58 protein-coding genes (2 of these 58 running past the window's edge) are annotated in these 56421 nt (G+C 67.5%); 26 read left to right on the top strand and 32 right to left on the bottom strand.

Features of this window, described 5'->3' with window-relative positions; genetic code table 11:
• Positions 1–1548 carry the 5' end (the start) of an ATP-dependent helicase gene (locus QN239_RS25415; RefSeq protein WP_499014602.1) on the bottom strand. 2973 nt of this gene lie to the left of the window's left edge, so the window shows 1548 of its 4521 coding nt (coding positions 1–1548); its start codon is at positions 1546–1548; the stop codon falls past the left edge of the window.
• A gap of 89 nt (positions 1549–1637) precedes the next feature.
• Positions 1638–2288: a TetR/AcrR family transcriptional regulator gene (locus QN239_RS25410; protein WP_499014600.1), complete on the bottom strand. Its 651-nt coding sequence runs from the start codon at positions 2286–2288 to the stop codon at positions 1638–1640.
• Between the two features lie 113 nt (positions 2289–2401).
• On the opposite strand from QN239_RS25410, the gene QN239_RS25405 reads away from it, so the two are divergent.
• Positions 2402–2767 carry a nuclear transport factor 2 family protein gene (locus QN239_RS25405; protein WP_499014598.1) on the top strand — a complete coding sequence of 122 codons (366 nt, stop codon included), beginning with the start codon at positions 2402–2404 and terminating at the stop codon, positions 2765–2767.
• A gap of 60 nt (positions 2768–2827) precedes the next feature.
• Here the strand turns inward: QN239_RS25405 and QN239_RS25400 are convergent, their stop codons facing one another.
• From QN239_RS25400 to QN239_RS25375, 6 genes are read right to left on the bottom strand one after another with little or no spacing between them, the layout of a single operon-like run.
• On the bottom strand, positions 2828–3622 hold the full coding sequence (locus QN239_RS25400) for an SDR family oxidoreductase (RefSeq protein WP_499014596.1): 795 nt from the start codon (positions 3620–3622) through the stop codon (positions 2828–2830).
• 19 nt (positions 3623–3641) lie between these two features.
• The gene (locus QN239_RS25395; protein ID WP_499016966.1) at positions 3642–5102 is read right to left on the bottom strand and encodes an AMP-binding protein; all 1461 of its coding nucleotides are present in this window, start codon (positions 5100–5102) and stop codon (positions 3642–3644) included.
• Positions 5099–5866 carry an SDR family NAD(P)-dependent oxidoreductase gene (locus QN239_RS25390; protein WP_499014594.1) on the bottom strand — a complete coding sequence of 256 codons (768 nt, stop codon included), beginning with the start codon at positions 5864–5866 and terminating at the stop codon, positions 5099–5101. Before QN239_RS25390 ends, QN239_RS25395 begins: the two co-directional genes overlap by 4 nt.
• Before the next feature lies 1 nt (position 5867).
• On the bottom strand, positions 5868–7400 hold the full coding sequence (locus QN239_RS25385; RefSeq protein WP_499016964.1) for an AMP-binding protein: 1533 nt from the start codon (positions 7398–7400) through the stop codon (positions 5868–5870).
• Between the two features lie 5 nt (positions 7401–7405).
• Complete coding sequence (locus QN239_RS25380) at positions 7406–8140, bottom strand: GntR family transcriptional regulator (protein WP_499014593.1); 735 nt, start codon at positions 8138–8140, stop codon at positions 7406–7408.
• Positions 8137–9750 (bottom strand): SMP-30/gluconolactonase/LRE family protein, encoded by a 1614-nt coding sequence (locus QN239_RS25375; RefSeq protein ID WP_499014591.1) that lies wholly within the window; start codon positions 9748–9750, stop codon positions 8137–8139. The genes QN239_RS25380 and QN239_RS25375 overlap by 4 nt, the downstream gene beginning before the upstream one ends.
• 140 nt (positions 9751–9890) lie before the next feature.
• Here QN239_RS25375 and QN239_RS25370 point away from each other — a divergent pair, with 140 nt between their 5' ends.
• The 7 genes from QN239_RS25370 to QN239_RS25340 all read left to right on the top strand — a co-directional run bounded on the left by QN239_RS25370 (position 9891) and on the right by QN239_RS25340 (position 18850).
• Positions 9891–10739, top strand: coding sequence for an SDR family NAD(P)-dependent oxidoreductase (locus QN239_RS25370; protein WP_499014589.1), 849 nt, complete (start codon positions 9891–9893; stop codon positions 10737–10739).
• Positions 10736–12148, top strand: a complete 1413-nt coding sequence (locus QN239_RS25365; protein ID WP_499014587.1) for an aromatic ring-hydroxylating oxygenase subunit alpha — start codon at positions 10736–10738, stop codon at positions 12146–12148. Before QN239_RS25370 ends, QN239_RS25365 begins: the two co-directional genes overlap by 4 nt.
• A 69-nt stretch (positions 12149–12217) precedes the next feature.
• A complete protein-coding gene (locus tag QN239_RS25360) occupies positions 12218–13399 on the top strand; it encodes an LLM class flavin-dependent oxidoreductase (RefSeq protein WP_499014585.1) in 1182 nt (393 codons plus the stop codon).
• Positions 13396–15243: a flavin-containing monooxygenase gene (locus tag QN239_RS25355; protein WP_499014583.1), complete on the top strand. Its 1848-nt coding sequence runs from the start codon at positions 13396–13398 to the stop codon at positions 15241–15243. The genes QN239_RS25360 and QN239_RS25355 overlap by 4 nt, the downstream gene beginning before the upstream one ends.
• Positions 15240–16154 (top strand): SDR family NAD(P)-dependent oxidoreductase, encoded by a 915-nt coding sequence (locus tag QN239_RS25350; RefSeq protein ID WP_499014582.1) that lies wholly within the window; start codon positions 15240–15242, stop codon positions 16152–16154. The genes QN239_RS25355 and QN239_RS25350 overlap by 4 nt, the downstream gene beginning before the upstream one ends.
• Positions 16147–17367, top strand: coding sequence for a CaiB/BaiF CoA transferase family protein (locus QN239_RS25345; RefSeq protein ID WP_499014580.1), 1221 nt, complete (start codon positions 16147–16149; stop codon positions 17365–17367). The genes QN239_RS25350 and QN239_RS25345 overlap by 8 nt, the downstream gene beginning before the upstream one ends.
• Positions 17368–17515: 148 nt before the next feature.
• Entirely contained in the window at positions 17516–18850 is a 1335-nt protein-coding gene (locus QN239_RS25340; RefSeq protein ID WP_499014578.1) for an HNH endonuclease signature motif containing protein, read from the top strand.
• 110 nt (positions 18851–18960) lie between these two features.
• Here the strand turns inward: QN239_RS25340 and htpG are convergent, their stop codons facing one another.
• The 3 genes from htpG to hglS are packed head-to-tail and all read right to left on the bottom strand — an operon-like array spanning position 18961 to position 23639.
• The gene (gene htpG, locus QN239_RS25335; protein ID WP_499014576.1) at positions 18961–20874 is read right to left on the bottom strand and encodes a molecular chaperone HtpG; all 1914 of its coding nucleotides are present in this window, start codon (positions 20872–20874) and stop codon (positions 18961–18963) included.
• 24 nt (positions 20875–20898) lie between these two features.
• On the bottom strand, positions 20899–22428 hold the full coding sequence (amaB, locus tag QN239_RS25330) for an L-piperidine-6-carboxylate dehydrogenase (RefSeq protein WP_499014575.1): 1530 nt from the start codon (positions 22426–22428) through the stop codon (positions 20899–20901).
• Positions 22425–23639 (bottom strand): 2-oxoadipate dioxygenase/decarboxylase, encoded by a 1215-nt coding sequence (gene hglS / locus QN239_RS25325; protein WP_499014574.1) that lies wholly within the window; start codon positions 23637–23639, stop codon positions 22425–22427. The genes amaB and hglS overlap by 4 nt, the downstream gene beginning before the upstream one ends.
• An 18-nt stretch (positions 23640–23657) precedes the next feature.
• On the opposite strand from hglS, the gene QN239_RS25320 reads away from it, so the two are divergent.
• Together QN239_RS25320 and lat are read left to right on the top strand one after the other, a co-directional pair.
• A complete protein-coding gene (locus tag QN239_RS25320; protein WP_167157357.1) occupies positions 23658–24116 on the top strand; it encodes an Lrp/AsnC family transcriptional regulator in 459 nt (152 codons plus the stop codon).
• A 52-nt stretch (positions 24117–24168) separates the two neighbouring features.
• Positions 24169–25521, top strand: coding sequence for an L-lysine 6-transaminase (lat, locus tag QN239_RS25315; protein ID WP_499014572.1), 1353 nt, complete (start codon positions 24169–24171; stop codon positions 25519–25521).
• Here lat and QN239_RS25310 read toward each other — a convergent pair whose 3' ends face one another.
• The gene (locus QN239_RS25310) at positions 25522–26739 is read right to left on the bottom strand and encodes a citrate synthase (RefSeq protein WP_499014570.1); all 1218 of its coding nucleotides are present in this window, start codon (positions 26737–26739) and stop codon (positions 25522–25524) included.
• 96 nt (positions 26740–26835) lie between these two features.
• Here QN239_RS25310 and QN239_RS25305 point away from each other — a divergent pair, with 96 nt between their 5' ends.
• On the top strand, positions 26836–27981 hold the full coding sequence (locus QN239_RS25305; RefSeq protein WP_499014569.1) for a citrate/2-methylcitrate synthase: 1146 nt from the start codon (positions 26836–26838) through the stop codon (positions 27979–27981).
• Here QN239_RS25305 and QN239_RS25300 read toward each other — a convergent pair.
• From QN239_RS25300 to QN239_RS25290, 3 genes are read right to left on the bottom strand one after another with little or no spacing between them, the layout of a single operon-like run.
• The gene (locus tag QN239_RS25300) at positions 27964–28428 is read right to left on the bottom strand and encodes a restriction endonuclease (RefSeq protein ID WP_499016963.1); all 465 of its coding nucleotides are present in this window, start codon (positions 28426–28428) and stop codon (positions 27964–27966) included. The two genes, QN239_RS25305 and QN239_RS25300, sit on opposite strands and share 18 nt — an antisense overlap.
• 58 nt (positions 28429–28486) lie before the next feature.
• Positions 28487–31090, bottom strand: coding sequence for a molybdopterin-dependent oxidoreductase (locus tag QN239_RS25295; protein WP_499014567.1), 2604 nt, complete (start codon positions 31088–31090; stop codon positions 28487–28489).
• Positions 31087–31890, bottom strand: a complete 804-nt coding sequence (locus QN239_RS25290; protein ID WP_499014565.1) for an FAD binding domain-containing protein — start codon at positions 31888–31890, stop codon at positions 31087–31089. Before QN239_RS25290 ends, QN239_RS25295 begins: the two co-directional genes overlap by 4 nt.
• A gap of 126 nt (positions 31891–32016) precedes the next feature.
• On the opposite strand from QN239_RS25290, the gene QN239_RS25285 reads away from it, so the two are divergent.
• The 9 genes from QN239_RS25285 to QN239_RS25245 all read left to right on the top strand — a co-directional run bounded on the left by QN239_RS25285 (position 32017) and on the right by QN239_RS25245 (position 36011).
• Positions 32017–32445, top strand: a complete 429-nt coding sequence (locus QN239_RS25285) for an SRPBCC domain-containing protein (RefSeq protein ID WP_499014563.1) — start codon at positions 32017–32019, stop codon at positions 32443–32445.
• Positions 32442–32762: an ArsR/SmtB family transcription factor gene (locus QN239_RS25280; RefSeq protein ID WP_167157370.1), complete on the top strand. Its 321-nt coding sequence runs from the start codon at positions 32442–32444 to the stop codon at positions 32760–32762. Before QN239_RS25285 ends, QN239_RS25280 begins: the two co-directional genes overlap by 4 nt.
• A gap of 52 nt (positions 32763–32814) precedes the next feature.
• Complete coding sequence (locus QN239_RS25275) at positions 32815–33162, top strand: hypothetical protein (RefSeq protein WP_167160777.1); 348 nt, start codon at positions 32815–32817, stop codon at positions 33160–33162.
• 117 nt (positions 33163–33279) lie between these two features.
• Positions 33280–33588: a protein UsfY gene (gene usfY / locus QN239_RS25270; protein WP_167157372.1), complete on the top strand. Its 309-nt coding sequence runs from the start codon at positions 33280–33282 to the stop codon at positions 33586–33588.
• 273 nt (positions 33589–33861) lie between these two features.
• On the top strand, positions 33862–34089 hold the full coding sequence (locus QN239_RS25265) for a hypothetical protein (RefSeq protein ID WP_090355948.1): 228 nt from the start codon (positions 33862–33864) through the stop codon (positions 34087–34089).
• 21 nt (positions 34090–34110) lie between these two features.
• On the top strand, positions 34111–34266 hold the full coding sequence (locus tag QN239_RS25260) for a DUF6131 family protein (protein WP_090355945.1): 156 nt from the start codon (positions 34111–34113) through the stop codon (positions 34264–34266).
• A gap of 14 nt (positions 34267–34280) precedes the next feature.
• The gene (locus tag QN239_RS25255; protein WP_499014561.1) at positions 34281–34796 is read left to right on the top strand and encodes a DUF6328 family protein; all 516 of its coding nucleotides are present in this window, start codon (positions 34281–34283) and stop codon (positions 34794–34796) included.
• Positions 34797–34824: 28 nt separating this feature from the next.
• Positions 34825–35808, top strand: a complete 984-nt coding sequence (locus QN239_RS25250) for an LLM class F420-dependent oxidoreductase (protein WP_499014559.1) — start codon at positions 34825–34827, stop codon at positions 35806–35808.
• The gene (locus QN239_RS25245) at positions 35805–36011 is read left to right on the top strand and encodes a CDGSH iron-sulfur domain-containing protein (protein WP_090355937.1); all 207 of its coding nucleotides are present in this window, start codon (positions 35805–35807) and stop codon (positions 36009–36011) included. Before QN239_RS25250 ends, QN239_RS25245 begins: the two co-directional genes overlap by 4 nt.
• On the opposite strand, the gene QN239_RS25240 is transcribed toward QN239_RS25245, so the two are convergent.
• Positions 35997–36995 (bottom strand): iron-containing redox enzyme family protein, encoded by a 999-nt coding sequence (locus tag QN239_RS25240; protein ID WP_499014558.1) that lies wholly within the window; start codon positions 36993–36995, stop codon positions 35997–35999. The two genes, QN239_RS25245 and QN239_RS25240, sit on opposite strands and share 15 nt — an antisense overlap.
• A gap of 2 nt (positions 36996–36997) precedes the next feature.
• Positions 36998–37804 carry a DoxX family protein gene (locus QN239_RS25235; RefSeq protein WP_499014556.1) on the bottom strand — a complete coding sequence of 269 codons (807 nt, stop codon included), beginning with the start codon at positions 37802–37804 and terminating at the stop codon, positions 36998–37000.
• Between the two features lie 248 nt (positions 37805–38052).
• Between QN239_RS25235 and QN239_RS25230 the strand changes: the two genes are divergently transcribed.
• A complete protein-coding gene (locus QN239_RS25230) occupies positions 38053–38490 on the top strand; it encodes an ATP-binding protein (RefSeq protein ID WP_090356303.1) in 438 nt (145 codons plus the stop codon).
• Positions 38491–38516: 26 nt separating this feature from the next.
• Positions 38517–39239, top strand: coding sequence for a SigB/SigF/SigG family RNA polymerase sigma factor (locus QN239_RS25225; protein ID WP_499014554.1), 723 nt, complete (start codon positions 38517–38519; stop codon positions 39237–39239).
• Here the strand turns inward: QN239_RS25225 and QN239_RS25220 are convergent.
• The 5 genes from QN239_RS25220 to QN239_RS25200 all read right to left on the bottom strand — a co-directional run bounded on the left by QN239_RS25220 (position 39210) and on the right by QN239_RS25200 (position 43839).
• On the bottom strand, positions 39210–39650 hold the full coding sequence (locus QN239_RS25220; protein WP_234901159.1) for an STAS domain-containing protein: 441 nt from the start codon (positions 39648–39650) through the stop codon (positions 39210–39212). The genes QN239_RS25225 and QN239_RS25220 overlap by 30 nt on opposite strands.
• 551 nt (positions 39651–40201) lie before the next feature.
• Entirely contained in the window at positions 40202–41101 is a 900-nt protein-coding gene (gene pucL, locus QN239_RS25215) for a factor-independent urate hydroxylase (RefSeq protein ID WP_499014552.1), read from the bottom strand.
• 2 nt (positions 41102–41103) lie between these two features.
• Positions 41104–41421, bottom strand: a complete 318-nt coding sequence (uraH, locus tag QN239_RS25210) for a hydroxyisourate hydrolase (protein ID WP_499014550.1) — start codon at positions 41419–41421, stop codon at positions 41104–41106.
• A 19-nt stretch (positions 41422–41440) separates the two neighbouring features.
• A complete protein-coding gene (uraD, locus tag QN239_RS25205) occupies positions 41441–41908 on the bottom strand; it encodes a 2-oxo-4-hydroxy-4-carboxy-5-ureidoimidazoline decarboxylase (RefSeq protein ID WP_499016962.1) in 468 nt (155 codons plus the stop codon).
• Between the two features lie 26 nt (positions 41909–41934).
• Positions 41935–43839, bottom strand: a complete 1905-nt coding sequence (locus QN239_RS25200; protein WP_090355920.1) for a PbuX/PucJ/PucK family nucleobase permease — start codon at positions 43837–43839, stop codon at positions 41935–41937.
• Positions 43840–43872: 33 nt separating this feature from the next.
• Between QN239_RS25200 and QN239_RS25195 the strand changes: the two genes are divergently transcribed.
• Positions 43873–44409 (top strand): nucleotidyltransferase family protein, encoded by a 537-nt coding sequence (locus QN239_RS25195; RefSeq protein ID WP_499014549.1) that lies wholly within the window; start codon positions 43873–43875, stop codon positions 44407–44409.
• On the opposite strand, the gene QN239_RS25190 is transcribed toward QN239_RS25195, so the two are convergent.
• From QN239_RS25190 to QN239_RS25160, 7 genes are all read right to left on the bottom strand, one after another.
• Positions 44406–45395, bottom strand: a complete 990-nt coding sequence (locus QN239_RS25190; protein ID WP_499014547.1) for a malate dehydrogenase — start codon at positions 45393–45395, stop codon at positions 44406–44408. The two genes, QN239_RS25195 and QN239_RS25190, sit on opposite strands and share 4 nt — an antisense overlap.
• Positions 45392–45724: a hypothetical protein gene (locus QN239_RS25185; protein WP_090355912.1), complete on the bottom strand. Its 333-nt coding sequence runs from the start codon at positions 45722–45724 to the stop codon at positions 45392–45394. Before QN239_RS25185 ends, QN239_RS25190 begins: the two co-directional genes overlap by 4 nt.
• An 85-nt stretch (positions 45725–45809) precedes the next feature.
• Positions 45810–47603: an acetyl/propionyl/methylcrotonyl-CoA carboxylase subunit alpha gene (locus QN239_RS25180; RefSeq protein WP_499014545.1), complete on the bottom strand. Its 1794-nt coding sequence runs from the start codon at positions 47601–47603 to the stop codon at positions 45810–45812.
• 236 nt (positions 47604–47839) lie between these two features.
• Entirely contained in the window at positions 47840–49276 is a 1437-nt protein-coding gene (locus QN239_RS25175; protein WP_499014544.1) for a hypothetical protein, read from the bottom strand.
• A 204-nt stretch (positions 49277–49480) separates the two neighbouring features.
• A complete protein-coding gene (locus QN239_RS25170; protein ID WP_499014542.1) occupies positions 49481–49900 on the bottom strand; it encodes a SufE family protein in 420 nt (139 codons plus the stop codon).
• Positions 49897–50781 (bottom strand): sulfurtransferase, encoded by an 885-nt coding sequence (locus QN239_RS25165; RefSeq protein ID WP_187098582.1) that lies wholly within the window; start codon positions 50779–50781, stop codon positions 49897–49899. The genes QN239_RS25170 and QN239_RS25165 overlap by 4 nt, the downstream gene beginning before the upstream one ends.
• Before the next feature lie 13 nt (positions 50782–50794).
• On the bottom strand, positions 50795–50950 hold the full coding sequence (locus tag QN239_RS25160; protein WP_499014540.1) for a hypothetical protein: 156 nt from the start codon (positions 50948–50950) through the stop codon (positions 50795–50797).
• On the opposite strand from QN239_RS25160, the gene QN239_RS25155 reads away from it, so the two are divergent.
• The gene (locus QN239_RS25155) at positions 50949–51851 is read left to right on the top strand and encodes a DUF4333 domain-containing protein (RefSeq protein WP_499014538.1); all 903 of its coding nucleotides are present in this window, start codon (positions 50949–50951) and stop codon (positions 51849–51851) included. The genes QN239_RS25160 and QN239_RS25155 overlap by 2 nt on opposite strands.
• Positions 51852–51854: 3 nt before the next feature.
• On the opposite strand, the gene QN239_RS25150 is transcribed toward QN239_RS25155, so the two are convergent.
• The 3 genes from QN239_RS25150 to QN239_RS25140 form a co-directional block, all read right to left on the bottom strand.
• Positions 51855–52502 carry a Maf family protein gene (locus tag QN239_RS25150; protein ID WP_499014536.1) on the bottom strand — a complete coding sequence of 216 codons (648 nt, stop codon included), beginning with the start codon at positions 52500–52502 and terminating at the stop codon, positions 51855–51857.
• A gap of 6 nt (positions 52503–52508) precedes the next feature.
• Positions 52509–52757: an acyl-CoA carboxylase subunit epsilon gene (locus QN239_RS25145; protein ID WP_499016961.1), complete on the bottom strand. Its 249-nt coding sequence runs from the start codon at positions 52755–52757 to the stop codon at positions 52509–52511.
• Between the two features lie 62 nt (positions 52758–52819).
• Entirely contained in the window at positions 52820–54457 is a 1638-nt protein-coding gene (locus QN239_RS25140; protein ID WP_187098586.1) for an acyl-CoA carboxylase subunit beta, read from the bottom strand.
• A gap of 102 nt (positions 54458–54559) precedes the next feature.
• On the opposite strand from QN239_RS25140, the gene QN239_RS25135 reads away from it, so the two are divergent.
• Both QN239_RS25135 and QN239_RS25130 read left to right on the top strand, forming a co-directional pair.
• The gene (locus tag QN239_RS25135) at positions 54560–55744 is read left to right on the top strand and encodes a glycosyltransferase (protein ID WP_499014534.1); all 1185 of its coding nucleotides are present in this window, start codon (positions 54560–54562) and stop codon (positions 55742–55744) included.
• A gap of 126 nt (positions 55745–55870) precedes the next feature.
• A protein-coding gene (locus QN239_RS25130) for an acyltransferase (RefSeq protein WP_090355889.1) crosses the window boundary here: on the top strand, positions 55871–56421 show its 5' portion. It continues 130 nt past the right edge of the window; 551 of the gene's 681 nt are visible here — the first part of the coding sequence; its start codon is at positions 55871–55873; its stop codon lies beyond the right edge, outside the window.

The raw sequence follows: 56421 nt of genomic DNA, 5'->3' as shown, positions 1-56421 counted from the left end.
CGCCCCGGGCCGCGCGGTCAGGGTGGCTCCAAGTTCCCCGCCGCGGTCATAGACCAGTCGCGGGCGCAGTTCGGCGAATTCGGTGGACGGGTACTTCCCGGACAACAGATCCAGCGTCGCCTCGAATGCGCTACGGGGCAGGGTCGCGAAGGGAGCGCTGCGGCGCACCGTGTCGAACCAGGTCTCGACGTCCAGCGGTTCCAGCGCGGCCGCGGCCACGGTGTGCTGGGCGAGGATGTCGAGCGGATTGGCCGGCACCGCCATCGACTCGATCTCGCCGGCCTGCATCCGTTGCACCGTGACCGCGCAGTCGATCAGGTCGGTGCGATGGTTGGGGAACAGCACGCCCTGAGATATCTCGCCGACCTGGTGACCGGCACGGCCGATGCGCTGCAGGCCGCTGGCCACCGAGGGGGGCGCCGAGACCTGGATGACGAGGTCCACCGCACCCATGTCGATGCCCAGTTCCAGGCTGGAGGTGGCGACGACGGCTTTGAGCCGCCCGCTTTTCAGGTCGTCCTCGACGGCGGCGCGCTGCTCCTTGCTCACCGAGCCGTGATGGGCGCGGGCCAGCAGGGTGGGTGCGCCGAAGCTCTGGCCGCTGGCCATGACGTGGGCGGGGGCGCCGCCACCCACCTTCGGGTTGTGCCCCTCGGGCAGTTCGATACCGGTGCGCTCGGCGTGGATCTCGTTGAGCCGGGACGTGAGTCGCTCGGCCAGGCGCCGGGAATTGGCGAAGACGATCGACGACTGATGCGCTTCGATCAGGTCGACGATGCGCTCCTCGACATCCGGCCAGATCGAGTTGTCGGCCAGATTCGCCATATCCGGCACGGGTACCTGGACCTTGAGGTCGAAGGTCTTGTCGGCAGGTGGGGCGACGATATGCGCCGGGGTGGACCCGGCCAGGAAGCGCGCCACCTCCTCGGGCGGGCGTACGGTCGCCGACAGTCCGATGCGCTGGGCCGGAGCGTCGAGCAGGGCGTCGAGGCGCTCCAGCGAAAGGGCCAGGTGCGCACCGCGTTTGGTGCCCGCGACGGCGTGTACCTCGTCGACGATGACGGTGTGCACCGAGGTCAGCGTGTCCCGGGCGGACGAGGTGAGCATGAGGAACAGCGACTCGGGGGTGGTGATCAGGATGTCCGGCGGCCTCGCGATCAGCTCACGGCGCTGCTTGGGCGGGGTGTCCCCGGATCGCACGCCCACGGTGATGGCCGGGGCCTGCTCGCCGAGCCGTTCGGCCACCCGGGCGATACCGGTGAGCGGGGTGCGCAGGTTGCGTTCGACGTCGACGGCGAGGGCTTTCAGCGGCGACACGTAGAGCACCTTGGTGCCGCGGCTCGGTTCGGTACGGGCGAGCTGATCGATGGCCCAGAGGAACGCCGCCAGCGTCTTGCCGGAACCGGTGGGCGCGATGACCAGGGTGTGCCGCCCGTCGGCGATCGCGGACCAGGCCTCGGACTGCGCCAGGGTGGGGGCCGGGAAGGTGCCCGCGAACCACTGCCGGGTCAGCTCGCTGAACCGGCCCAGCGGATCGGGTGGGGCCATCAGTCCATAGTGCCGCCCACCACCGACAACTCCGCGATTTGTGCACGTTCACCGGCGATCGGCGCCGGTGAACGTGCACAAATCGCTGGTCAGCGGGCGTCGGGCGCGACTGCAGTGGCCAATGAGGCAGGGATGCCGGGGACTCGGCCGACCGCGTCGAGCAGGGCGTGGGCACAGGTGTCGGCAACGAAATCGCGGTCCAGCGACGCGTCGAGCACCCGTTGCCGGCAGAACTCGAAGGTGAAGGCCAGCCAGCCGTACACCGTGACCCGCAGATCGCGGGCCAGCTCCGGCGTGGCGGTATCGCCCGCGACCGCGGTGATCGCGCCGATGATCCGGTCGGCCTGGCGGTCGTTGTCCAGTTCGTCGATCCCGCGCAGCACCGGGTCGACACGGCCCATGCCCATATACGCCGCCCAGGCGCCGTGCGGGTGTTCCTCGTCGTACCGCAGGTAGGCCAGTACTCCCGCGCGCACCTGACTGAACAGCGTCTGCCCCGGCTCAGATGCGTGGTTGGTGGCCTGGAACAGGCGCTCACCCTCGGCGCGGACCACCGCGGCGAAGAACGCGCGCTTGTCCGGGAAGTAGTGATACATCAGCGCACGGGAGATGCCGGCCCGTTCGGCGATCTCGTCGATGCGGACCTCGTCATAGGGGCGTTGCCCGAACACCTCGGCGCCGAGGTTCAGCAGTTCGGTGCGCCGGTCGTCCGGGGACAGGCGTCGCCGCGATTCCCCCATGCGGGAATCGTAATGCGCAGGTGTGTAACAGCAGCCGGTGCCCTGCGATATCTGGCCAGCGGTCGACCGGGCAGCTTGACTCTTCCCCTGCGGGAGACTGCACCGTGGTGGTCATGACACTCCATCACCGCAAGAACGCACAATCCGAATGGGATGCGCTCCCAGCGATCGTCAAGACCTACCTCACCGCGCATGCGGCCGGCGAGGACAGCACAGTGCTCTCGGTATTCGCGGCCGATGCCGTTGTGACCGACGAAGGGCATGATCATGTCGGCCACGAGCAGATCAACGCCTGGCTGACCGGTCCTGCCGGCGAGTACACCTACACAACAGAATTCGCGGGCGCCACCGTGGTTGACGCTGAGAACGTCCATGTCCTGCAACACCTGGAGGGGAACTTTCCAGGCGGTGTCGCCGACCTGCGCTATCGGTTCTCGCTGGCGGGTGCGCTGATCAGCAGACTGGTCATCGAGCCCTGACCGTGCTCCAGGTCGACGCTCCATCTCGACCCGTCACGGCGCGCCCGATCCCCGAACCGGTCACCCACCCAGCGCGCGCTGATACCGCCGCATCCCTGCGATCCAGCGGTCGTAGTCGGCACCCTTTCCCCGGTACATGTCCAGCACCGCTTGGTGCGGCAGCACCAGGAACCGTTCGTGGCGTACACCCGCCAGCGTTGCGGCAGCCACCTCCTCGGCGGTGAGCACCTGGCCCGCGGTGGTGACCGAATCGGCGGCCAGCCGGGTGGCCGGATCCGTGGAATCGCGGATATCGGTGAGCAGCGGCGTGTCCACCCCCATCGGGCAGACGCAGGTGACACCGATCCCGTTGTCCCCATAGGTGATCGACAACCACTCGGCGAAGCCCACCGCGGCGTGTTTGGTGACGGCGTAGCCGGCCGCGCCCACCTGGGTGAGCAAGCCGGCCGCCGAGGCGACGCTGACGAAATACCCGCCGCGCTGCAGCCACTCGGGCACCAGGGCGTCCGCCGCCCGGATGTGGGAGCGCAGGTTCACGTCCAGCACCCGGTCCCACTCGGCTTCGGTGCCGAGCCCGGGTGCGCCGATGATGCCGGCATTGGCGACGTAGATGTCGACCGGCCCGAACTGCGCCCGCGCGGTCTCGATCAGTGTGGCGATACCCCCGGTCGAACCGGCATCTGCTGACACTCCGACGGCGTGATCCCCGATCGACTCAGCGGTCTGGGCGGCCGCGACTCCGTTGAGGTCTCCGGCCACCACCGACGCGCCGGCCGCCGCGAACGCATGGGCCAACGCCCGTCCGATACCCGAACCCGCCCCGGTGATGACGGCCACCCGGCCTTCGATCTGCATGAGACGCGTCTACCAGTGCTCAGCGCACGAGCTCACGCAGCTCCCGCTTGAGTACCTTGCCGTAGCTGTTCTTGGGCAGCTCGTCGACGTGGACATACCGCTTGGGTCGCTTGAAGCGGGCGATGCGCTCCAGCAGATGCGTGTCGAGAGCGTCCTCGGTGGCGGTCCCGACGATGAAAGCGACGACCACCTCACCCCATTCGTCGTCCGGGGCGCCCACGACGCATGCCTCCACGACGTCGGGGTGCTCGATCAGGACTTCCTCGACCTCACGCGGATAGATGTTGCTGCCACCGCTGATCACCACGTCCTTGCTGCGATCCCGCAGGGTGAGGAATCCGCGCCCGTCGAACGACCCCAGGTCACCGGTGCGCAACCACCCGTCGACCAGGGTGGCCGCCGTCGCCGCTGCGTTGTTCCAGTACCCGGACATGACGACGTCACCGCGACAGACGATTTCGCCGACCTCGTCGATACCGGCCGGGGTGCCGTCATCGTCGAGCACGGCGACCTCCACACCGGACCGCGCATAGCCGACCGAACCGAGCACCGCGTCGCTCGCGTCGAGATGATCGTGGCGGCGCAACCCGGTGATCGTCATCGGCGCCTCGCCCTGGCCGTACAGCTGCACGAAGATCGGGCCGAAGGCGGCCATCGCCTTCTTGAGACTGTCCACGTACATCGGTCCGCCGCCGTAGACCACCGTCGTCAGGTTCTGCGGGCGTGGACGGCCGGTTGCCACCAGACGCTGCACCATCGTCGGTGCCAGGAAACAGCTCACGCCCGGATGGTGATCGCACAGGTCGAGGAATTCCGCGGGTTCGAACCCCGCCGATTCGGGGATGACCTGCCGCGCCGCGCGCAACACGTACGGCGCGATGTACAGACCGGAACCGTGCGACATCGGCGCACCGTGAATCAGGCTGTGATTCTCGTCCGGTGCGTCGAAGTCGGCGAGATGCGCCACCGTCATCGCCATCAGATTGCGATGTGACAGCATGGCGCCCTTGGATTTTCCGGTGGTGCCGCTGGTGTAGAACAGCCAGGCCAGGGCGCCCGGATCGGTATTCGCGCGCACCGCCGGAGCATGGGTCAGGCGGACGTCGTAACCCGCGCCGCCGAGGACTTCCACCGGCGCACCGTCGAGCCCCACCGCGATCTTGGGGGAGGCGAACACCAGTGACACACCGGCATCGTCGAGGATCTGCGCCATCTCGCGCGGATGCAGCTTGAAGTTGATCGGTACCACGACACACCCGGAAGCCCACACCGCGAACATCACTTCGATGATCTCCGGCCGGTTCTCGCTGGCGATGGCGATCCGGGCGCCGGTGTCATGCGTTGCGGTGATGGAACCGGCCAGTCGCAGGGCCCTGTCGCGCAACTGTGCCCAGGTGTGCAGCTGCCGGGTGCCCAGGTATACCGCGCCGCGGTCGCCGAAGCGGGCGGCGGCCTGGTCGAGTACGCCGAACAGGTTCACTGCTGGACCCACCGCGAGTCGAGTGCGAAATCTGACAGGTACTTCGTCGAGCTCCAACCGCCGTCGACGACGATGGTCTGGCCGTTGATGAAACTCCCTGCGGGAGAACACAGGAACGCCACCGTGCCGGCGATGTCGTCGACGGTGCCCAGGCGGGTGTGCGGTGTCATCTCGGTGTTGATCTTGCGGAACCGGTCATCCTCGAGGCGGGTGGCGACCATCGGGGTCAGCGTCACACCCGGTGCCACCGCGTTGCACCGGATGCCGTGGGCACCGTACTGGCAGGCGATATGTGTGGTCAGCGCGGTCAGTCCGCCCTTCGCCGCGGAGTACGCCCCGCCGCGCAGCCCGCCCACCACCGCGAAGGTGGAGGTGACGTTGATGATGGCCGAGCCGGACGGCATGTGCGGCAACGTGTCCCGGGACAGCCGGAACGGGGACCGCAGCATCAGGCCCAGGAAATGGTCCAGTGCTTCGTCATCGGTCTCGTGCAGTGGCTTGGGGCTGCCCACGCCGGCGTTGTTGATCAGATAGTCGACGTGCCCCCATGTCGACACTGCGGTTTCCACGATGCGCTTCGGCGCGTCATCGTCGACCAGATCGGCGACCAGGGTGTGCACGGATTCGCCGCCGGCGGCACGTAGTTCGGCGAGCCGGTGCTCGTCACGGCCCACACCCAACACGGTCATCCCGGTTTCGGCGAGCAAGGTGGCGCAGCGGAATCCGATGCCGCTGCTGGCGCCCGTCACGATCGCTACCTGCATGTCAGCCTCTCACCAGGGTTGCTCGGATCTTGTGCTTCAGCACTTTTCCCGCGTCGTTGCGCGGTAGTGCCTCCCATATGACGACCTGCTCGGGTGCCTTGAATCTGGCGACCCCGTGCTCGTCGAGCAGGCTGCGCAGCGCGGCCACATCGGGTGGGGGGTTCTCGGTGCTGACGATGACCGCACACGCGCGTTCCCCGGTGCGCTCGTCGGGAATGCCCACGATCGCGATCTCGTCGATACCTGGATGCCCGATGAGGATGTCTTCGATCTCCTTGGCGGAGATGTTCTCGCCGTTGCGGATGATGAGGTCCTTGGCGCGGCCGGTCACCACCAGGTAGCCGTCCGGCGTGAGCCGGCCGAGGTCCCCGGTGCGGAAGTACCCGTCGGCATCGAGGTCGTTGTCCTGCGCGTGTAGGTAACCCACCAGCATCTGGGGGCCACGCACCCGGATCTCACCGTCGACCACCGCGATATCGGCGATACCGGGTCTGCCGTCGGTGTCGGCGGCGCAGTCGGGGTCCTCGGGGGACCCCACGGTGCTGACCGGCACTTCGGTGGACCCGTACACCCTTGTCACCAAGGCGTTTTCGAAGCTCTGGGTGGCGCGCCGGATCAACGACGGCGGTACCGACGCCCCGCCGCAGACGAAGACCTTCAGATCGGGAAGCCGGGTGCCGGCCCGCTCGGCCGCGCCGAGCAGGCCCTCCAGGAACGGGGTCGCCCCGGCCATATGGGTGCATCGGTGGGTGGTCATCAGCGCCACCGCCGCGTCCGGGTCCCAGTTCTCCATGAGCACGGCGGTGGACCCCAACAGCAGCGGGCACTCGAAAGCGTAGATCGAGCCGCCGATATGGGCGATCGGCGAGGGCACCAGGAAGGTGTCACCGGCGTCGACCCGCCAATGCGCACCGATCTGCGCTATCAGTGCACCGATCGAACGATGACTGTGCAGAACACCTTTCGGGCGCCCGGTGGTGCCCGAGGTGTACATCAGCATGCGCACGGCCGCGGGATCGTGGGTCTGGGGGACCAGGGGCTCCCCGGAGAGAAGAGACACGTAATCGGTGAGTCCGTGGCCGCGGACCACCACCACCTGCGGCGGTGTGGTCAGCTTTGCCGCCACCCGGGCCAACATCGCGGGATAGTCGTACCCGCGGAACACTCCCGGTACGAAGATCATTCGGACATCCGCGTCGGCGAGAATGAACTGCAGTTCACGATCGCGCAGGGATGGCAGTACCGGGTTGACCACCATGCCCGCCCACGTCGCGGCCAGGTACACCACCGCCGCCTCGTGCCAGTTCGGCAGCATGAACGACACCACACTGCCGGGCGGCATCCGCTCGGACATGGACCGGGCGAGTGCAGCGGCCCGGTCCCGCAGCGTCGCGGCGTCCACCCGGGTGTCGCCGTCCACGATGAGCACCCGCCCCGGATCGTGCTGCGCCGTCTCGCGCAGGGTGTCGGCGAGTGTCTGGGGCGAGCGAAGCGACGGGGGAGGGGTCTGGGGCGAGCGAAGCGACGGGGGAATGGTGGTCACGGTGTGACGCGCCGCATCGTCATCGAGTGCCGGTACTGCGTTGCCGGGTGGGTGTTCACGGTGACCTGGGCGATGTCACCGTCGGAGGTCGTGTAGGTGCGCTGCATCTGCAGCGCCGGCGCGCCCGCGGTGACGCCCAGTGCTACGGCCAGGTCGTCGGACACCAGCACAGCGGCGATCTCTTGGTGGACGTCGACGACGCTGATACCGAACAGGTCTTCGATGAGCGGGAAGATCGGGCCCGAATGGCGTTGTAGCAGACGGCCGACCGCGGCGAAGGCCCGGTTGATGTAGTACTCGGTGCGGCAGATCGGGTTGCCGTCGGTGGCGCGACGGTACCCGGTCACGGCCAACCACTGCTCACCGATATCGAGCCCGGTGCGCTCGGCGGTCTCGGCGTCGATGGTGACCATCGCGTTCGACTCGATGTCGAACTGCGCACCTGCGGCGAAGGCCAGCAGGTCGTCGATCGACATCACGTCCTGCGCATAGGAACTCGACGAGGTGCGGGGGATGACCTGGGTGCCGGTTCGAGGACGGGAGGACACCAGATGGTCATCGCGCAGGCGGCGCAACGCCTCCCGCACGGTGTAACGGCTCACCGCGAACCGTTCGCAGAGCTCATGTTCGGTCGGCAGCTGGGATCCGACGGGGTATATCCCGTCCACGATCTCCTTGCGCAGCGTGCGGGCCACCTGAAGGTAGCGATGTTCGGTGGCCTCGGTCGTCATGTCTGGGCTCCCACTCGTGTCACGCCTTTCCGCAGCGCGAGCACGCTGCCCTCCCCGTCGGCCGACACGTACAGCGTCCCGTCGGGGCCCGCGGTGATCCCGGCGAACGGTCCCTGCGGCCCGGAGAACGGCGGCATGCCGCGCAGTGGTTTGGGTGTCACCCCGGGAGGGGCCCCGATGGGGAGGCCGGCGGCCAGGGTGTCACGGGCCCCGGTGATCAAGTCGACCGACAGTACGGCCTTGGATCCGGCGTCGACGATATAGAGCACGTTGCCACGCACCAGGATTCCCTGCGGTGTCACCAGATCGTCCACGGCCGTTTCGGTGCCCGATCCGGTCACGCGTAGGACCGCGCCGGCCACCGATACCAGTGGATGACCGTTTGGATCGATCGCGACGCCCACCGGGGTGTCCAGGCCGGTGGCCAGCGTGTCGGTGCCGGTGGCACCGATCGCCAGCAGTCGACCGGTGCCCTGTTCCACCACGATCGGTGTATCGCCCGCCAGTGCCACACCGTAGAGCTGGTCCAAACCGTCTGCCAGATAATCGGTTTCGTGGGCCGCGGGCCGATAGCGTGCCACCTGGCCACCCGAGGTGGTGACCACGAATTCGCCCGGACCCGACGGCGCCAGCCCCCGGAGGAAGCCGGGGTAGCCGGGGCTGAACAGCATGCCCACGGTCCGTAGGGCGCCCTCGGGTGTGACCAGGTAGAAGTAGGTGCCGTCGGCGACGTACAGGTTGCCGCCGGCGTCGACGGTGAGGTCCAGCGGCCAGTTCAGCCCACCCGGCAGCATCGTCGCGGTCTGCCCGTCGGGCGAGACCTCGGTGATCAGACCGGTGAAGGTGGAGACGAAAAGCCTTCCGTCGACGAAGGCACAGTTGTCCAACCCGGGGGTGAGGGTCGCCAGTACGGTGTGTCTGCCGCTGCGCGGGTCGATCCGGAGCACCTGCCCGCTGGCCACCTGCGTGGAGACGATGTCACCGTTGGCATCGAACTTCACCGAGTCGGGAACCCCGAGATCGCCGGTCACCACCTCGGGTTCGCCGCCGTCGGGGTCGACCCGCCAGATCTGGTTGGCGTTCATCACCGGGAAGTACAGCAAGCCGTCCGGTCCGACCTCCATCGCATTGGGGGACGGCAGATCCGCCAGGATCAGCCGGGGCTCGCCGCCGCCCGGGTCCAGCTCGAACAGCCGGCCGCCTTCGCGGCATTCGTTCACGAACAGCCGTCCGTGGTGAACGGTGATGCCGTTGGCCGACGGCAGGTCGTCGCGCAGCACGCGGGTCCGGCCGGTGGCCTCGCGTGCGCTGACCCGGCCGTCCATCACCTCGGTGGCGTACAGCGTTCCGTCCGGCCCGAATGCGACGTCATCGGGAGCGATGATGTCACCACCTTTGGCGCTGATCGTCTCGATGGTGCCCGTGTTCACGTCGACGGCACTGATCTGGCTGCCGGTGACCTGCGCGATGTAGAGCCGCCCGTCCGGGCCGGTACGCACACCGTTCGCGCCGAACAGCCGACTGGGCTCGGTCAATCGCGTCACGGTCCATCCGGCCGCCGCCTCCGGCGCCGTGCCGGCGGTATATCGGCCGGCCTGCAGGGTGGTCATGGGCAGGACGCTACCAAGGTCGAACTAGTCCAGACAATAGAGACTAGAGGGTCTGTTAGCGGTCTTGACGCAGCAAATGCCCTGCGGAATAGTGTTCTGCAATATGAAGAACGTGAATTCTTGTACGGACAATTGAGACCGTGAACGAGCTGCTGAATCTCGCCGGCCGCATCGTGGTGGTGTCGGGCGCCGGTGGCGGCGGTATCGGTACGACGGTCACGCGGCTGACCGCCGAGGCCGGTGCGACGGTCATCGCGGTGAGCCGGTCGCAGGACAATCTCGACACCCACGTCGCGCCCCTGGCCGACAAGGGCTTGGCAGTACTGCCGGTGGCGGCGGACGCCTCGACCGATGAGGGCATCGCCACGGTGATGGATGTGGTCCACCATGCCGAGGGCGCGCTCTACGGACTGGTGAATGTCGCCGGCGGAGCGGCTCCGTCGACCTGGATGCCGTCGACCAGGGTGACGCGTCAGGACTGGCGGGACCTGTTCGCCGCCAACCTGGAGACCATGTTCTTCATGAGCCAGGCCGTGGCAAGCGAGCTGCGCGCGGAGTCCAAACCCGGCTCGATCGTCTCGGTGTCGTCGATTTCCGGGATGAACTCCGCGCCCTTCCACGTGGCCTACGGCACCGCCAAAGCGGCGATCGTGGCCGCCACCAGAACGCTCGCCGCGGAGCTTGCCCCGGAAGGCATCCGGGTCAACGCGGTGGCCCCAGGTGTCACCGAGACCGCCGCCTCGGCGACGTATGTCGACGCCGATCCCGACCGAGATCGGCGGGCCATCGCGATGGGGCGCCGGGGGACACCCGAGGAGCAGGCCGGCGCGATCCTGTTCCTGCTGTCGGATCTCTCGAGCTACGTCACCGGGCAGACACTGCTGGTCGACGGTGGCCTGAACCTGCGCTGGACGCATCTGGGAGCGGACAACACGTCGCTCTTCCTGAAAGACGAGAACTTCCGCGACGCCATCAGGAGGATCCAGTGACCCACACCGAATCCGATCTCGACGCCGCCATCGAGATCGACGCCGCACCCGATGACTCCACGGGCGAGATCGCCGAGGACCTGTCCACGCCGATGACCATCCCGGTGGACGCGTACATCTCACCGGTCTATGCCCGCCACGAACGGGACCGGCTGTGGCGCAAGGTGTGGCAGCAGGTCGGTCGGGTCGAGGAGATCCCGGAGATCGGCAGCTACCTGACCTACGACATCCTCGACGACTCGATCATCGTGGTGCGAACGGGTCCGGCGGAATTCACCGCACACCACAACGTCTGCATGCACCGCGGGCGCAAGCTGATCGACAACCCCGAGGGCGCCAAGAACGCGACCGGCCGGGCACGCAAGTCGTTCGTCTGCGGTTTCCACGGCTGGACCTACGGGCTCGACGGGACCTGTACCCACATCCGTGAGCAGGACGACTGGCAGGGCGCACTCACCCCGCACAACACGCACCTGGCACCCGTTCGGGTCGACACCTGGGGTGGCTGGCTGTTCATCAACATGGACCCGCACTGCGAACCGCTGGCCGACTACCTCTTCCCGGCCGCCAAGATCCTCGATCCGTTCGGGCTGGAGAACATGCGCTACAAGTGGCGCAAATGGCTGTACTTCGACTGCAATTGGAAAGTCGCGATGGAGGCCTTCAACGAGACCTACCACGTGTTCACCACCCATCCGGAGTTCAACAAGTTCGGCGAGTTCAAAGGCTGGGCCAAGGCGCAGGGCAAGCACAGCAATATCGGCTATGACGCGCCGAAGGGCATGGACGAGACCAAATCCAAGATCCGTCTGGGCACCGGAGACCCGCGCATCTCCACCGCAGAAATGCAGGTCTACACCATGGAGGAGACCAACGCGACGACGACGAAGACGTTGGTCGACGCTGCCAGGCGCCTCGTCGACGAACTGCCCGAGGGCACGCCGGCCGACGAGGTGCTCGCGCACTGGCTGGCCTCGGCCCGCCGCGACGACGAGGCCCGCGGCGTGATCTGGCCGACCATCCCACCCGACATCCTCGGCCAGAGCGGCACGGCGTGGCAGCTCTTCCCGAACTTCCAGGTGGGCCAGGGCCTGACCAGTGCGCTGTGCTACTCCGCGCGCCCCGATCCGAGTTACAACCCGGACAAGTGCATCTTCGAGGTCGCGGTCTTCGAGCTGTATCCGAAAGGTGCAGAGCCCGAGACGGAATGGGTCTACACCCCGAAGGGCTCCCCGAACTGGCTGTCGGTGCTGCCGCAGGATTTCTCCAATATGGCGGCGGTACAGCAGGGCATGAAGTCGGCGGGTTTTCCCGGCACGCTGCCCAATCCGTACCGCGAGCGCAGCACGGTCAACCTGCACCACCAGCTGTCGAAGTACATGGGCGACGGAGAGCCCCAAGACATCTAGCGATTTCGGCGCGCTGACGCTCGCTCAGCGATCGCGAGCGCGCCGAAATCATGAGAAGGAGAGACGAAAATGAAGGTCAACCTCGGCACCGGCGCGCAGAACTCGCAGGACTGGGACCGGGTGATGGCGGGCGATTTCAGTACCCCGCCCGCCACACCGGACTATCAGTGCGTCCAGGCCGCGCTGGCGCTGGGTGATCTGGCCGAGCCGCTGGGGTTCGACGGCATCTGGTTCCCCGAGCACCAGGGCACGCCATACGGTATGACGCCCAACCCGATTCAGGCGCTCACCTACTTCGCCGGGCGTACCGAGCGGGTCAGCCTGGGCACCTTCGTGGCGGTCGCACCATGGTGGAATCCGGTGCGGCTGGCCCACCAGATCGCCTACCTGGACATCGTCTCCAACGGCCGGTACAACACCATCGGTATCGGGCGCGGTGTGTCCAAGGCCGAGTTCGATGCCGTCGGGGTGCCCCGCGAGGAGAGCCGGCAGCGGTTCAACGAAACCCTGGACATCCTGGAGTTGGCATTCTCCGGTGAGCGGTTCTCCTATGAGGGCGAGATCTTCACGTTCCCGGAGATGTCGCTGCGCCCCGAGCCGATCAGCAAGGATCTGTTCTCCCGCATCTACAGCTCGTCCTCGACCGCCGAGTCACTGGAGATCCTGTCGCGGCGCGGCATGGTGCCGCTGTTCGTCGGCAACAAGCCGATCTGGGATGCCGGGGAGGAGGTCCGCAAGGTCAACACCTTCCGCGCCGAAGAGGGATTCGAGCCCTGTCAGCCCAAGAACGTGATGTTCATGTACGTCACCGAAAAGGAGGACGACAAGCTCGCCGCCCTGACCGAGCAGTGGATCTGGACGGCCAACCGGGACGTCAACGTGCACTACGGCTTCGCCGATGCGTCGAACTTCAAGGGCGTCAAGGGTTATGAGGCCTACGCGGCGCGGGAGGCCACCGCCACCGCGGTGCTCGCGTCCGCGGTGACCGGTGACCAGAAGAAGGGCGGCCCGCCCGGATACCACGCCTCCAATCTGCTGATCGGTACCCCCGACGTGGTGTTCGAGAAGCTCAAGGCCGCGCAGGAGGCGTGCTCGTTCTCCGAAGTGACCATCGTTCCGCAGTTCGGCACCATGCCGTACGAGGACGCTTTTGCGAGCACCAGGCTGTTCGCCAAGGAGGTGCTGCCCGCCGTGCACGAGTTGGCGGCACCGCTGCACGCCGCCGCCTTGCCGGAGGGCGCCACCGTATGACGACGATCGAAAACAGCTGCGGGCCCACCGATACGCCCGCCGATATCGACATCCCGGCGATCCGCGAGAAGTACGCCGCCGAGCGGGCCAAGCGGCTGCGGTCCGAGGGGGCCGATCAATACCTGGAGCTGGAGGGCGATTTCGCCGAGTTCTACGAGGTGGATCCGTATACGACGGTGGCCGAACGGGATCCGATCACCGAAGACGCCGACATCGTGATCCTCGGCGGGGGCTTCGCCGGACTGCTGGCGGGGGCCTATCTGAAGAAGGCCGGGGTCGAGGGCATCCGCGTCATCGAGATGGCCGGTGACTTCGGTGGGGTGTGGTACTGGAATCGCTTCCCCGGAATCCAGTGTGACAACGACGCGTACTGTTATGTCCCGCTGCTGGAAGAACTCGACTTCATGCCGAGTAAGAAGTTCGCCGACGGCGCCGAGATATTCCAGCACTGCCGCAACATCGGGAAGCATTTCGGTCTCTACGACGGCGCGCTGTTCTCCACCCAGGTGCGTGAACTGCGTTGGGATGACGCAACGCGGCGCTGGCAGATCAGTACCGACCGCGGTGACGACATCCGGGCCCGCTTCGTGGTCATGGCGCAGGGTTCCTACAACCGCCCGAAGCTGCCGGGGATACCCGGTATCAAGGACTTTTCCGGGCACGTCTTCCATTCCGCGCGCTGGGATTACGAGTACACCGGGGGTGACGCCGACGGCGGTCTGCACAAACTCGCGGACAAGCGCGTCGCACTCGTCGGCACCGGTGCCACCGGCATCCAGCTGGTCCCGCACCTCGGCCGTGATGCCCGGCAGCTCTTCGTCTTCCAGCGGACGCCGTCATCGGTGGACGCGCGCTCCAACCCGCCCACCGATCCGGCCTGGGCCGCGTCGCTGCAGCCGGGTTGGCAGGAGGAACGCAAGCGCAACTTCCACAACTGGTCGCCGTTCGTCGGCGTGGTGTTCGGCGAACCAGATCTGGTGTGCGACTTCTGGACCGAGCTCGGTCGCAACCTGACCGCCCGGATCGCGGCCAGCGATGACCCGGCAGCGGTGACCATCGAACAGATCATGGCGTTCCGCGAGGAAGAGGACTACAAGATCATGGAGCGGCTGCGTCGCCGCGTCGCCGCGATCGTCGAGGATCCCGATACCGCCGAGGCCTTGAAGCCCTACTACCGCTTCATGTGCAAGCGGCCGACCTCGAGTGAGCACTATCTGGCCTCGTTCAACCGGCCCAACGTGACCCTGGTCGATGTATCGGCATCCAAGGGTGTGGAACGGCTCACCGAGAAGGGGATCGTCGCCGGCGGTGTCGAATACGAGGTCGACTGCGTGATCTTCGCGAGCGGTTTCGAGATCTCCACCGAGATCAGCCGGCGGTTCGCGATCGACCGGATCGTGGGCCGCGACGGGCTGTCGCTGTTCGACCACTGGGCCGACGATTACCAGACACTGCACGGGATGACCAGCCGTGGCTTCCCCAACCAGTTCTTCATGGGCTTCATCCAGGGTGGGGTGTCGGCCAACACCACCGCGATGTTCGAACAGCAGGCCGAGCACATCGCCTACATCATCGCCGAGGCCCAGAACCGAGGCGCCACCACGGTGGAGCCCAGCCGGGAAGGTCAGGACGCCTGGGTGTCGACGGTCCGCGAACTGGCGATCGACAATTCGGCGTTTGAACTCTCCTGCACCCCTGGTTATTACAACAACGAGGGACGCGGGGGTGCGGAACGCAACGGATCGTTCCTCGGGGACTTCTACTCGCCCGGCTTCTATGCCTTCGACGATCTGCTCGCCCAGTGGCGGGCCAAGGGTGACCTCGACGGGCTGGAACTCACGTGAGCGCTGCCCTGGGATTCGACGATCGTGTCGCCGTCATCACCGGCGGCGGCCGGGGTCTGGGCCGGGAGTACGCCCTGCTGCTGGCATCGCGAGGTGCGAAGGTCATCGTCAACGATCCGGGTAGCAGCCTCACCGGCGACGGTTCCGACGGCACTCCCGCGCAGCAGGTGGCCGATGAGATCGTCGCCGCCGGCGGGCAGGCCGTTGCCAACACCGATTCGGTGGTCACCGTCGACGGCGGAAAGGCCATCATCGACAGCGCCATCCGGCACTTCGGCGGCATCGACATCCTCATCCACAACGCCGGCACCGTGCGCCGCGGATCGCTGAAGGAGCTGAGCCCTCAGGACTTCGACGCCGTGCTGGACGTGCACCTGCGCGGCGCGTTTCACGTTGTCCGGCCGGCATTTCCGGTCATGTGTGCCGCCGGCTACGGCCGCATCGTGCTCACCTCGTCCATCGGCGGGCTCTACGGCAACCACAATGTGGCCAACTACGGGGTGGCCAAGGCCGGGCTGATCGGACTGTCGAATGTGGTGGCCCTGGAAGGAGCCGCGGACGGTGTCCGGTGCAACGTGATCATCCCCAGTGCGGTCACCCGGATGGCCGAAGGCATCGACATCTCGGCGTATCCGCCGATGGGGCCCGAGCTGGTGGCCCCGACCGTCGGCTGGCTGGCCCACGAATCCTGTTCGGTGACCGGCGAGATGCTGGTCGCGATCGGCGGCCGGGTGGCCCGCGCCTTCATCGCCGAGAGTCCCGGGGTGTACCGCCCGTCGTGGACCATCGAGGACGTCGCCGACAATATCGACGGAATCCGCGATATGTCTGAGCCGGTGATCTTCCCGCCTGCGCCCGATGGGCACACCGACCACATCCGCTACAGTTTTGCGAAGGCGACCCATGTTTGACGGACCGCTGGCCGGGGTGCGGGTCATCGACCTCACCGCCATGGTGATGGGGCCGTACTGCACCCAGATCATGGCCGACATGGGCGCCGACGTGATCAAAGTGGAACCGCCGCAGGGGGATAACACCCGATTCATTTCGGTGGGGCCGTCCCCGGGGATGAGCGGGGTGTTCGTCAACGTCAACCGCGGTAAACGGGCGATCGTGCTGGACCTGCACACCGACGACGGCAAAGCGGCGCTCCGCGGACTGATCGGGACTGCCGACGTCTTCATCCACTCGATGCGGGCCAAGGCGATCACCGCACTGGGATTCGGCTACGCCGACGTCGTCGAGCTCAACCCGTCGATCGTCTACACCAACTGTTACGGCTACGGCCGGCGCGGCCCGAATGCGGACCGGCCCGCCTACGATGACACGATCCAGGCCGAGTGCGGATTGCCTGCGGTACAACAACAGTTGACCGGGGAAGCCGGCTACGTCGGGACCATCATGGCCGACAAGGTGGCCGGCCTGACGGCGCTCTACGCCACCACGATGGCGCTGTTCCACCGGGAACGCACCGGTGAGGGCCAGGAGGTGGAGGTCAGCATGTTCGAGACGATGGCCTCCTTCATGCTCGTCGAACACGCCAACGGCGCGATGTTCTCGCCTCCGCTCGGGCCGGCCGTGTACCCGCGGGCCGTGGCACCCAACCGGCGGCCCTATGAGACCAAAGACGGTCAGATCGCCGCGCTGATCTACAACGACAAGCACTGGCGCGGATTCGTCGACCGTGTCCAACCCGATTGGAACACAGGGGAGTTCGATACGCTGGAACAGCGGGCACGCCGGATCGACACCGTGTACGGGTTGGTGGCGCAGACGCTGAAGGAACGCACCACCGAGGAGTGGCTCGGGCTGTTCCGGGACCTGGAGATCCCGGCCGCTCCGATCAACACCCTGGACGCGTTGTTCGACGACCCGCACCTCAACGCGGTCGGTCTGTTCGAGACGGTCGAAACCCCACACGGGCCGGTGCGCTTCCCCGGCGTGCCCACCTGGTTCTCCCGGACGCCCGGACGCGTTCGGGGACCGGCGCCCGAACTCGGTGCCGACACCGAGACGGTGCTGGCCGAACTGCAGGCGCTGCCTCGGCACGAGAACGTGTCCGCCGGAGATGACGCTTGCGCGGCATCCGCGCATGGCGTAGCATCGAACATACGTTCGAGTTGATTGTTGCTCCCGATACCCGGTGAGCTTTGCCCGCGACTGCGTCGCTGAGAGGTTCGTTGGTCCCCGTGGGACTCTCCGAGCCGAATTGCCTTGTCGATCCTGAATCGTCTGCCCGCGAGCACCTTTGCGAAAGGTTGGGGTATCTGGCATGGACGCCACCCATCTCGATGCCATCGTCGACGCGCTCATCGATGACCTCACCGCGGCGCCTCCGCCCGAGGAGGGCGTCGAGCGCACGCTGTTCGATCTGCTCGACCGTCCCCGGCGGGTGGTCGATGAACAGCCGGTGCTCGCTGTGCTGGCCGCGGCGATCATCGCCCGGAACCTGTTCGACCATGTGATCGCGCAAGCGGCCGCGGCCGCCGAGCGTCTCGGGATCCCGGCGCGCCGGCACCTGCGCTCGGGAGCCGATCTGCTCATCAGCCTGGGGGTGGCCCCCGGCGCCGCGCGCAGGGCTGTACGGGTGGGGCGGGCCGCGCACACTCTGCCGGCCCTCACCCGGGCACAGCGTCTGGGTGGGCTCGGCATCGAGTTCGCCGACGCGGTCGGCAAAGGCGTCGCACACATCAGTGCCAGGGTCGCGTTGTCCGATGAGGACAGGGCGACGGTCGCCACGTTGCTGATGATCCAGACCACGCCCGCGGAGGTGAGTAAGAAAGCCCGCGAGATCGCCATCGACAAAGCCTCGAGGCAACCGCACGACGAGGGGACGATGCCGATCGCGGAGAACAGTGACCTCAACGAGATGACGCTGGTGCAGAACGACGACGGACGGGTCAGCGCGACCCTCGATCTCGATGTGCTGACCGGTGAGGAATTGTTCGCAGCGTTGGACCCGTTGTGCCGGCCCGTGCCGCTGCCGGATGGATCACCGGACCCGCGGTCGACCGGCAGGCGTCGTGCGGACGCATTCGGTCAGCTGGTGCGGGGCTACCTGTCGAGCTCGCAGCGTCCGACCTCCGGTGGTGTGCTCCCGCACGTCACCCTCATCCGGCCGGCCGGGGCAGGGCGGACGGGGGCGCCCGATGACGGTTGCGTGGACACCCTCGGTTTCACCGGGCCGGTCAGTGCCACCACCGCCGACCTGATCTCCTGTGACAGCTCTCTCGGATCGGTGATCGTGGACGACGCCGGCGCGCCGCTGGACGTGGGGCGCAGTGAGCGGCTGTTCTCACCCAGGATTCGTAAAGCACTGGCAGCACGCGACCGTGGCTGCGCATTCCCCGGCTGCGGGAGGCCGGTGTCGTGGTGCGACGCCCACCACATCGAGCCGTGGGGCACTGGAGGCATCACCTGCCTGGACAACGGCGTGCTGTTCTGCCGATGCCACCACACCCTGATCCACCACAGCGAGTGGCAGGTCTACCTGGGCCCTGACCGCCACCCCTGGTTCATCCCACCCCACGATCCGGCCGGTCCCGAACCGCCGCACATGCGCTCGCACGCACGACGAACCATGACCGATCTGCCCGCCGCCGCATAACCGAGTGGGGCGCACCTTGACAACTACACAGGGAATCGCACGAGCGGCGGGAGCCGGCGGAGATGACGCCGTCGGACCCGCCACGACGACTCACCGTCGTGCACGTCCGGCTAGAAGGTCTTGGCCAACCGGTCGGCGAGAATGGCAGCGAACCGCGCCGGATCGTCGAGGGAGCCCCCCTCGGCGAGAAGGGCTGTGCCGTAGAGCAACTCGGCCGTATCGCTGAGCCCGTCCTGTGACGCGGCCAAGGCGTCCCGCAGACCTGTGACGAGGGCGTGATCGGGGTTGATCTCCAGAATGCGCTTGCCGACGGGCACCTCCTGGCCGGAGGCGCGGTACATGCGCGCCAACTGCGGGGTGATACCGAAGGTGTCGGTGATCAGGCAGGCCGGCGACGAGGTCAGCCGAGTGGACAGACGCACCTCCTTGACATGGTCGTCGAGCGTCTTCTGCAGCCAGGTCAGCAGATCGGCGAACTCGCTGCGGTCGGCGTCGGTCTCGTCATCTCGGGAGCCGAGGTCGACTTCACCCTTGGCTACCGACTGCAGCGCCTTGCCCTGGAATTCCGGCACCGACTCCACCCACACCTCGTCGACGGGGTCGGTGAGCAACAGCACTTCGTAGCCTTTGGCCTTGAACGCCTCCAGGTGCGGCGAGCTGTCCAGCAACCGGCGGGATTCGCCTGTCGCGTAGAAGATCTGCTCCTGGCCGTCCCGCATCCGGCTCACGTAGTCGGCCAGCGTCGTCGGGGTGTCCGGACTGAAGGTTGACGCGAACGACGACAGTCCCAGGATGGTCTCGCGGTTGTCGGGGTCGGAGAGCAGGCCCTCCTTGAACGCGCGCCCGAACTGGGTCCAGAAGGTCGCGTAGTCGTCGGGTCGGTTGGCCTGAAGGTCCTTGATCGCCGACAGCACCTTCTTGGTGAGGCTGCGGCGGATCACCTTGATCTGGCGGTCCTGCTGCAGGATCTCGCGAGACACGTTGAGCGACAAGTCCTGCGCGTCGACGACACCCTTGATGAACCGCAGATACTCGGGCATCAGCTCATCGCAGTCACCCATGATGAAGACGCGCTTGACGTACAACTGCACGCCGCTGTGCCCGTCCCGGTTGAACAGATCGAACGGCGCCTGCGAAGGGATGAACAACAGCGCCTGATACTCGAAGGTTCCCTCGGCCTTCATCGCGATGACGTCGAGCGGCTCATCCCAGGCATGCGCGATGTGCCGGTAGAACTCCTTGTATTCCTCGTCGGAGACCTCGCTCTTGGGCTTGGCCCACAGCGCGGTGCGCGAGTTGATCGTCTCGGTTTCGACGGTGACGGTCGGCTCGGTGTTCTCCGCGCCCTCCTCCGTCGATGCCGGGACGGTCTTCTCGACCTCCATCCGGATCGGCCAGGAGATGAAGTCGGAGTACTTCTTGACCAGCTGCCGGATCTTCCACGGTGCGGTGTAGTCGTGCAGTTCGTCGTCGGCGTCCTCGGGCTTGAGGTGCAGCGTGACCGATGTGCCCTGCGGGGCGTCGTCGACGGTGGCGATGGTGTAGGTGCCGTCACCGCTGGATTCCCACCGGGTGGCGGTGTTTTCGCCGGCCTTGCGGGTGAGCAGGTCGACCTTGTCGGCCACCATGAACGTCGAGTAGAACCCGACGCCGAACTGGCCGATCAGCTCTTCGGTGCTCTCGTTGGACTCCTGCAGTTTTCTCCGCATCTCGGCGGTGCCGGATTTGGCCAGGGTGCCGATCAGGTCGACGACCTCGTCGCGGGACATGCCGATGCCGTTGTCCCGGACGGTCAGCGTTCGCGCCGTCGAGTCGAGGTCCAGGTCGATGTGCAGATCGGACGTGTCGACCAGGAGATCCTTGTCCTGGTACGCCGCGAGCCGCAGCTTGTCCAGGGCGTCGGAGGCGTTCGACACCAGTTCCCGCAGGAACGAGTCCTTGTTGGAATAGATGGAGTGCACCATCAGCTGCAACAGCTGACGGGCCTCTGCCTGGAATTCCCGCTGTTCGACCTGATCGCTCACGCAGCCATAGTAAAACCGGCCGAGCTAGCCGAACTGCACCCCCTGGGCGAGCGGCAGCTCGGATGAGTAGTTGACGGTGTTGGTGGCCCTGCGCATATAGGCCTTCCACGAATCTGAGCCGGACTCGCGGCCGCCGCCGGTCTGCTTCTCCCCGCCGAACGCGCCGCCGATCTCGGCACCCGAGGTGCCGATGTTGACGTTGGCGATACCGCAGTCCGAGCCGTCGGCGGCCATGAACCGTTCCGCCTCCCGGATGTCGGTGGTGAAGATCGCCGAGGAAAGCCCCTGCGGGACGGCATTGTTGAGTTCGATCGCCTCGTCGAGGGTGTCGTAGGTCAACACGTACAGGATGGGGGCGAAGGTCTCGTCGTGCACCACCGCGGTCTGGGCGGGCATTCGGACCACGGCCGGGCGCACATAGTACGAACCCTCGCCAAGGTCCACGCGCTCGCCGCCGACCACCTCGCCGCCGTCGGCGCGGGCCTGTTCGAGTGCACCCACCATGTCGCGGTAGGCGCGCTCGTGCACCAGCGGGCCGACCAGCGTGCCGTCGGCCGCCGGATTACCGACCGGCAGGGTGCGGTAGGCGGCCGTGATACGGGTGATCAGTTCATCGGCCACCGAGTGGTGCGCGATGACCCGGCGCATGGTGGTGCAGCGCTGGCCGGCCGTGCCGGCCGCGGAGAACACGATGCCGCGCAGGGCCAGATCCAGATCGGCCGAGGGGGTGACGACGGCGGCGTTGTTGCCACCCAGTTCCAGCAGGACCTTGCCGAACCGCTGGGCGACCCGGGGGCCGACCTCGCGGCCCATCCGCACCGAGCCGGTGGCGCTGACCAGCGCGACCCTCGGATCGTCGACCAGGAGCTCGCCGATCTCCTTGCCGCCCTGGATGAGCCGGGAGATCTCGGTCGGCGCGCCCACATCGCGCGCGGCCCGCTCGATCAACGCCTGACAGGCCACCGCGGTCAGCGGTGTCAACTCGGAGGGCTTCCAGACCACGGTGTCACCGCAGACCAGCGCGACGGCGGTGTTCCACGCCCAGACCGCCACCGGGAAGTTGAAGGCCGTGATCACGCCGACCACCCCGAGCGGATGCCAGGTTTCCATCAGCCGGTGCCCGGGCCGTTCGGAGGCGATGGTCTTGCCGTACAGCTGTCGGGACAGGCCGACCGCGAACTGGCAGATATCGATCATCTCCTGCACCTCGCCGAGCGCTTCGGAGGTGATCTTGCCGGCCTCGACGGTCACCAGGGTGGCGAGATCGGCTTTGTGCTCGACGAGTAGCTCACCGAGGCGGGCCACCACCTGGCCGCGTACCGGAGCCGGGGTGGTGCGCCAGGTGGCGAAGGCCTCGGCAGCGGCGGCGATCGCGGAGTGGGCCTCGGCCACCGGAGTGTCGGCAACGGTGAACAGCACGTCACCGGTGATCGGGGTGCCGGCCGCCACGCCGGTTTCGGCCTCGACGAGATCGGCGCCGATGGCCTGTAGCGCCAGGCGCGCCCGGTCACGTAGCTCACCGGCGGTGGGCAGGGTCGATTGCATGGTGGTCATGATGCCGCCTTCTGGTAGAGGTCGTACGGGTCGTGGATGTGGTGGCCGATCGCCCCCGCCATCCAGTCGAGGCTGTATGGGCCGGTCGCCGCGGAATCGGAGACCGCGTCGCAGACCCGGACGTCCTCATCGACGTTGGAGCGGAAGATGCCCGCGGCCGATGCGGGGAGGAAGTCCTCGTAGACAACGGGTCTGGCCGGGTCCCCGCCGACGTAGTAGGCCAGTCCGGCCGCCGCCATCTCCGCGTCGGTGCCGGGGAAGTAATCGGTCCAGCGTGCCGGATCGGTGATGGCGGCGTCGTAGCGCTCCCGGCCGAGCGGGGTGAGGGCCACCCCGCGCGCCTCGACCTCACCGAAGCGCACCCGCAGCGCGCCGTCGAACTCCACACCGTCGGCGCCGCGGAACCGGCGCGGTTCGGCCAGCGCCCGGAATGACGTCTGCCGCAGCAGAACCGCGGGGCCCTCGGTGCGCGGCGGTCCTTGGATGGCATCGATCATGGTGACGCCGCGGGCGGTCATCCGCCGGTACAACTCGTCGATATCGAGGACACGGGGTGTGAGGTGGTTGATGTGCGTGGTGGTGACACCGGCGATATCGGCGGCCACGGCCGAGACCTCGGCGAGCTCGTCGTACCAGCCCTTGTCGATGGGGGAGCGGGACAGGGCGAACGCGGCGGTGGCGCGGCGCACGAAGTCGCCGGCCTCCTCGTCGTCGCGCGCACCACCGGCGTCGGCGATGCGACGGGCGTCGGCGATCAGGTCGGGTGCGAACAGCTGTCGCCGCTCGATGAAACGGTCCACCCTGGCCCGCAGGCAGGAGTCGAAGAACCTGGCGTCGGCGGTGGCGAGCATCGAGGTGAACACCCGGAAGGGATTGCGCTCCAGCTGGTCTGCCTCGATGGGCCGGAAGGCGGTCGAGACCACCGGCACCGGTGAGGCGGCCTCGCGCAGGTCGTAGTACCCGACGGGGTACATCCCGAACGCGGCGAAAAGGTCGGCGACATCCGCCATCTCGGCGGCATTGCCCACCCGGATGGCGCCGTGGCGTTCCGCGGTCACCCGGTCCAGCGATCCCCACCGTCCATCGCCCGCGTACTCCCGGTTCACCTCGGTGCTGACCTGCACCAGGGTGGTGTAGGCCGGTACCTCGGTGCCGTACATCTGTGACAGGGCTGCGGCGAATGCGGCGCGTAGCTGCGATGTCTCGATCACGCGCGGTAGGGTCCGGCCATGGCCGATGCCGACCACCTCGACGATATTGACCGTGCGCTGGTGCGGGAGTTGATCACGGACGGACGAGCCACGCTCGCGCATCTCGCGGCGACGGCGGGGTTGTCGGTGTCTGCAGTGCAGGCCCGGGTGCGGCGGCTGGAGTCGCGCGGCGTGATCACCGGGTACGCGGCCCGCATCGATCCCGAAACAGTCGGCAACATGCTGTCGGCGTTCGTGGCCATCACCCCTCTCGATCCTTCTCAACCCGATGATGCGCCCGCCCGCCTGGAACACATACCCGAGATCGCGTCGTGTCACTCGGTGGCGGGCGAGGAGAGCTACATCCTGCTCGTGCGGGTGGGTTCGCCGCGAGGGCTGGAAGACCTGCTGCAACAGATCCGGACAGCGGCCAACGTGCGCACTCGCAGCACGATCATCCTACAGACATTTTACGAAGGACGCGAGTATCTACCGTAGATATTCCTGCTGTCGATGGCGTAGACCGTAAATATCGCGTTAGGATGCGGGCATGACTGCTGTCCTGCCCGACCGTGACGTGACCGTGCCCGCCTCTGAGGTGCCCGCCGCTGCTGTGTCCGCCCAGGAGGTACCTGCCGTCCTGAGCCGCAGCATCCTGGCCGACGGCTTCGATTTCGTGCTCGACACCGAACAATCGCGCGGCTCCTACCTGGTCGATGCCCGCACCGGCGACCGCTACCTGGACATGTTCACGTTCTTCGCGTCCTCGGCGCTGGGGATGAACCATCCGGCGCTGACGGCCCCGGAGTCGCGCGCCGAACTGGGCGCCATCGCGGTCAACAAGCCGAGCAACTCCGATATCTACACCGTCACCATGGCCCGGTTCGTCGCTACGTTCACCAGGGTGCTCGGCGACCCGGCACTGCCGCACCTGTTCTTCATCGACGGGGGAGCCCTGGCGGTGGAGAACGCGCTGAAGGTGGCCTTCGATTGGAAGAGTCGGCGCAATGAGTCACAGGGACTGGCCGCGCCGGGTTCCCGCGTACTGCACCTGCGTGGCGCCTTCCACGGCCGCAGCGGCTACACGATGTCGCTGACCAACACCGATCCGAACAAGGTCGCGCGGTTCCCGAAGTTCGACTGGCCGCGCATCGATGCGCCATACCTGCGCCCGGGAGCGGATCCCGTTGCGCTGGAGGCGGAATCGCTGCGGCAGGCGCGCGCCGCGTTCGAGGCGTACCCGGACGATATCGCCTGTTTCATCGCCGAGCCCATCCAGGGCGAGGGCGGTGATCGGCATATCCGCCCCGAGTTCTTCGCTGCGATGCGGGCACTGTGCGACGAGTTCGACGCGCTGCTCATCTTCGATGAGGTGCAGACAGGTTGCGGGATGACCGGAACCGCCTGGGCCTACCAGCAATTGGGCGTACGCCCGGATGTGGTGGCGTTCGGCAAGAAGACGCAGGTGTGCGGCCTGATGGCCGGTGGCCGCGTCGACGACGTGCCCGACAACGTGTTCGCGGTGAGTTCGCGGATCAACTCCACCTGGGGTGGCAACCTCACCGATATGGTCCGGTCCCGGCGCATCCTGGAGGTCATCGAAGCCGACGACCTGATGCGCAACGCGAGGGTGCTCGGCGACCACCTGCTGGACCGCTTGCGCGACGTGGTATCCGAGTTCCCCGCTCTGGTGCGCGATCCGCGCGGGCGTGGCCTGATGTGCGCGTTCAGCATGCCGTCGGGTGCCGCACGCGACGAGCTGGTGAACCGGTTGTGGGACCGGCACGTGATCATGTTGCCCAGTGGGGTGGATTCGGTGCGCTTCCGGCCGGCGCTCACGGTGTCCCGAGACGAACTCGACGCCGCCGTCGACGCGGTGCGGGCTGTCCTGAACACCCTTTGATCAGCTCTGGCGCTTTCCGACGTAAACCCCCTCGGGCCTGAATCGCAGCATCGGTTCTTCATACTCCTCGAGGGCATGCGCCACCCAGCCCACGATCCGCGCGATACAGAAGACGGTCTCCGGGGCATCGGCGGGCATCCGGAACTGCACTGCCATCGCCGCCAGGGCCAGGTCGGAGTTGACGAAATCTGTAGACGCCGCAATGGTGTCGATGGCGGCGCGGATCCGCTCCCCGCCGCCGGCGCGCTCCAGGAGGCCGAGCAGCGCCCCGGCTCGTGGATCGTGATCGCGGTAGATACGGTGGCCGGTGCCGGGGATGCGCTCGCCGGCGCGCAGACTGGCAGCCACCGCGCTCACCGGATCATCTACGGCGCCAACCAGATAACGATAGGCGGCGGTGGCAGCCCCGCCGTGCATGGGACCGTCCAGGGCCGCCAGTCCGGCCGCGACCACCGAATAGACTCCGGCCCGCGCGCTCGCGGCGACCCGGGCCGCGACGGTGCTGGCCGCGAGATCGTGGTCGGCCAGCAGCACCAGGGCCGCGTTGAGCACCGCCACCCGGCGCGGTGTCGGAGACAGCGGGGAGAGCTTGGGCCACAGCCGTTTTGCGTACGAACCCGTGTCGACGGAACTCGACCCCGGTGGCAGCGCCGTGGCCACGGCCTCCAGGATCTGCATCGCCTTGGTGGTGACCGCCTCGGGAGTGCGTTGATACCGCATCGGATCCGCGGCGCCCGCCAGATCCACGGCGATCCGGACGGCATCCAGCCGGGTGGCGGTGGTCGGCAATGCCGCTCGCAGATGGGCTGTCGCGTCCTGGTCCAGCGGGGGGTGTTGTGGTGGCACCTCGTGCTCCCACAACAACCGGGCGACATCCAGGAAGTCCGCAGTCACCAGCTCGCGCGCGGGCCGGCCGCGGTAGCACAACTCGTCCCCGGACAGTGAGGTGATCTGGGTGCGGATCCGCTCGACCACACCGGCCGGCGGCCGGGCCCGGGCACCCTCGCGGGTGAGGGATTCCACCTCGTCGACCGCGAACACGCTGCCGCGGACCCCCTCGATGCGCACGCTGTGCAGCCGGCCGCGGCTGACGTAGGCGTACACCGACTCGGGTTTGATCCCGAGCACCTTGGCGACCTGGGCGGTGGTCAGGTAGTCGTGTCCGTCGTGGTCGATCGCGGCGGGCCAACGGCGGGTATGACGCCGGGGTGGTGCCATCGCGTCCTCATTTCATATTGATCAAATCAACATTGACTGTGATCAAGAATAGTCCGAATGTGGTTGTACTGCTTGAACAACCAGGAGGTTGCACCTATGTCTGACGCCCTCATCGAGGCCGCGCCGGGATTGGCCAATATCGTGGTCGCCGATACCGCGATCGGCGACGTCCGTGGTGACGAGGGTTTCTACCATTACGGCCCCTACCCGGCCGTCGAACTGGCGATGACGCGCAGCTTCGAGGATGTGTGGTTCCTCTTCCTGTACGGCCGGCTGCCGTCGGCCGGCGAGTCCGCCGACTTCGCCACGCGCACCTGCACCTTGCGCGCCATCCCTTCCGACGTCACCGCGATGCTGCGGATGGTGGCACTCGGTGGTGCCGAGGAGCATCCGCTGGCAGGCCTGCGCACGGTGCTCTCCGCGGTGGCGACGGCCTACGACCTGCCGCCGATCTGGGATATCGACGAGGACGCCCGCCGTCAGCACACCGTGCTGTTGTCGGCGATCACGCCCACGGTGCTGGCGGCCCTGCACCGCATCCGGCAGGGGTGGGAACCCGTGGACCCGGATCCCACGCTGCCCGTCGCGGCCCATTGGCTCTATCTGCTCACCGGACGGCGACCGGCCCCCGAACATGCCCGCGCCATCGAGCAGTACCTCATCGCGACGGTGGACCACGGTTTCAACGCCTCGACCTTCACTGCCAGGGTGGTGGCCTCGACGGGTGCGGACGTCGCCTCCGCGCTCTGCGCCGCGCTGGGCTCGTTCTCCGGTCCGCTGCACGGCGGGGCGCCGGACCGGGCGCTGGATGCCCTCGATGCCATCGGGGACCCGGCGAATGCGGCCGCGTGGACCCACGCCGCCCTGGACCGGGGTGAACGCATCATGGGTTTCGGGCACGCCGTGTACCGCACCGCGGATCCGCGCGCGGAACTGCTGAAATCGATCGCGCTCGGGCTGGGCGGGGATCTGGTCGAGCGTGCCGTGCGGGTCGAGGGCGCGGTGACATCCGTGCTGGCGCAGCGGCGGAAGGGCCGTCCGCTACGGGCCAACGTCGAGTTCTACGCCGGGGTGGTGATGGAACTGTGCGGCATACCGCGGGCGATGTTCACCCCCACCTTCGCCGTGAGCCGGGTGGTCGGCTGGTCCGCCCACATCCTGGAACAGGCGCAGTCACGCAAGATCATCCGGCCGCGGGCCCGCTATATCGGGCCCGAACCCCACTCAGGGCTGCTCCAGTAGCCGGCGGATGGTGGACCTCAACCTGGGTAACTCCGCGCCCCCGACCAGTGTGCAGTCGTGCAGTTCGGCGAGTTTGCGTGCGGCCGGCGTGAATTCGTGATTCGTCACCACCATGGTGTGGGTGCAGTCCTGCATGGGGGCGCCGGCCACCACCTCCTGGATGGCGCCGGTGCCCACCGGGCGGGCCTGTCGTTTGCATTGGATGGCAAGGCGATTCGGTCGCTTTCCGACGATGAGGTCGACGCCCCAGTCTCCGGTCAGGGAGGTCATGATCACCGGGACACCGCACGAGCGGGCGATACGGGCGATGTGGTCCTCGAACTCGGTACCCGACATACCGGCGACCGGATCCTCGCGCTCGGACGGCGTGCGCAGCCCGCGAAGGGCACCTATCAGGAAATGCGGCGCCGCGACGGCGACGACAGCGGCGACCAGACTCCACGGCATACCCGCGCCGAGCAGGTACGCCGTCAGCCTAACCGCGGGAACCGACAACCCCCATCGACTAGGACGGGCCGTGCAGCTCCCGCCATACCCGCGCCGGCGTCATCGGCAGCCGGTACATCCGCGCCCCACAGGCCCGGGCGATCGCGTTGGCCAGTGCCGGCGCCACCGGGTTGTACGGCGATTCACTCATCGACTTGGCCCCGAGCGGGCCCAGCTTGTCGTAGGTGTCGGCGAAGTAGACCTCCGTCACGGGGAGGTCGGCCAGTTGCGGAATGTGGTAGTTGCGCAGGTCTTTGGTGGTCACCTGGCCCTGTCCGTCGACGCGCATCTCCTCGTAGAGCGCCGTGCCGATGGCCTGGGCCACACCGCCCTCCACCTGGCCCCGGCACTGTTCCGGATTCATCACCACGCCGGCATCGGCGGCCTGGACGGATTGCAGGATGCGCACCTCGCCGGTCTCGGTGTTCACCGCGACGCGGAAGCCGTGCACATTGAATGCCACCGAACGCGGGGTGCCCTCGTGCCGACCGTGGCCCACCAACGGGCGCTTCATGGAATCGGACGCGGCTTCCGACTCCAGAGCTTGGCGTAATTCGCGGCAGGCCGACTGCACCGCCAGCCCGGCGACCACGGTGCCCGCCGATCCGAACGCCCCCGTGTCGTACGCGGTGACATCGGTGTCGGACTGGCGTAGCCGGATCCGGTCGGCGGATACCCCGAGTGCCTCGGCCGCGAGCCGCACGTGCACCGTCGAGGTGCCGTTGCCGAACTCGGCGGTGCCGACCGACAAGGTGTAGATCCCGTCGGCGTCCAGCGACACCGAGGCGTCTGAGTAGTGGCCCCGCGGGGGGATCGTCGCGATCATCGCCACGGCCATCCCCTCGCCGACCCGCCACTGTGGGCCGTCCGGCGCGGTGGCCCCGTTGCCGCGGACCAGCGCGGCCTGGGTGAGGTCGAGGCATTGATCGAGACCGTAGCTGCCGAAGGTCAGATCGTCTTCGGCCACATGTGAATCGACGAACGCGTCGCCGGGCATGATCACATTTCGGCGGCGCAGGTCGAACGGATCGATGCCCAGTTGTGCCGCCAACTCGTCGAGTGCGGATTCGACGGCGAAGATCACCTGTCCCAGGCCGTAGCCTCGGAAGGCGCCCGACGGCAGGTTGTTGGTGTAGACCGCCTGCGCGTCGACATGCTTGTTGGCGCAGCGGTATACCGCCATCGACTCACCGCAGCCGTGGAACATGACACCCGGGCTGTGGTTGCCATAGGCGCCGGCATCCATCAGCACGTCGATCGACATCGCGGTGAGGATGCCGTCGGCTCCGGCGGCCACGGTGGCGTCCACCCGGTAGGGATGCCGACAGGGGGCGGCGATGAATTCGTCGGTGCGGCTGAACTCGTAGCGCACCGGACGCCCCAGTCGCAGCACCGCCAGCGCCACGATGTCCTCGGTCAGCATCTCCTGCTTCCCGCCGAAGCCGCCGCCCACCCGGCGGGTGAACACCCGCACCTTCGACCGATCCAGACCGAAGACGTGACACAGTTCCTCGCGCACCAAGAACGGCACCTGGGAGCTGGTGCGGATGACCAGCCGGCCGTCGTCGTCGATCCAGCCGGTGCTGCCATGGGTCTCCAGGTGGCTGTGCTGGATGCGCTGGGTGAACCAGCGCCCGCGCACCACCGCGCCGCCGGCGCGCTCGGCGGCCGCGATCCCGGCGCCGATATCGCCCACCCCGCCGTGCAATTCGGAGACGATGTTGCGTTGTGGGTCGGCGATGCGGGCCGACCGGTCCTTGTCGCCATGCACGGCCGGCGCGCCGGGCCGGCGGGCCACGTCGGGGTCGAACACCGCGGGCAGCTCGGCGTACTCGACAGCGATGGCCCGGCAGGCCTTTTCGGCGGCCGCGACGCTGTCGGCCACCACGGCCGCGACACGCTGACCGATGAAGCGGACCGTATCGTCGAGTACCACCGTGTCGTCGGGATCATCCGTGCGGTCCTCGTGCCGGGCGGTCGAGAACGCCACGGCCGGACTGTCGGCGTGGGTGAGGATCAACGCCACCCCCGGAACCCGTTGCGCGGCTGAGGTGTCGATGGACACGATCCGGGCGTGGGCGACGGGACTGCGCAGCACGGCGAGATGCAGCAGCCCCGCGGGCGCGTGATCCATGGTGTACTGCTCGGTCCCGGTGACCACCCGGCAGCCCGCAGGAGCGCCGGGGGAGTGGTCACCGGTGTTGACCGTGCCGCTGAGCGCGTCGGTGATCGCACGGTATCCCGTACAGCGGCACAGGTTTCCCTTGAGGTGCTGGGGCAGGTCGGCGAGTTGCTCTTCGGTGAGGGTCGACGCCGTGGTGATCATCCCGGCCGTGCAGAAGCCGCACTGGAACCCTGCGGCGTCGACGAAGGCCCGCTGCAGTGGGTGGAGGTCCTCCGGGGTGCCCAGCCCGGCCACCGTGGTGACCGAACGCCCGGCAGCCCGGAACGCCGGGTACACGCAGGAGTGCACCGCGGTGCCGTCGACCAGCACGGAGCAGGCGCCGCAGTCGCCGGCGTCGCAACCCTTCTTCACCTCGAAGTGGCCGCGGTCGCGCAGGAAGGTCCGCAGGCACTGGCCGGGGCGGAAATCGTCCTCGGCTGCTTGACCGTTGACGATCACGGCGCGAGCTCCGCGGCGACCTGCGTCGCGAGCACCAGCGTCATTGCGCGCCGCCAGTCCGGGTCGCCATGGGCATCGTCGGTCCAGGCGCCGTCGGGGATCTGTGCGTGCGCGCCCCGTATCTCGCCGGGCCCGGGGACCCCGGTGAACTCGAATGTGTACGGGCGCACCGTCGCCGCAGACACCGAGAGCACGAACCTGTCGTCTGCGTCGTGGCGCCCGATGACCACCACCCCGGACCGGCCCAACGGCGACGGGGCCAGCTTGCGGAACGCGTGGCGCGCGTGCAGCGCGTGTGCGGGCAGTTGGACCGCGCGCACGATCTCACCGGGGGCCAGTACATTCGTGGCCTCGCCGGTGACGAATTCATCGACCGGGCAGCGATACTCGGTCCCGTCGGGCCGCCAGACCGTCACCGTTCCGGACAGCGCCGAGATCATCGAGATCATCGCTCCGGCCGGGAACGACAGGCAGAGATTGCCGCCGACGGTGGCCGTGTGCCAGATCTTGAACGAGGCCAGCAGCGCGGTGCAGCACTGGTGCAGCAGGGGAACGCCGAGTTCCCGGGACAGGCGGGACACCTCGGCGACCGTGCAGGTGGCGGCCAGCTCCACGCCGTCGTCGGTACGGGTCACCGCGGGCCAGCCGAGGCCGCCGAGATCGACCAGTCGGGTCAGGTGGGGTTGCGGCTCGGAGAACAGCCACGTGCCACCGGCCAACACGGCGTCGCCGTGCCGTAGCGGCCACAGCTCGGCGCGGTGCCGCGGGGAGTCGATCACCTCGACGGTGTTGAGGTCCACCTGTTGACGGTAATCAAGCGGAGCCCGGAGCGCACGCGCAGCATATGCAACCCGGGGGTTGCACTCGAGAGAAGTTTATGCAACTCTGAAGTTGCATATCATTCGGGAACCCTCTCAGGAGAAGTCATGGACGCACTCGTCATCACCCGCAGCATCGATATCAGCGCCCCCATCGGGCGGGTGTGGTCGGCACTGACCGATGCCGACCTGATCGCCCAGTGGTTCGGCGATACCTGCGAATTCGACGCCGTGCCCGGCGGCACCGGGTTCTTCGGCTGGGAACACCACGGCAAGCATCGAGTGGTGGTCGAACATATCGAGGCCCCAAGGGTTTTGGTGTACCGCTGGGCGCACAGCGCCGATGTGGAGCCCGCCCCGGGCAATTCCACGGTGGTGCGTTTCGAGCTGACCGAGATCGACGGCGGCACCCGGCTGGATCTGGTCGAGACGGGCTTCGAGGATCTGCAGGACCCCGGGGCCGCCCATGCCGACAACGCCGGCGGCTGGACCGCCGAACTCGCCGAACTGGTGGAGTTCGTGCAGGCCAGGCCATGACCGCCGTCCCGGTGGTACTGGGTGTGCTGGCTGACGAAACCCGCTGGCAGATCCTCACCGAACTCGGCGCGCAGGACCTGTCGGCCAGCGCGCTGGCCACCCGGATGCCGGTCAGCCGCCAGGCGATCGCCAAACATCTCGCGGTACTGGCCGACTCCGGGCTGGTCGAACCGGTGCGCGTCGGCCGTGAGATCCGCTATCGCGCGTTGGGCGCCAGGCTCAGTGCGCTGGCCGCCGAATTGGACCGCATCGGGCGGCAATGGGACCGCAGGCTGGCCGCGATCAAGCGGATCGCCGAAGGAGAGGGCTGGGAGTAACGTCGATACCAGCCCGCTCAGATCAGGAAGTCAGGCTGATATGGCCGCTGACATGCATACCGATGATGCCGAGGTCCGCGCGGCGGCGCGCTTCGCCCTCGCCGTCGCGGTGGCAGGGGTGAGCTTCCTGGTCGTGGCTGCCGTGCTGGTGGGGGCGTGTCACGGCGCCACCGCCGATTCGGCAGCCTGTGGCCCGCCCCAGCGCCTCGCCTTGGCGCTCGGTGCGCCGGTGATCCTGATGGTGGGTGGGCTGCGCGCGTTCCTGCGCACCTACCAGACCTGGAAACAGCATCAGACCTGGTGGGCGTGGCAGGGTGCGGGTTGGTTCCTCATGCTGTTGATGCTGCTGACCCTGACCATGGGGCTGCCGGCGATGGCCGGGCCGGTGCTGGGATCATGACGCGCCGCGGCTCCCACGTGCGCCTTCCCTCTTCGGTGCCGCGGATCTACCCTTAAGAGATGCCCGTTGTACCGTCCGCGCAGTTGTGGGTGGTAGAGGGGGAGGAGGAGGGTTGCCATGAAAGGCCCCAAAGATCCTGTCGATCACACCCGTACCACCCGTCCGCACGCCGGTGAATCCATGAAAGACAACGTCATCATGCCCGCGCTGATCCTGATCGGGGTGGCGTTGGTGCTGTTCGTCGCGAGTCTCGCCGCGTTCGCGACCCAGCATTTGGACGTCGGGCTGACGATGGCCATGTTGTCGGGTGCGGGTCTGCTCATCGGTGCGCTGTGGCTCGCGCTGGAACACGGCCGAGTGCGGCGGATCGAAGAACGTTGGTATGCAGCACATCCCGAAGCGAAACGCCAGCATCCCAACAGCTGACCGCCCGGCTGCCCGGACTGGAGAAGACCCAGCCCAGCAGCCCCCTCGCGGGTGACTGCTGGGCTGGGTCGTTCCCCTCGGACCAGTGGGTCAGCGGCGTTGCTCTGCCCGCTGGCGTTCCTCGGCGGCATTCGCCGCGCACAGACCCGGGTTTCCCGGCGGCGGACGGACACAAACCTTCGAGCCGTCCGGTATCCCGCGCTCGGGCGTGGTTTCGCCGAGTGGCCGATCGGGTACTCGCCTCTCACTGATTTCGACTGATGGAGGGCTTCCATGTTCCGGGGACTAGTCGGCACGATCGTGTTGGTCTGGCTGCTGATCGGAGTACTGGCAGCCTGGCAGCGCGACTACTTCCACACCGGCCAAACCAATTGTGCGACAGCGGGACAGATCGGGCTCACCGTGCTCGCCGGACCGCTGAACTACGCGGGCGTCAACCCCAAGGTGGTCAACTGCCGCCTGCCCGAGCCGAGCGCCATGTCGTCCGTGGCGCACGTGTGACACTGCTGAAATGAGGTACTGATGATTGTCCTGGGCGCGATCCTGCTCATTCTCGGGCTTGTCCTCAACGTCTACGTCCTGTGGGTCGTCGGTGTGATCCTCCTCGTCGTGGGCGCTGTGTTCTGGCTGCTGGGTTCGATCGGCCGCCCGGTCGCGGGCCGACGCTCCTGGTACTAGAACCCGGCCCTGCCATGGGCGCCGATGTAGACCATCCCGAGCGCGATCAACGGTGGGACACACGGGCCCGCGGTGAGACGGCAACCCAACGGCTGGACCGTAATTGGTCCAGTCTGCTGCAGGAGTTGCGGGTGGTCCAGACCGGCGTTCAGCTGCTCACCGGTCTGCTGCTGACACTGCCGTTCCAGAATCGGTTCGACCGTCTCGACGACCAGATGCGGACCGTCTACCTGGTGACCGTGGCGTGCTCCGTCGGCGCCACGATTCTCTTGGTGGCGCCGATAGGGATGCACCGCTTGATGTTCCGTCAGCACCGACTCGATGTCATCGTGTCCGGTGCGCATCGACTGGCCTGCTGCGGTCTCATCCTGCTGGCCCTCGCTCTCGCCGGAGTCGCTGTGTTGATCTTCGACGTGGTCGTGGGGACCCGAGCCGGGCTGGTGGCCGGTGGCATCACGGCGGTGGCCTTGGTCGCTCTGTGGCTGGTGTTGCCGCTTCTGCTGCGGCGCGGGCCGCCGCCGAGTTTGTGACGGTGGTGGCCCGGGTATCTGGGAGGACATGACCAGCTTCGGGTACACCCTCATGACGGAACAGGCCGGGCCGAAAGACCTGGTGCGCCACGCGGTGTCCGCCGAGGAGGCCGGGTTCGACTTCGAGGTCTGCAGTGACCATTTCTCACCGTGGCTGGCGGCCCAGGGCCACGCACCGCACGCGTGGACGGTGCTGGGTGCGGTCGCCCACGTGACGCACCAGGTCAGCCTGTACTCCTACGTGACCTGCCCGACCATCCGGTATCACCCCGCCGTGGTCGCTCAACAGGCCGCCACCCTGCAGATCCTCGCCGATGGCAGGTTCACCCTCGGTCTGGGCAGTGGCGAGAATCTCAACGAGCATGTCGTGGGAAAGGACTGGCCGACCGTGGGCCGGCGAATCGACATGCTGGCCGAAGCCATCAAGATCATCCGGGAGCTGATGAGCGGTGAGCTGGTCGACTTCCGCGGCGACTACTTCGAGGTGGATTCGGCACGGCTGTGGGACATCCCCGACGTGCCGGTCGGTCTGGCGGTGTCGATGACCGGAGAGAAGTCGGTCGAGAAGCTGGCCGATTTCGCCGACCACCTCATCGATACCGCGCCCGACGGCGACGTCGTCGAGACGTGGCGTCGTCGCCGCCGGGCGATCGGAATGCCCGAGGGTCGGGCGGTGGGCCAGGTGCCGGTGTGCTGGGATCCCGACCGGGAGAAGGCGATACAGCGTGCGCACGAACAGTTCCGGTGGTTCGGCGGCGGCTGGTCGGTCAATGCCGACCTGCCGACGACGGCCGGGTTCGCCGCGGCGAGCAAGTTCGTCCGGCCCGAGGACGTCGCCGACAGCATCCCGTGCGGACCCGACCTGGATGCGATCGTGGACGCGGTCAGGCCCTACCGGGACGCGGGATTCACCGACGTGGCGCTGGTCCAGGTCGGCGGCGAGACGCAGGATCAGTTCCTGTCCGAGGCCGCCGAGCCGCTGCTTGCCGCGTTGCGCGCGGAGTTGGGATGAGCGCGCCCGACCGCAACATCGTGCAGGTGATTCCCGGGGGCCCGGTGATCGTCGACGGACCGGTGTCCATCGAGCTGCCCGACGGCCAGGTGGTCGAATCGGAACGGTTCAAGGTGGCGATCTGCGCGTGCCGCAGATCGCGCACCTATCCGCTGTGCGATACCAGTCACCGCAAACGAATCCGGAAATCAGCGCAGCGGTGACAGCAGTGAGGTTCGTTTGTCGCTCCAGCACTTCATCAGATGATCGGCCAACCGGTCCTCGACCAGTTCGAAGGCTCTGATACCGAGCACCACATCGGATTCCAGATGCGGTTCGCGGCGCAGCAGGTCGGCGACGACATCGTTGCGCACCACCTGCTCGTGCACGGCATCCGCCTCGACGTGCTCGAGGTAGAACCGGGTGCACGCCTCGGGGGCGCTCATCCGGTCCAGCGCATCGGCGATCCGCTGCGCACCGGGTGGCGAGGTGATCTCGGTGGCCGCGAAATGCCCGACGGTGGCACCCCGAAGCGCACGGTGTAAGCCGAACATCGACATGAGGTTCACGACGGCGAGGGTTTCGGCCGGCACGGCCTCCAGGTAGGCCAGATAGCCGGCGTCCAGACCGGCGTCCGTCATCAGGTCGGCGAAGAGCCGTTGATGCACCTGTGAACCGCGGCCGCCGCCGTACTCGTCGAATTCGACGGCGACGAACGACGCCTTGGCTTGTCCGACCAGCCGGGGAATCACCCAGGCATGCGGATCCGCCTCTTTGAGGTGGTAGATGGACCGATGGGCGAAGTACTCGCGCATCTGGTCCCAACTGCCCCGGGTCAGGAGGAAGTGCGAAGGACCGCTTCCCTCAACGGGTTCCAGCGACAGCCGGTCCATCTCGGCGGCGGCCGTCACGCCGGTGAGATCGCCGACCCCGCGCCGGATATCGGTCAGGAAGATGTCCTCCAGCCGACCTCGCAACGCCAACAGAGTCGGATCCCACTCGAAGTCGTCGCTCACACCGTCGAACCCGCGATAGAACAGTTCGTAGCAGAGGTGTAACGCGTAGTGCAGGTCCATCCCGGCCGGATCGGAGTCGGACAGCGTGATATCGGCGACGCCGGACAGCGGTCGCTCGCCGGTCAGGTGGTCGAGCACGGCTTGGGACAGCGGACCTACCGCCTTGGGCAGTCCACGCGTGATGGTGCCCATCGTCAGATCTGCTGGCGCAGTCGGTGCCATCCGGACGCGAGTTGATCGCCACCCTGCTCGAAAGCGGATTCGGCTTGCTCGTAGGCCGTTTCGGCGAGTTCGCTGCCCTTGCGGCGGGCCTTCTCGGCGAGCGGGGCGGCACGATCGATGGCGATCTCGGCCAACTCGGTGCCCCGGCGGCGGGCCTTCTTGGCCACCGGCGCGCTCTTCTCCAACGCCGTGGCGGCGAGATCGCGGCCACGCTCGGCCCCGACCTGTAGGCGCTCGGCGCCGATCTGCAGACCGTGGCCCACCTTGTCGGCGAGTTCGGACTCAAGGCCGCTGTCGGCGCCCGGCAGTGCGGCGCTCACAGCCTCCGAGACCCGCCGTGCGGCTCGTCGGCCGCGCCATCCTAGCGACGGCTTGCCCGCGGTGTCGGCGGAGGCGAGCACCAACCCGCCGATCAGGCTGAGATCGGTGAGAAATCCACGGCGCTTGACGGCCTTGCGTTCCGGATCGGTCTCCTTCCAGAACATATGGTCGCCCAGATTGCCCGGGACGACCGTCAGGGCCAGCAGTCCCGAGGCGACCCGGGGAATGCGACCGGTGGCCAGCAGCAGCCCCGCCCCGATCTGTACACCGGCATTGACCCGCGCCACGGTGACGGCGTCGGACGGGACCTTCTGTGCCACCGGGTCGGGCAGGGTCTGCAGCCCTTCCAGGGTCGGGCGGACGATATCGGAGGCGGACTTGGTGTCCAGCAGGGTCTCGACGCCCTGGCCGATGAAGGCGACGGACAGTAACGGACGGGCGACTCTACGCAGCAACATGGCACCGGGATTCCCGGCACGGTCGGCGCCGAAACATCCCGCGCCGGCCGGACAAATCTCGCACCGGCGTTTGAATCCTGGCGAGCCGGGTATGACACCGCCATGGCATGGTCAGGCCATCGGGCCGAGGATGACGAGGATCGAGTACCCGCCGGGCCATCGGGTCACGCACGCCAGGCGGTGTAGGGCAATTGATCGACGGTATAACGATGTGGGGTAGCCTCCGTGCAGATACCCCGGGAGGTCAGATGACTGGGAACAGCGGCGACGACGGCGTGCCGGTTTCCGGCGACCGGTCTGTGGAACTCCGGGTGGCCGCGAGGCTGGAGAATCTTGCGGTGCTGCGCACGCTCGTGGCCGCCGCCGCGACGTTCGAGGACCTCGATATCGACTCCGTCGCCGACCTGCGCTTGGCTGTCGATGAGGCCTGCACCCGGCTGATACGTTCTGCCGCGCCGGATTCCGTCTTGGCCGTGCAGATCGATCCCGGCGACGAGGCCGTGACGGTCCACGCATCGACCACGTGCGAGGGTGACGACGCCGTCGTCGCCCCCGACAGCTTCAGCTGGCACGTGCTGCGTTCGTTGGTGTCCGATGTCCGGACTTTCGTGGACGGCCAGCACGTGAGCGGTGGGCACGTGGTCGGGATCTCTTTGACCGCAAGGCGAGTGGGCCTGCTGCAGTGAGCTCGGAATACACGGACGTCCTCGACATGTTCCGTGAACTCCGGGCGCTTCCTGAGGGCTCCACTCAGTTCGCCCGGCAACGTGAACGGATCGTCGAGCGTTGTCTACCCCTGGCCGATCACATCGCCCGCCGCTTCGGCGGTCGCGGCGAATCCCATGAGGACCTCGTTCAGGTCGCGCGGATGGGGCTGGTGAATGCGGTCAACCGCTTCGATGTCACCGCGGGATCGGACTTCGCGTCGTTCGCGGTGCCGACCGTGATGGGCGAGGTGCGTCGCCATTTCCGGGACAACGGCTGGTCGGTCAAGGTGCCCCGCCGGCTCAAGGAACTGCATGTCAGGATCGGCGGGGTGACCGCGGAGATGGCGCAGCGTCTGGGCCGGGCCCCCAACGCCACCGAACTCGCCGCCGAGCTCGATATCGACCGCCAAGAGGTGGTCGAGGCCCTGGTGGCGGGGAGTTCCTACAACACCTTGTCGATCGACAGCGGCAGTGGCGGTGACGACGACGCGCCGTCCATCGGCGACACGCTGGGCACCGAGGACCTTGCCCTGGAACAGGTGGACAATCGCGAGTCCTTACGCCCCCTGCTGGATTCCCTGCCCGATCGCGAACGAACGGTTCTGGTGCTCCGCTTCTTCGAGAACATGACACAGACGCAGATCGCCGAACGCATCGGCGTCTCGCAGATGCACGTATCGCGCCTGCTGGCGAGATCGCTAGCGCGACTTCGCGACGACCTCAACTAGATCAGAGGGGTCTCGGCGCAGTCGCAGCAGTGCCGTTGCGACGGACTCTTCGAGCGGCAGCGCGTTCTCGGGATCGCAGATCCGCAGCAGCCGTGTCACCGCGTGGCTGGGCACGACCGTCCAGTCGATCCCTTCGCCCGCCGCTCGTACGCCCAGCGTGTGCACGGCGGAGAAGGCCGCCGTACCGAAGAACTCCACGCCGGTCAGGTCGAGCACCAGTTCGCGGACATGGGGGAGGTGCAGGAAGACGTAGTCGGCGAACTCTCGGCAGTTGGCCGCGTCGATCTCCCCGAATACCGAGAGCACGGCGCTCGACGGGGCCAGCCACTTGGTGCAGTAGGCCGCCATATCGGATTCGGTGATATTGGAGGCGGAGTTCCGCCTCGCGGTAGGCAAAGTCAGGTTGTGCATGGTGACTCCATCAGTCGGAATACGTGATTCGTACTGTGGTCACGCCAAATAGTTCAAGACCCGTGGGGACCAGGCCCCAGGGTGCAGGACCTTGTTAGTTGTCCTCCACGTCAATGACGTTCGCTTCAGGCTGTGAACTCAACCTCGCCCTGACACTACGCCACTTGGCCGAACCGGACAATCGATCTGCCCGAGTTCGATTCGCGTCACCGGCCCGACCTGCGGATTCCGTGGTCACCTCGGCGCGTGTTCCGGTGTGTGGGGCGCATGGACGCCACCGCGGTATCGGGACGGGCCTCGTCGGCCTCGGTGTGGGAATCGAATCTGGTTGCTGCAGAACCTATTTCGTTACTGCGGGCAGCCGCGACCCGGGCCGGCGGGGCGGGTCGATCGGGGTGCGGATTCGGGTGTCGGCCGTGGCCGGTGGTGCGCGTGGCAAAGGGTGCTGCCGCGGTGGCGAGGCGGTTTCGTCGGAACGTTCTGCCAGGACGCACAGCGGGCGACCGCGAGGCAACGGGGACAGCAAACGCCGGGCGGCGCACCGCCCCAGGTCAGGCCAGCCAGCCTTGTTGCAGGTCCCAGGCCGGGCCGGCCGGTGGGGCGTCGTCGCGGGTCACGGTCGCCTGGATCAGCCCGTAGGGTCGGTCGTCGGCGTTGAACACCTCGTTGTTGTTCTCCAGCCCGAACGGGGACAGGTCATAGACGAAGTGGTGTTTGTTGGGTGCCGACAACCGCACCTCGGCGATCTGCGGGTGCTCCTCCAACACGGCGCGCCCCATGTGGAACAGCGTCTGCTGCAGTGCCAGGGACTGGACGACCGCGAACTGCGTGATCAGGGCCGTCTTGATCTGGCCGTACACCGTCTCCCAGTCGACATCGGTACTGGTGAACCGCCACTGGGCGACCAGCGAGGTGGCCATCACCCGGTCGTGGGTCGGTTCCAGGATGGTGTAGGGATCGCTGAGGAAGCCGGCGAACTCCGATCCCGTCGATTTCAGGACGATCAGATCCTTGAGGCCGCCGACGACGTACTCGCCGTCGGCGTCCACTGTGATGGCGGCGGTGCGGACCTCCTGGCCTTTGCGGATCCAGGTGTGGTCGTGTTCGGCGCCGTCCACAATGGCGCGCTCCCAAGCGTATTCCTCGATCTCGATCCGGGCGGCCTGCACCGGCGCGACATCGTGCACGAAGTGCCGGGCCAGGGTCAAACCGTAGTCCTCGATGGACAGCAGGCCTTTCTCCTTGGCGTAGGCGTAGGCGGTCTGCTTCTGCGTGTCGGTGGGCAACACGTCGGACTGGTCGCCGACCAGGTGAGCTGCGGTGAAATCGCCACGCAGGCAGGTGGATACGTTGATGTCGTGGATCTCGTGGCGGGGTGTGTCCCGGTAGATCCGGACCACCCGGTTCTCGGCCTTACCGTACTGATTCTTGCCCAGGATGATTTCCGACATCGTCAACTTCCTCGGTAGGTGGAGTACGCGAACGGTGAAAGCAGCAGTGGTACATGATATTTGGGAACACCGTCGGTGACCTCGAAGGCGATGACGACCTCCGGGTAGAAGCTGGGTGCGCCGGCGAAGTAGCCGGCGGTGTCGAAGGTCAGCCGGTACACACCGGGCGCCAACCCGGCGGCCAGCTCCGCCACCCGGCCGTCGGCGTCGGTGCGCGCGGTGGCCAGCACGGCACCGGCGGTGTCGGTGAGCGTGACGGCGATACCGGCGGCGGGCCGCCCGGCCACGGCGTCGAGGACATGGGTGCTCAGGTGTGTCATGACGACGATCCTGACGCCATCAGGCCGGCTCGCTCAAGAGCCGCTCCAGCCGGAGCCGGTTGATCTTGCCCAGCTCATTGCGCATCACCCGGCGTTCGGTATCGGGATCGTTGTCCAGGCGCTCGGTGAGAATGCCGAGCAGTTCCTGGGCCGTTCGTCCACTGGCGCACACCAGGTAGACATAGCCGAACTTGTCCTCATAGGCCCGGTTGCCTTCGGCCAGAGCCTGTTTCACCTCGTCACCGGCGCACGCCACCCCGGCCTGCTCACGCGCGGACGCGGCATTGTCCACCTTGCCGCCGATCCGCGGATGTCCGTCCAGAGCCGCGTCGATCTCGGCGTCGGGCAGCTCGGCGAGCACCCGGTCGGCGCGATCGAGCAGCGCCTGGGTGTCCGGGAACGGTGCCCCCGCGAGCACCCGGCGGGCCCAGATGGTCGAGCTGCACACCTCGAACAGGGCATGCATGCGTTGTCGGTCGGTCAGCATGTTGAAGCCGTCCAGGCCGATCGCCTTCACGACAGTTCGTTGAAGCGGCTGAAACGCGCCGCGGCGATCGGGTTGGCGTCGGCCACCAGATCGGTGAACCGGTAGTTGGCGATCTTGGCGACCTCGATCAGCGCGAACGCCTTCTCGGCGGAGTCGGAGTTGTCCATCCGGGACCATCCGTTGCGCAGCACCCGGTCGAAATGCTCGGTTTCCTTGGCGCAGATGATCAACGGGAAACCGAAGTGCTCGCGGTACGCGGTCGCCAATTCCACGACGTCATTGTGGTCGGACTCGTCGAGATTGGACAGCGCCACGTGGTCGACGGCCAGGGCGTGTCCGGTCTCGTCCTCGGCGCCCAGATCGTTGAAGGCGTTGAGCAGTTCGATCTGCTGCTCGGACGAGCCGGTGAGCACGGCATCCTGGAAGGCTTCCCGCAGCGCCAAGGTATCGGCGAAGGGGCGCTGCTGGTAGGCCCGCTCAACCGCCCACGGCACGTCCTGGACCACATGACCGAACACTTCGGTGAACCGTTCCGCGGTCATGGCGTTCACCTCGGTCAAGGTGATGGACCCGCCACCGGCCACCCGGGGCCCGCGCGACCCGGTATGGAAGAACACGATGTTGAGCACGATGGCGGCCACCGCGCCGATGCTGATCCCGCTGCCGAAGATGAGATCCAGGCCGGTGGGCATCGCCTTGGCGATATCGGGGTACGAGGTGACCCACAGTGCCAGCGCCAGGCTGGTGGTGACGATGATCAGGTTGCGGTGGTCGGTGAAGTCGACCTTGCCCAGTGTCTGGATGCCCACGACGGCGACGGTGGCGAACAGCGTCAGCGCCGCGCCGCCGAGCACCGGGTTGGGGATCGACGCGACGACGGCGGCGACCTTGGGCAGGAAACCCAGGATGATCATGATGACACCGGCGGCCGCCACCACCCAGCGGCTCTTGACGCCGGTCAGTCGTACCAGGCCGACGTTCTCGGAGAACGCGGTGTAGGGGAACGAGTTGAAGATGCCGCCGATGGCGGTGGCCACCCCGTCGGCGCGCAGCACGTTGCCGATATCGGAGGCCTTGATGCGCTTGCCGACGATCTCGCCGGTGGCGATCGTCGAACCGGTCGACTCCACGGCGGTGATCAGCAGCACGATGATCATGGTCAGGCACGCGACGAAGTCGAACTTGGGCATGCCGAACAGGAACGGCGGGGTGAAGCCGAACGCGGCCGCCTGGCCCACCTTGTCGAAGCTCATATCGCCGAGCAGGAAGGCGACCGTGCAGCCGATCACCAGTCCGAGCAGCACCGCGATGGTGGCCACGAACCCGCGGAACAGGCGCTGGATGGCGACGATGATCGCGATGGTGCCCAGCGCGTAGAGGAACCACCGGATGTTCGTCGGGTCGGTCTTGTGCGTGTGCGGATTGGTAACGGCGTCCATGGCGCCGACCGGGACCAGGCAGAGCCCGATGATGGTGATCAACGTTCCCGTCACCACCGGCGGGAAGAATTTGAGCAGTTTGATGAAGATCGGCGCGATGAGGAACGTGAAGACACCGGCGACGATCACCGCCCCGTACACGTACAGCAGGCTGGCCGCGCCGCCGCCATGGGCCAGCCCGATCGCGATGATGGGGGACACCCCGGCGAATGTGACGCCTTGCAGCAGCGGTAGCCGGACCCCGACCTTCCAGAAGCCCACCGCCTGGATGATCGAGGCGATCCCGCAGGTGAAGAGGTCGGCGGTGATGAGTTTGACCAGGTCTTCGGCCGGTAGGTTGATCGCGCCGGCGATGATGATCGGGACCAGCACCGCGCCGGCGTAGAACGCCACCACGTGCTGGAAGCCGTACAGCGCAAGCTTGGGGACCGGCAGCACCTCGTCGACGGGGTGCGTGCGCTTGGCTTGCGGCTTTTTTGTCGGGGCCGTCATCGTTCAAGAATCGTTCACGTTCACACTGTTCGCATGTCGAGTTCTGATGTCGCGGCCGGCGTACTGCTGGCCGCCGGTGCGGGAACTCGGTACGGAATGCCGAAAGTACTTGCCGAACAGGGGAGTTGGCTGAGCGCGGCCGTTACGGCGCTGCGCGACGGCGGCTGCCGGGACATCGTCGTCGTGCTGGGCGCGGCGGTGGTGCCGGTGCCCGCGCCGGCGCGCGCGGTGGTGGCCGACGACTGGGCCGACGGGCTTTCGGCATCGTTGCGTGCGGGGATCGGGGCAGTGGACGCCGAGCTGGCGGTCATCACGCTGGTGGACACTCCGGATATCGGTGCGGGCGCGGTGCGCCGGGTGCTGGCCGCGGCCGCCGAGACGGGGCTCGCCCGGGCGGTGTACGCGGGCCGGCCCGGTCACCCGGTGGTGATCGCGCGCCGGTTCTGGCCGCAGATGCTGGCCGCCGCGCACGGGGACACCGGGGCGGGCCCGTTCCTGCGGGGACGCTCCGATGTGGTCGACGTCGAGTGCGCCGACCTCGGCACCGGCGCCGATGTCGATGAGCCTTAGAGCAGGCCCAGTCGTTCCACCGCGGACCGCTCGTCGAGCAGCTCGGCCACCGAGGCGTCGATGCGCGCGCGGGAGAACTCGTTGATGTCCAAGCCCTCGACGATCTGCCACGCGCCGTCGATCGCGCGGACCGGCAGGGAGGCCACCACACCCTCGGGGATGCCGTAGACGCCGGGTGACGGCAGCGCGACCGACGTCCAGTCCGCCGGGTCGGTGCCGTCCACCCAGTCGCGGACGTGGTCGATGGCGGCGTTGGCGGCCGACGCCGCCGAGGAGGTGCCGCGGGCCTCGATGATGGCGGTGCCGCGGGTGGCCACCGTCGGGATGAAATCCTTTGCCAGCCAATCGGTGTCGGCGGCGAACTCGGCACCGGGACGGCCGCCCACTTCGGCGTGGAAGATGTCCGGGTACATGGTCGGGGAGTGGTTGCCCCATACCGTCACCCGGGAGACCTCGGTGACGTGCACCCCGGCGTGGTCGGCCAGCGCGGCGACTGCCCGGTTGTGGTCGAGTCGGGTCAGCGCGGTGAATCTGCTCGCCGGGATGTCGGGTGCGTGCGCGGAGGCGACCAGGGCGTTGGTGTTGGCGGGATTGCCGACCACCACGATGCGTACATCACTGCCCGCGCCGGAGTTCAGCGCCTTGCCCGCCTCGGCGAAGATCGCGGCGTTGGCGGCCAGCAGGTCGGCTCGTTCCATTCCCTTGCTGCGCGGCCGCGCACCCACCAGCAGGGCGACGTCGACACCGTCGAAAGCGCGCACGGGATCGTCGTGGATCTCGATGTCGACCAGCAGATCGAAGGCGCTGTCCACGAGTTCCATCACCACACCCTCGGCGGCCCGGATCGCGCCGGGCAGTTCCAGCAGCCGCAGGGTGACGGGCACATCGCGGCCGAGCAGAGCGCCGGCGCCGATGCGGAACAGGGCGGCGTAGCCGATCTGGCCGGCGGCGCCGGTCACCGTGACCACTTTCGCCGGCGTGCTCACGTGTGGACTTCCAGGCCGAGCACCATCTCCGCGTACCGCCGGACGGTGTCCTCCGACATCACGGCGGCGTCCTCGAAGCCGGGGCGGCCGCGGCTGTGCAGGTATCCGGTGACGGGGTCGAGGACGACTTCGGCGAGCAACTCGCCGGTGGTCGGCTCGCACACCGCCCAGGTGTAGCGCGTGTCGTCGGCCCAGCCGTCCTCGGCGTCGTGCACGTAGTCCAGGTCGACCTCACCGAGGTCGGCCAGCGCCGGCCGGTCGTCGACCCGGTCATCGCAGCGCAGACCGCGCAGGTACCACTGGCCGTTGTTGATCTCTACCGGCTCCATATGACTCCCCAGAATGCCGAATGGCCACGTGCGGCACAGGATTCACCGGAATCCGTGCCACAGGTGGCCACTCGGCGTGAACGAATTACTTGATTTCGGCGATCACGGTGCCCTGGGTGATGGCGGCACCGGCCTCGACGGCCAGCCCGGTGATGGTGCCGTCCTTGTGCGCGGTCACCGGGTTCTCCATCTTCATGGCTTCCAGCACCACGACCAGGTCGCCGGCGGCGACGGTCTGGCCCTCTTCGACGGCCACCTTCACCACGGTGCCCTGCATCGGAGCGGTGACCGAGTCGCCGGACGCGGCCGTGGCGCCGGAGGCACCCCGCTTGCGCGGCTTGGGCTTCTTACGGATCACCCCGGCCGCGGCGCCACCGCCGCCGCCCAGGGCGAGATCGCCCGGCAGCGAGACCTCGAGGCGGCGTCCGCCGACCTCGACGACCACCTTCTGGCGGGGCAGGTTGTCTTCCTCATCCAGCGGTTCGCCGGCGGTGAACGGCTCGACGGTGTTGTCCCACTCGGTCTCGATCCAGCGGGTGTGCACGTCGAACTTCTCGCCGTCACCGATGAACGCCGGGTCGCTCACGACCGCACGGTGGAACGGGATGACGGTCGCGAGGCCTTCGACATGGAATTCAGCGAGGGCTCGGCGACTCCTGGCCAGGGCCTCCTCGCGGGTGGCACCCGAGACGATCAGCTTGGCCAGCATCGAGTCGAACTGCCCGCCGATGACGGAGCCGGTCTCCACGCCGGAATCCATGCGCACGCCGGGGCCGGTCGGCGGCTCGAACTTCGACACCGGCCCGGGGGCGGGCAGGAAGCCGCGGCCGGCGTCCTCACCGTTGATCCGGAACTCGAAGGAGTGCCCGCGCGGGGTCGGATCCTCGGTGATGTCGAGGGCTTCGCCGTTGGCGATCTTGAACTGCTGCAGCACCAGGTCGATACCCGAGGTCTCCTCGGTGACCGGGTGTTCCACCTGCAGGCGGGTGTTGACCTCGAGGAAGGAGATCAGGCCGTCCTGGCCGACCAGGTACTCGACGGTGCCCGCACCGTAGTAACCGGCCTCCTTGCAGATGCGCTTGGCTGACTCGTGGATCTCCTTGCGCTGCGCGTCCGTGAGGAACGGCGCGGGGGCCTCTTCGACCAGCTTCTGGAAGCGGCGCTGCAGCGAGCAGTCGCGGGTACCGGCGACGACCACGTTGCCGTGGGTGTCGGCGATGACCTGGGCCTCGACGTGGCGCGGCTTGTCCAGGTAGCGCTCGACGAAGCACTCGCCGCGGCCGAAGGCGGCGACGGCCTCACGGGTGGCCGACTCGAACAGTTCGGGGATCTCTTCGAGCGTGCGGGCCACCTTCATGCCGCGGCCGCCACCGCCGAAGGCGGCCTTGATGGCGATGGGAAGGCCGTACTCCTTGGCGAAGGCGAGGATCTCGTCGGCGTCCTTGACCGGGTCCGGGGTGCCGGGCACCAGCGGGGCCTGTGCGCGCGCGGCGATGTGCCGTGCGGTGACCTTGTCGCCGAGATCGCGGATGGACTGCGGGCTCGGGCCGATCCAGATCAGGCCGGCGTCCAGGACGGCCTGGGCGAAGTCGGCGTTCTCGGAGAGGAAGCCGTAACCGGGGTGGATCGCGTTGGCGCCGGACTTGGCGGCGGCGTCGAGGAGCTTCTCGAACACCAGATAGGACTCGGCCGAGGTCTGGCCGCCCAGCGCGAACGCCTCATCGGCGAGCCGCACGTGCGGCGCGTCGGCGTCGGGCTCGGCATAGACGGCCACGCTGGTCAGCCCGGCGTCCTTGGCGGCACGGATCACACGGACAGCGATCTCCCCGCGGTTGGCGACAAGCACCTTGGAGATTTTCGAGCTGGCGTGATTGGGCACTGCGCCTCCTGATGGCAGGTATCTCTAAGAAACGTCTTTAAGAATCTATCGGGCGAAGTGTATGCGTCCAATTCCGGGGGTGGCGAGTCGGCACCCCGAAAAATTGTCAAGCCACCGTTGCCATTTCGGTAAACACATGTAGTTACTGGCGAGTACGTTGACCTGCTGCGCAGGTCGGCCCCGATACGCCGCCGGCGGCGCCCGCTCGGGGCACCGCCGGCACGGGGTGGGGACAATCAGGCGAACAACGACGGGATGCCCTGCATCGATGCGGCGGGCTCCACGCCCAGGACATTGGCGAGCAGTGACGGTGCCACGTCGAGCACATCCACCTCTTTGCGCGACGGGTCGGGTGCGATGCCGGCGCCCGCGGCGATCAGGATTCCCTCCGGGATGTGGTAGCCGGTGTTGATGCCGCCGATCCGGGGTTGCCGGGCGAGGCCCAGCTTCTCCGGCGGGGCGACGACCTCGCCCGACTCGCCGTTGCCGGGGCGGAAGCGCAACATGGCGGAGTCGTCGCAGCCCAGCATGTAATCGATGCCGAAGGTCACCGTCTTGCCCTCGACTCGGATACGCGCGAAGAGCGGGCCCTTGCCTTCGACGGACACCGACTCCAGCGGCGGCCCAGCCGCGCGGGCATCGTCCTCGGTGTCGAACACCAGCGACACCATCGGATACATCGCCAGCCCCGGGCCGAGGGGGCGTAGTCCCAGCGACTCGGCGAGCAAGGTGTAGTCCTCGACGACGTGCATGTGGTCGCTGAGTTCGGGTACCGCGACCGGTCCCTGGCCCATGCTCGCCGAGACGACGAGCATCGAGTTCGGATTCTTGGCCAGGTACTTGCGAATGCGTCCGATCTGCCGGTCTGCGATATCCATCGCCGCGATGATGAAGCTGCCGTACACCTCATCGGAGGTGTACTCGAACCGCTCGGTGTACCCGGGCATGCTGTCACCCCAGAAGCGGTGCATCATGCCGGCCACGTGGTTGGTGAAGAACACACTCAGGCGCGGCTGGTGCGTGCGGTGCAGTTTCCAGAACAGGTCGAAGCTCAGCGGCGCCTGCATCGCCGAACGGAACGCCTTGTAGCGGGGGTCGACGCGCTCTTTGACCAGATGGGTGCCCAGAGTGGCCATGGAGCGCGGGGTCAGACCCTGCCGCACGAGGGCGGCCGCGGTTGCTGCCAGCGCCTTGGGGTGCATGGCGGCGTCAGGGGAGAACCCGTTCTCGCCCGTCATCGCCAGGTTGAACGTCTGGAAGCTCTCCAAGGTGGGCGGAAACGTCTTGGCATCCCGGCTGAACGTGTCCGGGATATAGAAGCCGCCGTGCCGGAACCGACGGGCCGGCCAGCTCTGCATGGGGCCGAACACGCCGACCGACAGGCCGGCCTTCTCGGCGACGTCCCAGATCGGTTCGCCGCGGAACGTCGTCGGGTCCTGCCCCAGGTCAAAGGAATTGTGGTCGTAGGTCGACATGTGCAGCGTCGGCCAGGTGCGCCACGGTTGCAGGCCCTGATGCTCTTCGCGGTCCTCGTGTACGGTCGTCAGCGATTGCCCCTCCCGCAGGAGCGTGGCGATATTCGACTCCGGGCGCCTGTTGACGTAGATCTCCACGACATCCCAGGGGACCTCGTTGAGTTCGTACAGGATGACGTCTCTGTGTTGCCGGTCCATGAAGGCGGGGACCTTTCGTGATTGCTTCCTCGTCTTGCGTCCGGCTGCTGCCGTAAGCGGGCGGCATCTTTGCCAAAACCTGCGCTCATGGAGCATTCTGGCATGACGGAAGCGTCAATATTGCCACTCGCTGTGTATTTCATGAGTAGCCGCACCGTACGGGCTCAGCGCGCCGGCCGGGGACGAGGGCTCAGCGAAGCGGACTCACGCCGTTTGCAGGCGCCGTTTGATCCGGGCGAGCATGGCGGACATCCCGCGCAGACGTAGCGGGCTGATCAACGCGGCCAGCCCCAGATCGGCGTAGAAGTCGTCGGGCACGGCCAGGATGGCGGATGCCGACTGGCCGTCCAGCCCCGCCGCGAGGATGGCGGCGAAGCCCCGGGTGGTCGGGGCCTCGGCCGGTGCGCTGAAGTACAGGCGCACGTTGTCCCGGTCGGCCGCGTCCACATCGAGGAACAACGGTGACTGGCATTCGGGAACCGGCTCCATCGCCGCCTCTTCGAGGTGGGCGGGCAGGGGTGGCAGCTCATTGGCGAACTCCAGCAGCAGCGCAAGCTTGTCCTGGCCCGTCATCTCACCGAACTCGGCGACCACCTCGGCGAGTGCGGAGGGCATCGCGCTCATACCGAACCGGGCTCTTCTCCCACCGCCACCGGCACCCGCACGGCGTTGCCCCATTCGGTCCACGAACCGTCGTAGTTGCGTACCCCGGGCAGCCCCAGGAGGTGGGTCAGCACGAACCAGGTGTGGCTGGACCGCTCGCCGATGCGGCAGTACACGATCGTCTTGTCGTCGGCACCGAGGTGACCGTAGAGCTTCTCCAGTTCGGCGCGGCTGCGGAACCGGCCGCTCTCGTCGGCGGCCTTGGCCCAGGGGATCGACACCGCCGTCGGGATGTGGCCGCCGCGCAGGGCGCCTTCCTCCGGGTAGTCGGGCATGTGGGTGCGCTCGCCGGTGTACTCCTGCGGGGACCGGACATCGATGAGCGGTTGGGTGCCCAGCGCGGCGAGGACATCGTCGCGGTACGCCCGGATGGGGCTGTCATTGCGTTCCACCGTCGGATATCCGGTGGTCTGCTTGGTGGGTACCTCCAGCGAGGTGTCCCGGCCGTGCGAGACCCACAGGTCGCGGCCACCGTCGAGCAGGCGCACGTCGGGATGCCCGAAGAGGGTGAACACCCAGAGTGCGTACGCGGCCCACCAGTTGCTCTTGTCGCCGTAGATCACGACGGTGTCCTCGCGCGAGATGCCCTTGCGGTTCATCAGGTCGGCGAATTGGGCGCCATCGATGTAATCGCGGACGGTCGGATCGTTGAGGTCGACATGCCAGTCGATCTTCACCGCACCCGGGATGTGGCCGGTGTCGTAGAGCAGCACGTCCTCGTCGGACTCGACGATGGCGAGCCCGGGGCGGCCCAGGTTGGCCGACAGCCAGTCAGCGGTGACCAGGCGTTCCGGGTGGGCGTAGGCGGCGAGGGCAGGATCGGGATCTGCGGCTAATGGCACGCTCCGAGCCTACTCACGCAGCGTGATGCGCGGGAGGACAGGCCTGATCCAGGTGGGCCGCCGACAGCGAGCCGGGGGACTGCCCGAAGTCACCGATTTCTCGCGCCGCGCACCGGTGGGCGGTCGGCTCACCGGTGCGGCCGACGGTCAGGGCACAATGGGCGGCCATGGGCGTGAGAGTGATCCGAGTAACAGGTGCCGGGATCGCGGCGGTGGCGACCTGCGCGGTGATCGCCGCCTGCACCAGCACGGTGCCCGGGCAGCCCGCCGCCAATGGCACGCAGACGACGACCAGCGGCGCGCCCGGTCAGCCCGCGAGCGGCCCGAGGGTGGCCAAAGAGGCGCTGCAGAAGGTGGTCGTCGAGCAACTCGCCCGCTCCGGGGTGACCCCACAGTCGGTGGCCTGCCCGCAAGATCTGATCGGCCAGGTCGGGCAGTCGGTCCGTTGCGATGTCACCGTCAGTGCGGTGAACAGTTTCCAGATCGCCATCGCGGTGACGGGCGTCAAAGGCAGCGAGGTGAACTACGCGATGACACCGTCGGTGAGCAAGAGCCAACTCGCGGTGTCGGTCGCCGACATGGTCAATCGTTCGACCCAGACCGCCCCGGACGCGGTGACTTGCGAATCGGACCTGGACGGCAAGGTGGGGGCGACGGCGTACTGCAATGTCACCGTCGCGGGCGCGGCCACCCGGCAGGCGGTGGTGGTCACCAAGGTGCAGGGCCTGGCGATGGACTACGGACTGGCGGCGGCCCAGGGGAGTGATCCGGCGCAGCCGCCGACGGGCACCCCGCCGCCGCCGGGGCCCGGTGGCGGCCCGGTGCTGGCGCCCAACGGTGGCCTGGGCGCGACGCTGCCCAAGGCTGTCGCCGAAGGCGCGTTGCTTGCTCAGTTGCGGCAAACCGGCCAGGCCCCGGATTCGGCCAGCTGCGCCGGTGACATGCCCATCTCCGTCGGCGCCACGTTGCCGTGCACCGCGGTGACCGCGGGCCGGGGCCAGAACTACCTGCTGGTGGTGGCGTCGGTGGTGAACGGCAGCGCCACCTTCAAAGTGCTTCCAGCGCAGTAATTTTCAGCTGCGCTGTGGCGCCGGATTGGCGGTCCAAAGGTGCGCCACGCTCAGCCCCAGCCGCGCCAGCATGGTGCGCAGCAAGGGCAAGCTCAGCCCGATCACGTTCGACGGATCACCCTCGATGCGGTCCACGAACCAACCGCCGAGGCCATCGAGGGTGAACCCGCCCGCTACCCAGAGTGGCTCGCCGCTGGCCAGGTAGGCCTCCAGGTCGGAGGGTTCGGGGTCTGCGAAATGCACTGTGGTGGAGGCCGTCTGGATGCCTCGGCCGACGACCTGGCCGTCGCGCACATGCAGGACGCTATGCCCGGTGTGCAGGATCGCAGGACGGCCCGCGCAGGACTGCCACTGCGCCCGGGCCGCCTCGATGCTGCCGGGTTTGCCGCGCAGCCGGCCGTCGACTTCGAGCATCGAATCGCAGCCGATCACCACGCAATCCGCGGCCGTCTCGGCATCCAGCGATCCGGCCACCCGGTCGGCTTTGGCGCTGGACAGGGCCAGCACCACCTCCGCGGCGGGCGCGCCCGGCAGGGACGCCAGGATGGCGTCCTCGTCCACATCGGAGACCAGCACCACCGGTTCGATACCGGCCTGGCGCAGCACGCCGAGCCGGCCCGAGGACGCGGAGCCGAGCACCACCCGAGTCATCGGCGCTCAGCGCCGCATATGGGACCGCTCCAGCAGCGTGACCCTCTGCCAGCTGTGGATCGAATAACGCAGCTTGTCCACCGGATGGCCCCAGAGGTCGTGCGCCGGCGGGGTGGTGTCCACCGGCCCGCCGCCCGCCGCGGACAGCACGCCGATCAGGGCGGCGAGCTCCTCCGGGGTCGGGTTGCCCTTGAGCACATTGATGTGGGGCTCGTGCGTGGCGGTCTCTGCAGTTTCGGGCTCGGGCACCGAGATCTCCCCGCTCACAGGAGCTGAATCATTCGCGCCGCTCACAGGAGCTGAATCGTTCGCGCCGCTCACAGTGGAATGTTCCCGTGCTTCTTCGGCGGGATCGTGCTGATCTTGCGCTCCAGCAGCCGCAGCGCGGTGGCCACATAGCCGCGGGTGTGCGACGGCGGGATGACCGCGTCGACATAACCACGCTCGGCTGCGACGTACGGGTTCACCAGGGTGTCCTCGTAGTCCTGCTGCAGCTCCAGCCGCAGCGCGTCGACGTCCTCGCCCTTGGCGGCGGCGTCCTTGAGCTGGCTGCGGTACACGAAGCCCACCGCACCCGAGGCGCCCATCACGGCGATCTGCGCGGTCGGCCATGCCACCACCACGTCGGCGCCCATGTCCTTGGATCCCATGACGCAGTACGCGCCGCCGTAGGACTTACGGGTGATCACGGTGACCTTGGCGACCGTCGCCTCGCCGTAGGCGTACAGCAGCTTGGCGCCGCGGCGGATGATGCCGTTGTACTCCTGGTCGGTACCCGGCAGGAAGCCCGGCACGTCGACCAGCAGCACGATCGGGATGTTGAAGCAGTCGCACGTCCGGATGAACCGGGCCGCCTTCTCGGAGGCGTTGATGTCCAGGCAGCCGGCGAACTGGGTGGGCTGGTTGGCGACGATGCCGACGGTGCGGCCGTCCACCCGGCCGTAGCCGATGACGATGTTGCCCGCGTACCCGGCCTGCACCTCGAGGAACTCGTCGTCGTCGAGGATGCGCGAGATGACCTCGTGCATGTCATAGGGCTGGTTGGGCGAATCCGGGATCAGCGTGTCGAGCTCGAGATCCTCGGCGGTGAGGTTGTCCTCGATGGCGCCCGGGTGCGGCGGCGCCGGGAAGCGCGGCGGATCGGCGTAGTTGTTCGACGGCAGGTAGCTCAGCAGATCGCGGACGTAGTCGAAGGCGTCCTGCTCGCCGGAGGCGACATAGTGCGCGGTGCCCGACTTGGCCATATGGGTGTGCGCGCCGCCGAGCTCCTCCATGGTGACGTTCTCGCCGGTGACGGTCTTGATGACGTCCGGGCCGGTGATGAACATCTGGCTGGTCTGGTCGACCATGACGATGAAGTCGGTCAGGGCGGGGGAGTAGACGTGGCCGCCGGCCGCGGCACCCATGATCAGCGAGATCTGCGGGATGACGCCGGAGGCGAGGATGTTGTTGCGGAAGATCTTGCTGTACAGGCCGAGCGAGACCACACCCTCCTGGATGCGGGCACCGGCGCCGTCGTTGATGCCGATCAGCGGGCGGCCGGTCTTGATGGCCAGCTCCTGGACCTTGACGATCTTCTCGCCGTACACCTCGCCGAGGCTGCCGCCGAACACCGTGGCGTCCTGGCTGAAGATGCACACGTCGCGGCCGTCGATGGTGCCGTAACCGGTCACCACACCGTCGCCGACCGGCCGGTTCTCGGCCAGTCCGAAGTTGGTGCTGCGGTGCTTGGCCAGCGCGTCGAGTTCGACGAACGACCCCTCGTCGAGCAGTGCCAGCACGCGTTCGCGAGCGGTCAGCTTGCCCTTCGCGTGCACCTTCTCGACGGCTGCCTCGCCGACGGGGTGCTTTGCCTCCTCGGCGCGCTTGCGCAGGTCAGCCAATTTGCCGGCGGTGGTGTGGATATCGATTACGTGCGGGGCGGCCGGTGCGGGAGGATCGGTAACGCTCGTCATGGTCCCGATATTAACGGTTCCCTAAGAACGCGGATAGTTGGGTGCGGTTTGGGCGTTTCACGCCGGCTTGCCCCAGAGCTCCGGTTTTGTAGGGTGGCTGCCATGGTGGGCGCCAACTGGCCCGTTCACCTGGAGAGGAACGCCCACGTGAAGGCTCAGCGCCGCTACGACGGAGTGGATGGACCCCGCGTGGTCATCGCTCACGACTACCTCACGCAACGTGGTGGTGCCGAGAAGGTCGTGTTGTCGATGAGTCGGGCCTTTCCCGATGCGCCGATCTACACGTTGCTCTACCACCCGGCCGGTACCTACCCGGAATTCGCCGATCGGGATGTGCGGGTCTCGCCGCTGAACCGGATCCCGGTGTTGCGCAAGCACCACCGCGCGGCCCTGCCGCTCCTGCCCGCGGCGGCGTCGTCGATGTTCGTCGACGCCGACGTCGTGGTCACCAGCAGCAGCGGCTGGGCCCACGGGTTCCGCACCAACGGCGCCAAGCTGGTGCACTGCCACACGCCGGCGCACTGGCTGTACACGACGGACATGTATCTCAACGACGAGGGCGACGGACTCAAACGCGCGCTGCTGAAGGTCGCCGGGCCGCCGCTGAAGGCGTGGGATCGCCGCGCAGCGGGGACGGTCGACCGGTACCTGGCGGTCTCCACGATGATCAAAGACCGGATCCACGATGTCTATGGCATCGACGCCGACGTCCTGCCCTCGCCGGTCGCGATGCGCACCGATGTCGAGGTGGAACCGGTCCCGGAGGTTGAGCAGTGGGCCACCGGTGACCAGCCGTTCTATTTGTGTGTGTCCCGGTTGTTGCCGTACAAGAACGTCGACAAGGTGGTGCGGGCCTTTGCCGGCAGCGACCGTCGGCTGGTGGTGGTGGGCCGAGGCCCCGAGGCGCGCCATATAGAGCAGATCCGCACACCCAACGTGGCGCTGCTGTCAGACCTCACCGATGCGCAGATGGCCTGGCTGTACCAGTCGTGCCGGGCGCTGATCGCGGCCAGCTACGAGGACTACGGTCTGACGCCGATCGAGGCCGCGGTCTGGGGCAAACCCGCCGTGGTGCTGCGGTGGGGTGGATTCCTCGACACCGTGGTCGACGGTGTCACCGGGACGTTCTTCGCTGAGCCGCAGGCCGATTCGATCGCCGCGGCGTTGGACCGATTCGACGCCCAGAGCTTCGATCCGCAGGTCATCCGTAAGCACGCCGACCAGTTCACCGAGCAGCGCTACGCCGAACGTCTTCATGAGGCGGTTGACGCGCTCGTCGTGCCGTGATGAACGCCCGGCCGCCGGGTTCCGGCGCGATCGCCGACTCGCAGCGACGACCCCGGGCATGCGGCCGACGGATCGGCGCACCGGTCGCTATGGTTGACGCGATTCGTCGACAAGGAGCAGTGATTCATGTTTCGTGAACCGGCTTCAGCAGATCCGGCTGATATAGCCCGGAAGAAGGCCGCCGCCCCGGCGCTGAGGATGGCGCCGGAGTCGGAATGGGTTCTCGACGAGAACAACCGGGTGATCCAGTACAAGATGCAGGGCATCGGTTTCGTTCCGAAGGCGAAGAACCGCATCGGCGAGTTGGTGTTCAACCTCTTCGTCACCTACATCCCGTCGCACACCATCCGGCTCGGATTCCTGCGGTTGTGCGGGGCCAAGATCGGCAAGCACACCTCGATCCTGCGGGGTACCACCGTCCTCGATCCGGCCTATCTGACCATCGGTGACGGGGTGGCCATCGGCTTCCGCTGCATGCTGGACGCACGCGCCGGCATCTACATCGGCAACCAGGTCACGATCGCCAGCGATGTGCAGATCATCGGCGGTGGTCACGACGTCAACCATCCGGACTTCCTGCCGGTGCCGATTCCGACGGTGGTCTGTGACTACGTGTGGATCGCCAGTCGGGCGATGGTCCTGCCGTCGCTGATCGGCCGCGGCGCGGTGGTGGCCGC

Origin of the sequence: Mycolicibacterium sp. Y3 (genome assembly GCF_051188035.1) — a bacterium.
GTDB classification, from domain to species: domain Bacteria; phylum Actinomycetota; class Actinomycetes; order Mycobacteriales; family Mycobacteriaceae; genus Mycobacterium; species Mycobacterium fluoranthenivorans.
This window is presented reverse-complemented; position numbering and strand designations above follow the sequence as displayed.

Bases quoted from the DNA above. Each gene is read 5' to 3' on its own strand.
- QN239_RS25410 (WP_499014600.1), bottom strand. From the start codon at position 2,288: ATGGGGGAATCGCGGCGACGCCTGTCCCCGGACGACCGGCGCACCGAA.
- QN239_RS25405 (WP_499014598.1), top strand. From the start codon at position 2,402: ATGACACTCCATCACCGCAAGAACGCACAATCCGAATGGGATGCGCTC.
- QN239_RS25400 (WP_499014596.1), bottom strand. From the start codon at position 3,622: ATGCAGATCGAAGGCCGGGTGGCCGTCATCACCGGGGCGGGTTCGGGT.
- QN239_RS25390 (WP_499014594.1), bottom strand. From the start codon at position 5,866: ATGCAGGTAGCGATCGTGACGGGCGCCAGCAGCGGCATCGGATTCCGC.
- QN239_RS25380 (WP_499014593.1), bottom strand. From the start codon at position 8,140: ATGACGACCGAGGCCACCGAACATCGCTACCTTCAGGTGGCCCGCACG.
- QN239_RS25375 (WP_499014591.1), bottom strand. From the start codon at position 9,750: ATGACCACCCTGCAGGCCGGCCGATATACCGCCGGCACGGCGCCGGAG.
- QN239_RS25360 (WP_499014585.1), top strand. From the start codon at position 12,218: ATGAAGGTCAACCTCGGCACCGGCGCGCAGAACTCGCAGGACTGGGAC.
- QN239_RS25355 (WP_499014583.1), top strand. From the start codon at position 13,396: ATGACGACGATCGAAAACAGCTGCGGGCCCACCGATACGCCCGCCGAT.
- QN239_RS25345 (WP_499014580.1), top strand. From the start codon at position 16,147: ATGTTTGACGGACCGCTGGCCGGGGTGCGGGTCATCGACCTCACCGCC.
- QN239_RS25340 (WP_499014578.1), top strand. From the start codon at position 17,516: ATGGACGCCACCCATCTCGATGCCATCGTCGACGCGCTCATCGATGAC.
- amaB (WP_499014575.1), bottom strand. From the start codon at position 22,428: ATGACCACCATGCAATCGACCCTGCCCACCGCCGGTGAGCTACGTGAC.
- QN239_RS25320 (WP_167157357.1), top strand. From the start codon at position 23,658: ATGGCCGATGCCGACCACCTCGACGATATTGACCGTGCGCTGGTGCGG.
- lat (WP_499014572.1), top strand. From the start codon at position 24,169: ATGACTGCTGTCCTGCCCGACCGTGACGTGACCGTGCCCGCCTCTGAG.
- QN239_RS25310 (WP_499014570.1), bottom strand. From the start codon at position 26,739: ATGGCACCACCCCGGCGTCATACCCGCCGTTGGCCCGCCGCGATCGAC.
- QN239_RS25305 (WP_499014569.1), top strand. From the start codon at position 26,836: ATGTCTGACGCCCTCATCGAGGCCGCGCCGGGATTGGCCAATATCGTG.
- QN239_RS25300 (WP_499016963.1), bottom strand. From the start codon at position 28,428: ATGCCGTGGAGTCTGGTCGCCGCTGTCGTCGCCGTCGCGGCGCCGCAT.
- QN239_RS25285 (WP_499014563.1), top strand. From the start codon at position 32,017: ATGGACGCACTCGTCATCACCCGCAGCATCGATATCAGCGCCCCCATC.
- QN239_RS25280 (WP_167157370.1), top strand. From the start codon at position 32,442: ATGACCGCCGTCCCGGTGGTACTGGGTGTGCTGGCTGACGAAACCCGC.
- QN239_RS25275 (WP_167160777.1), top strand. From the start codon at position 32,815: ATGCATACCGATGATGCCGAGGTCCGCGCGGCGGCGCGCTTCGCCCTC.
- usfY (WP_167157372.1), top strand. From the start codon at position 33,280: ATGAAAGGCCCCAAAGATCCTGTCGATCACACCCGTACCACCCGTCCG.
- QN239_RS25265 (WP_090355948.1), top strand. From the start codon at position 33,862: ATGTTCCGGGGACTAGTCGGCACGATCGTGTTGGTCTGGCTGCTGATC.
- QN239_RS25260 (WP_090355945.1), top strand. From the start codon at position 34,111: ATGATTGTCCTGGGCGCGATCCTGCTCATTCTCGGGCTTGTCCTCAAC.
- QN239_RS25255 (WP_499014561.1), top strand. From the start codon at position 34,281: ATGGGCGCCGATGTAGACCATCCCGAGCGCGATCAACGGTGGGACACA.
- QN239_RS25250 (WP_499014559.1), top strand. From the start codon at position 34,825: ATGACCAGCTTCGGGTACACCCTCATGACGGAACAGGCCGGGCCGAAA.
- QN239_RS25245 (WP_090355937.1), top strand. From the start codon at position 35,805: ATGAGCGCGCCCGACCGCAACATCGTGCAGGTGATTCCCGGGGGCCCG.
- QN239_RS25240 (WP_499014558.1), bottom strand. From the start codon at position 36,995: ATGGGCACCATCACGCGTGGACTGCCCAAGGCGGTAGGTCCGCTGTCC.
- QN239_RS25235 (WP_499014556.1), bottom strand. From the start codon at position 37,804: ATGTTGCTGCGTAGAGTCGCCCGTCCGTTACTGTCCGTCGCCTTCATC.
- QN239_RS25230 (WP_090356303.1), top strand. From the start codon at position 38,053: ATGACTGGGAACAGCGGCGACGACGGCGTGCCGGTTTCCGGCGACCGG.
- QN239_RS25225 (WP_499014554.1), top strand. From the start codon at position 38,517: ATGTTCCGTGAACTCCGGGCGCTTCCTGAGGGCTCCACTCAGTTCGCC.
- QN239_RS25220 (WP_234901159.1), bottom strand. From the start codon at position 39,650: ATGCACAACCTGACTTTGCCTACCGCGAGGCGGAACTCCGCCTCCAAT.
- pucL (WP_499014552.1), bottom strand. From the start codon at position 41,101: ATGTCGGAAATCATCCTGGGCAAGAATCAGTACGGTAAGGCCGAGAAC.
- uraH (WP_499014550.1), bottom strand. From the start codon at position 41,421: ATGACACACCTGAGCACCCATGTCCTCGACGCCGTGGCCGGGCGGCCC.
- uraD (WP_499016962.1), bottom strand. From the start codon at position 41,908: ATGCTGACCGACCGACAACGCATGCATGCCCTGTTCGAGGTGTGCAGC.
- QN239_RS25200 (WP_090355920.1), bottom strand. From the start codon at position 43,839: ATGACGGCCCCGACAAAAAAGCCGCAAGCCAAGCGCACGCACCCCGTC.
- QN239_RS25195 (WP_499014549.1), top strand. From the start codon at position 43,873: ATGTCGAGTTCTGATGTCGCGGCCGGCGTACTGCTGGCCGCCGGTGCG.
- QN239_RS25185 (WP_090355912.1), bottom strand. From the start codon at position 45,724: ATGGAGCCGGTAGAGATCAACAACGGCCAGTGGTACCTGCGCGGTCTG.
- QN239_RS25175 (WP_499014544.1), bottom strand. From the start codon at position 49,276: ATGGACCGGCAACACAGAGACGTCATCCTGTACGAACTCAACGAGGTC.
- QN239_RS25170 (WP_499014542.1), bottom strand. From the start codon at position 49,900: ATGAGCGCGATGCCCTCCGCACTCGCCGAGGTGGTCGCCGAGTTCGGT.
- QN239_RS25155 (WP_499014538.1), top strand. From the start codon at position 50,949: ATGGGCGTGAGAGTGATCCGAGTAACAGGTGCCGGGATCGCGGCGGTG.
- QN239_RS25160 (WP_499014540.1), bottom strand. From the start codon at position 50,950: ATGGCCGCCCATTGTGCCCTGACCGTCGGCCGCACCGGTGAGCCGACC.
- QN239_RS25150 (WP_499014536.1), bottom strand. From the start codon at position 52,502: ATGACTCGGGTGGTGCTCGGCTCCGCGTCCTCGGGCCGGCTCGGCGTG.
- QN239_RS25140 (WP_187098586.1), bottom strand. From the start codon at position 54,457: ATGACGAGCGTTACCGATCCTCCCGCACCGGCCGCCCCGCACGTAATC.
- QN239_RS25135 (WP_499014534.1), top strand. From the start codon at position 54,560: ATGGTGGGCGCCAACTGGCCCGTTCACCTGGAGAGGAACGCCCACGTG.